The organism is Bacillus sp. AFS088145 (genome assembly GCF_002564465.1).
Classification (GTDB): Bacteria; Bacillota; Bacilli; order Bacillales; family Bacillaceae_G; genus Gottfriedia.
Map to the genome: position 1 here is coordinate 1 of NZ_NUUX01000005.1, position 57,671 is coordinate 57,671.

Sequence of the window (57,671 nt, forward strand, 5' to 3'; positions counted from 1 at the left end):
ATGGAAAGCGAGCATCCTGTAATGGAAATCAACATCACTCTACTCCTTTTACGAAAATTTGATAATTAATTGAAAAGTTGTTTTTCAACAAAGAGAAAGCTCACTATATCAAGTGAGCTTTAACACTATTACTCCAAATTATTTCTTTATTGCTTTTCGCTCAATATATTCAACAATAATATACATCAAAGCAGCACATACACTTATGATCAATACACTCATTAGAACAAGAGTGAAATTAAATACTTGGAAGCCATAAACGATTAAATAGCCAAGTCCGCTTTTTGAAACTAAGAACTCTCCGACAATCACTCCTACCCATGCTAATCCGACATTTACTTTTAATGTTGAAATGACGGTAGGTATACTAGCAGGAAAGATGACATTTTTAAAGATTTGAGTTTTAGTAGCTCCAAAACTCTTAATGACTTTTACGTAATTTTCATCTACCTGTAAGAAGGCTTGATAAATAACCAGCGCTGTTATGACAAAGCTTATTATGATCCCCATTGCAATTATGGATGAATATGAAGGACCGAAAATTACAATGATGATTGGACCAAGCGCGACTTTTGGCATGGCATTAAAGACTACTAAGAATGGATCAAGTACCTTTGAGGCAAATGGATACCACCAAAGAATGATTGCCAGAATGACACCGATAATTGTTCCTAAAATAAATCCAACGAGTGTTTCAGTGATTGTAGTCAAAGCATCATGATAAATAGAGCCATCTCCCAATTTTGCACTGAGTAAATCGTAAATTTTAGTAGGTGAACTAAACAATAATGGATCAATTATTTTTCGATGACTTAAAAGCTCCCAAGCTATAAAAAAGATAATAATAATTAATAGTTGGAAGAAAAATATGAGTAGCTTTTTACGGCGATTTTTTTTGACGATACTGGCGTGATAGGATTTTAGTTCGTCATTTACTTTATCCACGTCTCTCCAACTCCTTCCAAATCGCAGAAACATAAGAAGAAAAGAGTGATTGGTGTCGTGTTTCAAAAGGGGAGCGAATACGTAATTCTTCTGGTAAATTGAAAATTTTTGATATTTTTGTAGGAGCATTTGTTAGCGTAATAACTCGATCACACATGGCTACTGCTTCTTCAATATCGTGAGTCACTAAGATAGCAGTAGTATTTAACTTCTTAAATAAGTTGAAAACTAATTCTTCAAGCTTTACTTTATTTTGATAGTCTAGAGCGGAGAAAGGTTCATCTAATAATACAATTGAAGGGCTTGTAGAAAGAGTTCTCACTAATGCAACGCGTTGTCTCATCCCACCGGATAATTCTCTTGGGTACGCATTTTCATAATCTTTTAATCCAACTTCATTTAGCAATTCTAGCGTTCGATTTTTATTTTCTACGGTATCCTTATCTAGAATCTGTAGACCTAGAAATATATTTTCTTTAATTGTTTTCCAAGGGAATAAATAGTCATGCTGAAGCATGTAACCAATTTCTCCCGATTTTATATCATAAGGCTTACCTTTAAACTTTACTGAACCGTCATATGGTGTAAGCAATGAAGAAATGATCGATAAAAGTGTGCTTTTTCCACAGCCACTTGGACCTAAAACAGATACAAATTCACCTTTTTCAACTTCAAACGTTAAGCCATCCAATATTTTAATTGCTTTTTCCTTCGATAAAAATATATGAGAAATATCATTAACGGTTAGATAACTCATTTTGTTAACATACTACTTCTCCGTAGATTTTTCGGCAAATTTTGTATCAACTAAAACTGAGTGTGGAACTTCTTTTGGTAATACACCAGAGTTCTTCATAATCTTTTGAAGATTATTCCACTCATCTTCTTCTAATATTGGATTTGTTGAATAAGAATTTTGAGACTTATAGCGATCAATAACTTTTATTGAAATGTCTAAAGGTGTATCTTTAAAGAATGGTGCAACACTTTTTGCAATCTCTTCTGCAGAATGAGTATCAACCCATTGTTCAGCTTCATAAATTGCATCTGTAAACTTTTGAGCTGTTTTCGCATTCTTCTTCAAATAACTTTCTTTTGCTATAAAAGCAGTGTAAGGAACTTTTCCAGACTCCAAGCCGAATGAAGCAACGATTTTACCTCTTCCTTCTTTTTCCATAATACTTGCTGTAGGTTCAAACAATTGAACATACTCTCCAGTACCTGAAGCATATGCATTCGCGATATTTGCGAAGTCAATATTCTGAATGAGGTTCAAATCTTTATGTGGATCGATCCCATGTTTACTTAGGACATATTCGCCAACCATTTGTGGCATTCCACCTTTTCTTTGACCTAAAAATGTTTTGCCTCTTAGTTGGTCCCAATTAAATGGTACAGTTTGATTTCTAGCTACTAGAAATGTTCCATCAGTTTGAGTCAATTGGGCAAAGCTTTTTACTGGGTCATTTGCACCTTGAGCGTATACATATATTGTTGTTTCAGGCCCAACTAATCCTATATCTGCACCGTTTGACAATACAGCAGTCATAGTTTTATCTCCACCAGCAGTAGTTGTGATCTCAACATCCAATCCATGCTTTTTGAAAATTCCTTCACTAATGGCCACATATTGAGGTGCATAAAATAAGGAATGCGTCACTTCTGCAACTCTCACCTTTGTGGTACCATCTTTAGGTTTATCTTTCGAACATGCACCTAAAATAGAAGCAACTAATAAAAACAAAATAACGAGCCATTTGATTTTCATTTAATCCCTCCTAATTGAAAATATACAATTAGCCTATGCAATAGGAGAAAATGGGTGAATGCGGAGTACTGACTCTACTAAAATAGCTCGGTTCCTTATCTGTAATCTTTAGGTGGTTGAACAAAGAAAAAACCTCTCTTACTTCCTTTTTAGGAAATTAGAGAGGTTTTTTATCTACTCTTTGAAAAATATTTTCGAGTATCTTCACGTATTTCGTTAGGTAAAACACTTTCTAATTCTTTGTTTAACCATGACAGTGTTTTACTGCGTAAATACTCATGCATTTTTTCTTCGGCAGAGAGCATGACTAAATTAATCGTGCAGGTGGCACTTGGAGTACAACCTTTTTCTCTAATAAGATATCCGTTATCTTTAATATTTTTACATTGAAATATTGGCTTAGAGCCTTCAATTGCTTCAATTACATCCCAAAAAGAAATTTCTTCTGGAGATTTAGCTAGTTTAAAGCCACCTTTAACTCCTGGAACGGAACTTACAATACCAGCTTTAGACAACTTACTAAAAATCTTTGAAAGATATGTATCTGAAACACCTTGAAAGAAGGATAGGTCTTTTATTCCAATCGGAGAATCTTCAGGAGTGTCAATTAAATAAACAAGACAGTGAAGTGCATACTCAACTCCAACGCTATACTGCATGAAAACACCTTCTTCATAAATGAGATTATTTTTAATTAATCTTAGAAATGTTTTATTTCTTTGTCAAACATTTACTTTTAGGAGCAATTCAAACTTAAAAGGTGTTTGACATAAAGGAATAAACGTTTTAATATAGATAATATAAATCGGCGATTAATGTTGTCGTTATTATAAATATTTCCAAAAACTATATTTAATTTAATTATTTTTAGAATTAACTTTTTTAGGGGGAATTAAAATGGAAATACAAATTAATTATTCAAAATTAGCACCAGAAGCTCTTAAAATAATGATGGAAATGGAAAAGTTTATTAAATCAACTGGTATAGACCATAAACTTCGTGAACTTATAAAAATTCGTGCTTCACAAATAAATGGTTGTGCATTTTGCCTTGACATGCATACCTCTGAAGCGAGAGGAATAGGAGAAACGGAACAACGTTTATACTGTATTAGTGCATGGAGAGATTGCGATTTTTACACAGATGCAGAAAAAGTAGCTTTGGAGTTAACTGAGCATATTACACAAATTTCGAATAAAGGTGTATCTGAAGAACTATATAATCGTGTAAGTAAACACTTTAGCGAAGAAGAATATGTAAACCTTGTATTCATGATCAATCAAATTAACAGTTGGAATCGTATCTCTATTTCTATGGGGAATAGACCAGCTGAAAAATAAGATCATAATAAAATTAAAAAAATAAAAAATGAGCCGAAGATTGGCTCATTTTTTAATGCGATTTTTCAATTCTTATTAAAATTTTGTACTTTTATAACATCGCTTTTTATTAATTTATTTATATTAGAATAAATTTTTATAGTGTAGAGATCAGTATGATTTTTAATATAATTTTTTTGATCTATAGTCATATTTGAAGTACCAATAGAACTAGAGAGATTAAAAACCGCTCTTCCATTTATGATTTCGTATACTTCATTATGATTTATTTCTTCAATATTGATTCCAAATATTGATTGTACTTTTTTAGGTAGTAGGATTTCAATTCGAGCATTTTTTATATCGTTTTTATAACGATCTGGTACTGATACGACCAAATAATATTCAACTCCATAAAGTAATTGATTATCCACCGAATCTTTGGACTCATAATATCTTTTGGATAATGATTCAATACTTGGCTCACTTTCTTTTAAATAGAGTGAGTCATTCTTATTTTTATCTAATTTTTTAGACAAGGTACCAGTATTAAATAAAAAAAAGGTAGTTAATAAAATTGCAGTAAATGAAAAAATCAAAGTTAATATTTTTATGGATCTCATATTTATCCTCCATTTAATTCGATTAATAACTGGTGAGTATTAATGATGTTCAGTTAATTTTAATGTTATTTTAATTTTATTCTTTAAATGTAAAGAATTTCCTTTTTATGAGTTATCTGGAGGTTGTTAAATAAAAAAAAGGCTGCCAAAAAGTCATAAATCCCGACTTATTGGACAGCCTTACATTTTACTTTATTAGATTATTTTAAAGGTCCACCAAGTTCAGCTAATTTAGCATCAAAGCCTTCAAATTTTTTGAAGTTTTCTTTGAATTTAGTTACTAATTCAAGAGCTTTTTGATCATATGCTGATTTGTCTTCCCAAGTTGTTGAAGGAACTAATACGCTATCAGGTACACCAGGTACATGAGTTGGAATTGCTAAACCGAAAAACTCATCTTGTGTAGTTTCGATGTTGTTTAAATCACCTTCAAGTGCAGCGTGAACCATTGATCTTGTGTAAGAAAGATTCATACGTTTACCAACGCCGTATTCTCCACCAGTCCAACCAGTGTTTACTAAGAATACATTTACATTATGTTTTTCAATTTTTTCACCAAGCATTTTTGCATATTCTACAGCTGGAAGCGGTAAGAATGGTGATCCGAAACATGTAGAGAATGTTACTTGTGGAGAAGTAACACCACGCTCAGTACCAGCTAATTTACTAGTAAATCCGCTTAAGAAGTGGTACATTGCTTGCTCTTTTGTTAGTTTACTGATTGGAGGTAATACTCCAAATGCATCAGCAGTTAAAAAGATAATTGCATGCGGATGTCCAGCAACACTTGGCTCAATGATATTTTGAATTGCTTGCATTGGGTATGCAGCACGAGTATTTTCTGTTAAAGTTGTATCATCATAGTCAGCTAAACGGCTATCAGATTTAACAACAACATTTTCTAACACTGTACCAAATTTAATTGCAGAGAAAATTTGTGGCTCTTTTTCAAATGTTAAATTGATACATTTAGCGTAGCAACCGCCTTCAATATTGAATACACCATTATCTGACCAGCCGTGCTCGTCATCACCGATTAACTTACGGTCTGCATCTGCAGATAATGTTGTTTTACCAGTTCCTGAAAGTCCGAAGAATAATGCTACATCGCCTTCGCTACCAACGTTAGCAGAACAGTGCATTGGTAAAACATTATTTTGTGGTAATAGGAAATTCATGATTGAGAAAATAGATTTTTTCATTTCTCCAGCATATTCCGTACCACCAATTAAGATAATTTTCTTTTCAAATGATACAATAACAAATGCCTCTGAATTTGTTCCATCAACTACAGGGTCTGCTTTAAATGTCGGAGCAGAAACAATTGTAAATTCTGCTTCATGAGTTTGAAGCTCTTGCTCCGTTGGGCGAATAAATAATTGATGAGCAAATAAGTTGTGCCATGCAAATTCGTTAATTACTTGGATAGGTAAACGATACTCCGTGTCAGCACCAGCAAATCCTTTAAATAAGAATAATTCGTTACGATCTTTTAAGTAGTTAAGTACTTTGCTATATAATTTTTCGAATACGCCAGCAGAGATTGGTTGATTTACTGAACCCCAATCGATTAAATTTTCAACAGATGCCTCTTGAACAATAAATTTATCTTTAGGTGAACGTCCAGTATATTTGCCTGTTGAAACGCTAACTGCTCCTGTTGACGTTAAAATTCCTTCTTGTCTTGTTAGGACTTTTTCAACTAACTCAGAAACGCTTAGTTGGTTATACACTTGATTACTAGTAAGTAATTCGTTTAATTCAAAGTTTACATCAACTGTCTTCATATACTAATACCATCCTTTAAATATATTTGTCTGCCATGTAGGTATCTCGATAAATAGTATAACACATTTATTTTAATAGTGTATACTATTAGTTGGCAAAATGTGTTATGAATTTGATTAAAAAATAAATTTGAGTAAAATTTACTTATTAAATGAAGTAAGTTATTTAAATGTAAGTATAGTAATTAGTAATTTCCCATTAAATAGAAATGAATGTAGAGATAAAGTTATTGTAGAATTATGTCTAAGTTATGATGAAAATTGTTGACAAGAAAGTGAAATTTTAATATGATACTTTTCATACGGATACTCTCTTATCCCGAGTAGGTGGAGGGATACAGGCCCTACGAAGCCCAGCAACCTCACTTTTAGTGAAAGGTGCTGAACCTGATGCAAGACTTTTTTATGTCTTGGACGATAAGAGCGAAAGGCAAATACCAAGAACCCTTTCCTCAGGTAATATTTGATAAGAGGAAGGCTTTTTTTTTGCTCAAAACTTAAATACAGTGGCAATTTCGTAATTTACACTGAGTTATCTTTATCTTAAATGGGAAACATAGGAATAGGAACAAACTTTTTATTCTTATGTTGAGAAAAAAGAGATCCGTCAATTCAATTTAGGAGGGGACTCAATGTCACAACGTCGTTTATTTACTTCAGAATCAGTTACAGAAGGACATCCAGATAAAATCTGTGACCAAATTTCAGATTCTATTCTTGATGCAATTTTAGCAAATGATCCAAATGCTCGTGTAGCAGCGGAAACTTCAGTTACAACAGGTTTAGTACTTGTTGCAGGTGAAATTACAACTTCTACTTATGTAGATATCCCAAAAATCGTTCGCGAAACAATCCGTGAAATCGGTTATGACCGTGCAAAATACGGATTTGATGCAGATACATGTGCAGTTTTAACTTCTATCGATGAGCAATCAGCAGATATCGCTCTAGGTGTAGACCAAGCGTTAGAAGCTCGTGAAGGTAGCATGTCAGATGAAGAAATTGAAGCAATCGGTGCAGGAGACCAAGGTTTAATGTTCGGTTTTGCTGTTAATGAAACACCTGAATTAATGCCACTTCCAATTTCATTATCTCACAAAATTGCTCGCCGTTTAACTGAAGTTAGAAAAAATGAAACAGTTTCTTACTTACGTCCAGACGGTAAAACTCAAGTAACAGTTGAGTATGATGAAAACAACAAACCAGTTCGTATTGATGCAATTGTTGTATCAACGCAACATGGTCCAGAGGCTACTCAAGCTCAAATTGAAAATGATATTAAAGAACTTGTAATTAAACCAGTTGTACCAGCTGAGTTAATTGATGAAAACACAAAATTCTTTATCAACCCAACAGGTCGTTTCGTAATCGGTGGACCTCAAGGGGATGCTGGTTTAACAGGTCGTAAAATTATTGTTGATACTTACGGTGGATATGCTCGTCACGGTGGTGGCGCATTCTCTGGTAAAGATGCAACTAAAGTTGACCGTTCTGCTGCTTACGCTGCACGTTACGTTGCGAAAAACATCGTAGCTGCTGGCTTAGCTGATAAAGCTGAAGTTCAATTAGCATATGCAATTGGTGTAGCTAAACCAGTTTCAATCGCTATTGATACTTTTGGTACAGGTAAAGTTTCAGAAGAAAAATTAGTTGAAGTAATTCGCAATAACTTCGACCTACGTCCAGCTGGAATTATTAAAATGCTTGACCTACGTCGTCCAATTTACAAACAAACTGCTGCTTATGGTCACTTTGGCCGTACAGATATCGATCTTCCTTGGGAGCGTACTGATAAAGCAGAAGTTTTAAAAACTGAAGCAGGTCTATAATAAAATGATTAAGGCTGAATATGGCATATGCTATATTCAGTCTTTTTTGTTTAGTAAGAATCATACTGTTTTATTCTACATATAGGTATACTTAAAAATCATTTTTCATAGGTTTAAATGACTAAATTAAAGTTTGTAATGGAGGAACCTATGAAAGCGATTATATGTACAAAATATGGTCCACCAGAAGTTCTTCAAATAACAGAAGTTGCAAAACCAAAAATAAAAGATGATGAGGTATTAATAAAAATACACGCAACAACTGTAACCGCAGGAGATGTAAAACTTCGAAGCTCCGATTTTCCTTATATGTATTGGCTTCTTTCACGCCTTATGTTTGGCCTAACTAAGCCGAAAAATCAAATACCAGGTTGTGAGCTTGCAGGAGAAATAGTCACGGTTGGCAAAAACGTAAGAAATTTTAAAACAGGTGATCAAGTTTTTGGATATAGTGGATTTACTTTTGGAGCTAATGCAGAATATATTTCTTTACATCAGGAAGGTGTTCTAGCTAAAAAACCAATAAATATGTCATTTGAGCAAGCTGCAGCTGTACCAGTTGGGGCGCTTACTGCATTACACTTTCTAAGGAGAAGTATTATTCAAAATGGACAAAAAGTACTTATTTATGGCGCTTCAGGAAGTGTTGGAACATATGCAATTCAGCTAGCTAAATATTTTGGTACAGAAGTTACCGCATTATGTAGTACATCAAATTTAGAATTGGTAAGGGTTTTAGGCGCAAATGAAGTAATCGATTATACAAATGAAGATCTGGCTAAGAGTAAGAAAACTTTTGATATTATTTTTGATACGGTAGGTAAAAGTTCCTTTTCTAATTGTAAAAGATTGCTTAACAAAGATGGCGTCTATTTGTTAAGTGCGGTATGGAAGCTTTCAGTTTATTTTCAGGCTATATGGAGTAATTTGATTAGTAATAAAAAAGCCATACTAGGTGTAGCAAATATGAACAATGAAGATTTAAACTATATAAAAGCACTTATTGAAGCGGATAAGTTAAAAGCTGTTATTGATCGACATTACCCGCTTGATCAAATTGTAGAAGCACATCGATACGTAGAAAAAGGGCATAAGAAGGGGAATGTCGTTATTAACATTCGAGGGATTTCAGACTTTTGACAAACGCTCGCTTTCTTTGTTGCTTAGCCTGTATGTGCGGTGCTTATTATTTTTTATAGTTGTCTCGAAATATAAGCGAACTTTTTATCTACACAAAGAAATCCCTCAAAATGACCTTTTGAGGGATTTCTTTTATAGATTTTCATTTTGCTGTCTGATTTCTTCTCCAGCTAACATTATATTGGCTGTTTCAATTTTACGGTGCTCATCCACGGAATGACCTGGATCGAGATTATTAAGGTCTGCTTGTATTTTCATTTGCTCTTCGTTTCTGATGGGGTTATTTTTTTTGCTCAATTTTATTACCTCCATATATATAGTAGAAAGTCAATGAAACTCTCGTTGTTTTAGTCTTAACGAATTGACTAACTTCATTCAAATTTATAGAAGTAATTGGTTTTACTCACTTAATTCATTTATTAATTTTTTAAAGGTGAGATAAGCAGGCTTAATCGTATAATCATCCTTCATAATACCAAATTGATGAAATAGGTCGTCTTTTGAACTATCAGCATCCCTTAAACCGAAAAATTCATAATGAGTAATATTTAACTCCTGGCGCAGTGAATAGACTGTTCGAATAATTACCTCAAGTACGATTGATTGTTGCTCATATGACCTTTCGAATTGTATAAATGGATTTTTGCCAGTAGGCCATCCATTCTCTGTTATGTGGATTGGAAGAGTAGACGGGAAACCATTACTATCCAATGTTTCTCGAAATTTACGTAGTATGTTTTCTACAGATACAGCAACTTCCTCAATTTTTAATGGTTCCTCAAATACATCCACATAAAAATTATGACCTACATAATCAATTGAGTGAATTAATTCGTCTCCACCAATTTTCATTAAATTTTCCCAAAAACGTGGCACTGTCTTTTCTCCCTCAGGAACCGAGCCAAATCCAACTTTAATCGGTAAATTGCTATTTTCAATTTCTTCTTTTACAGTTAGAACGCCTTGTACAAGTGCTTCAAATACATATGGTTTGGAACCATCCATAAACGATAAATTAGGCTCATTCGTGATTTGGATTGAATCAAGGAAGGTGCCATACTCTTTAATTACTTTACGAACAAAATTTAACCAATAATCCAATGATAAGCTTGGATCCATGAGGCAGCCAATTGTTAAATCACCTAATAAACCTGCGTTTTTATATCGATTTAGAGCGTTAAATACTTTTTCTTCTGTTTCAGGTCCCATATAGACAGCATACATTCTTGGTAAAAGCTGATTAGTATTGCCCTTTAGCTCTTTAAGTGCAGAGGCTATTTTTTCATAATTATCATCAGGACCAGTAGTTAATCCTATGGGTGTACCAGCTACGCTAAGGGGATAGATACCAAAAGTTAATCCAGTTGAATTCATCTACACCACTCCTTTAGTTGAATAGTAAACACTTATTTACTTGTTAAGTTGGATTAACTTATATGATTATGATATTATTGAATTATATCTCGAATAAATAATAAACTTTTATTTACTATATGTCAATTTAGAAATTTTTTCCTAGAAAGGTTTGTAATAAAATGAATTCAAATCCAAATCAAATCGCAGAGAAGTTCATCCAACTACTTCCTCTAGTTTTTAATAAGTTCAACAAGCCGGGCTCTAAAAATTCTTTAAAGAATAGGCAGTCCGAGCTAACTCATTTACAAAATCATATACTAGAAGAATTGTTTCAAACAGTAGATGGAATTTCAATTACAGAGCTAGCTCAAAATATAAGCATTTCTAAACAGCAAATGACTCCATTAATTATGAAATTAGAAGAAAAAGAATATGTATCTAAGATTCAAGATCCGAATGATAAACGAAGTGTAAAAATTATACTTACTGAAAAAGGTAAAAAAGTTGTCACAAAACGATGGGAAGATTTTTATCATATTTTTTGTGAACGGATTAGACAACTTGATGAGGAAGACTTGCTTGATTTAGACTACTCAATGCATAAGATCATAAGAATACTTGGGAAATTAGAATAAAGAGTATATTGAAAGAGAGGAATCCCGTTTAGCTTTTGTTAAATTATAGAAATCCTTGAACATTACTTACTAATCGTATATTATGTTTTAATATAACAACATACAAAAATGTATAACCTCATTGATATGGTATGAGGGTCTCTACCAGGAACCGTAAAATCCTGATTACGAAAAAGAATGTAATTTTATTTACATTCTTCTTCGTAATCAGGATTTTTTTTATTTCACTTTAAGTGAGTATAAATTGGCAACGCAGATGGTTACGCGACGTAGTAGCCAATTTTAGGTATAAAGTATAAGTGCAACTACGTCTCTGTCTTCGCCGAAAGGCTCGTCAATCAACGAGTTTTCTTTATCACACAATTATGAAAGTGACTAGGGAGGAAAAAATAATGAAAACAGTCTATATAAATGCTACTTTTTTTACAATGGATCAGGAGAATCAAATTTTCGATAATGGTATGATGATCGTTCAAGATCAATTTATTACTTATGTCGGAAATCATTCTGAAGAGTTAATAAAGGATGCGGATCAAGTAATGAATCTTCAAGGGAAATGGGTAATGCCAGGACTTGTAAATACACATTCTCATATTCTTATGACGCTTTTACGTGGTATTGGAGATGACATGCTGCTAAAGCCTTGGTTAGAAACTAAAATATGGCCAATCGAAAGACAATATACAACGGAAATTGCTTCTGTCAGTGCACAGCTTGGTATTTTAGAAATGGTTAAGTCGGGAACTACAGCATTCTCAGATATGTTTAACCCTAATGGAATCGATCCAAATGTTGTCATGGAGACAATTGGTGAAACTGGAATTAGAGGAGCATTTTCATATTCAATATTTAGCTTTGGAACAGAAGAAGAGCAAAGATTGAATCTTAAAGGTGCTGAGCAATTTTCAAAAGACTACAAAAGGTTTGCTGATGGCCGTCTAACAACGATGGTTGCACCTCATAGTCCATATGCATGTACACCAGAAGCTCTAATTGAAAGTGCACGTATCGCAAAAGAAAATGATTTAATGATGCACATTCATGTATCTGAAACAGATTATGAAATTCAAGATATTGAAACGCGTTATTTAAACCGACCTGTAGAACATCTTCGCCGATTAGGTGTATTTAATCAGCCGACAGTAATGGCTCACGGTGTAGTTCTAAATGATGAAGAAAGAGCGATCCTAAAGGAATATGATGTACGAGTTGCTCATAATCCAATTAGTAATTTGAAGTTAGGTTCTGGTGTTGCTGATGTGGTTAGTTTATTAGACGCTGGAGTAAAAGTTGGTATCGCAACAGATAGCACAGCATCTAATAACAATCTTGACATGTTTGAAGAAGTGAGAATAGCTGCACTGCTACAAAAAGGAATGTATAAAGATGCTACGAAATTCTCAGCACAAACTGCATTAACTTTGGCTACTCGAGGTGGCGCAGAAGTTATAGGAATGGGACATACTGGCTCACTTGAAGCCAATAAAAAGGCAGACTTTATTACAATTTATCCATATGATAAAGAGCATTTACAACCATTAAGTAATGCATATTCACACTTACTATACGCTGCACGTGGTAGCGATGTATGTGATGTTTTCATTGATGGGAAAGCAATCGTAAAAGACCGTATTAGTTTAACAATTGATGAAGAAAAAGTAATTGCAGAAGTAAATCGATTACAAAGTAGATTTGCTTAAAAGAAGTAAACAAAGAAGAGCAGGAAAAGGATTGTCCTGCTCTTTCTAATTTAAAAGTATCGTTCATTGATGATTTTTAAATGATGTAACTCATGGCCTGCAATAATATAAGCAATAGCACGAGGTGTCGTTGGGTGATTTAGAACATTTCCCTCATTTTCTAATGTTTCATTAGATAAGTTTTCTAGCATAGATAAAGTCGCTTGACGAACAGTTTGATATTCATTCATAATTTGTTCTAGCTCAAGTCGGTTAAAATTTGCATTTTCATTATAGGCATTCTCATCAAAAGATGGCAATGGATTGTGATCCCCTCTTGCAATTGCCAAAAGACGATAACACATTATTCTTTCAGTATCTACTAAATGTCCAAGGACTTCCTTAATACTCCATTTTCCTTCCGCGTATCGATATTCAGATTTTTCTTTCGAGATTGCTTTAAAAAAGGTTATTGATTCTTCTAATTGTTTCCTTAAAATAGCTTGTAAGTCACCTTCAGGAACTAGCTCAATATAACCTTTAAAGTGTGGATTATATTCGTTTGAATTTGGTCTGGACATCAATTAATCACCCCAAAGTTTTTATTTAAGATTCACAGAGTAGGTAGTACAATAAAGAAATTATAACTAATGGTAAAATTTTGTAAATAGAAGTTTGAAAAATAAAAATATTAAGGGTGATTAATATGAATATTCAGCTGAAGCAACGTTTTAAGCAATTTGCAAAAAATGAATGTGGAAATTCTAGTAGATTATATGAATATTTATCATTAAAAATTGCAGAAGACGAAGAGATTCATGATTTATGTACTTTTGCGCTTGATGGTCAGCCTATTCCCAATTTATTATTAGGTTCGATTCATTATCTATTATTGAATGGTAATCATCATCCGTTAAAAGAGTTCTATCCAAGCCTAGTAGAAACACCAAAGAAAGTAGAAGATTCCTATCCATATTTTCAGGATTTTTGTAAAAAATTTAGAAACGAAATTATTCAGCTTATTCATACGAAAATTGTCCAAACAAATGAAGTGAGACGTTGTGCATATCTTTATCCATGCATTTCTTACATTTATCAAAAGGTTAATAAACCAATCTCGTTAATAGAAATTGGAACTAGTGCTGGACTTCAACTATTATGGGATCAATATAAGTATTCTTATAGCACAAGCGAAACTATTTATGGGAATATAAAATCGGATGTTCTGATCAATTCGGAGGTAAAAGATAAAGGCCTAATTAATCTCCCATTATTAGATAAAGTTCCTCCAGTTGTTGATCGATATGGAATAGATTTACACGTAAATGATTTATCAAATAAAGAAGACTATTTGTGGCTAAAAGCTTTAATTTGGCCGGAGCATTTTGAACGAAGAGAATTATTTGAAAAAGCCGTTATAAGTATGAAGGAAAATGAAATCAATTTAATAGAAGCAGACGGGATTAAAATACTACCAGAAGTCGTTAAAAAACTATCAAATGATTCCATTCTATGTATTTTTCATACACATGTCGCAAATCAAATCCCAGTTGAGGGAAAACAAAGTTTACTAAAAACTATTGAAGGTATTGGTGAAAATAGAGATGTGTTTCATCTATATAACAATATTTGGGATCGAATGCTACATCTTGACTATTATATTGATCGGATAAAGTATGAAGAAGTAATTGGTGAAACAGAAGGTCATGGGAAATGGTTTGAATGGAGGATTTAGTAAAATAAGAATCATTAGCTTGAAATGAGGGAGCAAAAATGGAGATTAAAGGAATCAATCATTTGTTGTTTTCAGTATCTAATCTTGATCTAGCGATCGATTTCTATAGAAACGTATTTGATGCAACTCTCTTAGTGAAAGGTAGAACAACAGCCTATTTTGACTTGAATGGAATATGGCTTGCATTAAATGAAGAGAAAGCTATTCCTAGAAATGAAATTCATCATTCATATACTCATATGGCTTTTACAATAGACGAAGACTCCTTTGAAAAAATGTATGATAAATTAGTTCAACTTAAGGTAAATATATTGAATGGTCGTGAAAGAGATAAACGAGATAAAAATTCAATTTATTTTACTGATCCAGATGGACATAAATTCGAATTTCATACTGGTACCCTGCGAGATCGGATTGAATATTATAAGCAAATAAAGCCACATATGGATTTTTATATTTAGTTGTTGGATAGAAAGTTTAAATAAACTTTCTACGATAAATATCTTGAATTAAAGATATTTTTTGATACAATATAGTTAAGAGCTCGGTAAATTGATATTGGAAGCATCGTATTAAACATATTAAACAGATAAGATTTATACGATATCTAGATGATTTATACTTTAATAAAATATCTCGAATTAAAGATAAAACCAAAAGGAGCGATATACTATGTTCGAAACAATCAATAGTAAACAATTAGGTCACGCTGATCACGGTTGGTTAAAAACAATTCATCATTTTTCATTTGCAAATTATTATGATCCAAGTAATATGAACTTTGGTGTTTTAAGAGTATTAAATGATGATTTAATTAAAGCACACAGAGGATTTGGTACTCATCCACATAGTGATATGGAAATCATAACATATGTCATTAATGGGCATTTAACTCACGCTGATAGTATGGGGAATAAACATGAAATTGGACGTGGTGATATTCAGTACATGAGTGCTGGAACGGGTGTGTATCACAGTGAACACAATATGGGCAAGGATTTATTAAGATTAATTCAATTATGGATTATTCCTGACAAAGCAGGTCATACTCCAAATTACGGTGACTTACTATCAGATTGGGAAAAAAGAGAAGGAAAATGGTATCATATGGTATCTCCTGTTGAAGGGAGTGCCCCGATTAAAATTCACCAAGATGCAAATATTTACTCGCTTGCATTAAATGAAAATGAAGAAATTACTTTTGAAATGAAAAAGGATCGCCAAGCGTATTTAGTCTTATTAGAAGGAAATGCCATTGTGAATGGAGAATTAATGGAAGCTAGTGATGCTGCAAAAATAATTGAAGAAGATATTAAAATAAAATCAAAAGATTTTTCACATTATTTAGTAGTAGAAATGAAAAAATAGTAGATGAAATGATCTAATTATTGGAGGGGAAATAGGTAATGAAAACAAGTATTAAATGGGATGGCAAGTTAGCCTTTTCAGGAATTGCACCATCTGGCCATGAGATAAAAATGGATACTGCCGAGTCTTTAGGTGGAGACAATAGTGCACCTACACCAGTTGAACTATTAATAACAGCAGTCGCAGGATGTACAGCGATTGATATCGTATTAATCCTAGAAAAAATGAGATTAAAATTAACTTCATTCGAAATTGAAGTGAATGGTGAACGAGCTGAAGAGCATCCTAAGCGATTTACTGACATTCACTTGCATTATATATTAGGTGGAGAGTTAGATACAGAAAAAGTTCGAAAAGCGATCAAATTATCAAAGGATAAATATTGCTCAGTAGCTCATTCTTTAAACGCTAACATTACAGCAAGTTTCACTTTAAATGGAACGAAGGATAATGAAGTACTATAATTAAATGTAGCTGCCTCTAAAGTGTAAGTACTTTAGGGGTAGCTTTTTTAATTGGCATTTCAAAATAAAAACCAGCATTTTGCTGGTTTTTAAACTTACTCTTCATTATCTAATTGTTTTTTTACATAAGTAGGAAGCATAAAGCACCCAACATGTAGATCTGTATTATAATATTTTGTTTCAATCCCTAGCTTATTCCATTCATCAGCTTTAATGTCTTTAATTGGGTCGTATTTTTTTGAAGCAAATCCAAATAACCAATGACCAGATGGATAAGTTGGCATATGGAATTGATAGACTTTTGAAATTGGAAATGATTCTTTAATTTTGGAATGTGCACGTTTCATTTCGTGCGCGTAACTAGCGTAATATGGACTTTCATGCTGGTTAATTAGAATACCTTCTTCACTTAATACCCGTTTGCAATTGTTATAGAAAGCAACTGTAAAGAGCCCTTCACCAGGACCAATAGGATCAGTTGAATCTACCAAAATCAAATCGTAATAACCTTCATCAGCTTCTTGTACGAACTTTAGGCCATCTTCGAAATATAAGGTTAATCGATTATCTTGATCTAATTTTGAGGCTGTTAAAGGTAAGTATTGTTGGCATAGCCTTACTACTCTCTCATCAATTTCTACCATATCAACAACTTCCACACCTGGGTAACGTAGTACTTCACGAGCAGTACCACCGTCGCCCCCACCGATAATTAGTACTTTTTTAATGTTTGGATTTACAGCCATTGATACATGCGTAATCATATCATGGTAGATAAATTCATCCTTTTCAGTCACCATCATATAACCATCTAGAGTAAAGAATGTTCCAAATGTTTCACTTCTAAAGAAATCGATTTGTTGAAATTCACTTTTTTCGGAATGAATATGTTCTTGAACCTTTATGGAGAACTTCGTATCTTCTTGGTGATTTTCTGTATACCATAAATCCATTAAATTTTCCTCCAAACTTCGATCGACGACCTTTATTATATAAGGATCATCATCATCGTTGATTGTGATCGTTCCTTCTGATTTTAAATAAAGATAATGCTGAATCAATTCAGTTGAAATTAGTTCACCAGGTATACAAAGAGGGATACCAGGAGGGTAAATCATAATTGATTCACCACTAATTAATCCACTAGCATCATGAATTGAAATAATTCGTTTTGGATGATAGTACGCTTCTCTAGGAGTCATGACCATTTTAGGATTTTTTAATGCAACACTTATATCTGTTTCAAGTTTTGGAAGTTTACCGTAATATCGGTCACTAATGTCTCTTAATGCATCAATTAAGGTTTGGATGGTGTCTTCATTATCGCCTAGCGAGATAATTGCTAAAATGACATTAGGTTCGGCAAGTTCGATTTGAATTTTATATTCTTCTGCAAGCATGTCATATACTTTAAAACCAGACATTCCTAAATCTGAAACTTTAACAACGAGTTTTAACTCATCGTAATCGAATACTCCAACTCCATTTCGATATGAATCTTGCGTAATACATTTTAATCCTTTTATGGAGTTAATTTCTTCTTTAGCTTTTCTTGTTAAATTGAATAATTTTTCAAAACGTTCATGACCTTCTAAAACTAATTTCTTTCTTGCAACATCGATTGAACACATAAGTAAATAGGAAGCAGATGTTGTTTGAAATAAATTAATTGTGGATCGAACCCTATTTTTAGTAATGATCCCATCATTATGTAGTAGAACTGATGCTTGTGTTAAAGCACCACCAGTTTTATGCAAACTAAGGGTAACAAGGTCAGCACCAAGAAGGGCAGCGTTACTTGGTAAATCAGGGTGAAACGAAAAGTGAGCACCATGGGCTTGGTCTACTAAAACTGGAATCCCTCTGGAATGACCAATGTCGATAATTTGTTTTAAATCTGAAGTTGCTCCAAAATAAGTTGGATTGATAATAAGAATGGCTTTAACATCCGAATTTAAATCTAAAGCATGAAGAACAGACTTTACTGAAACGCCATTTACAATTCCATACTCATAATCGATTTCTGGTTCAATAAATACTGGTTTAGCACCCGCTAAGATTAAAGCATTTATTGCGGATTTGTGTACATTCCTTGGTAGGAGAATTTTATCACCATGTTCAAGGGCACTCATAATCATATATTGAACCCCAGAAGTCGAACCATTTACTAACATATAAGCGTTATCTGAATGAAAGGCATCTGCTAATAAAGTTTCGGCTTCTTGGATTACACCTGTTGGATGCGATAAGTTATCAACACGCTTTGAAGAATTGACATCCATCTTAAGAGCCATATCACTCCAAAGCTCTCTTAATTCCTCGAGTGAATTACCTCTTTTATGCCCGGGAACATCAAAGCTTGTAATATCTTCCTTAGCATAACGAACTAATTCAGTTAAAAGCGGTGTTTTACTGTGATCCATCATCCATCAATATCCTCCACATCAGGACCATTCCATAAATTTTTACCGTAAAAGATTTCATCCATCTCATACTTCACTTTTTCTTCTATTTGTGAAATTTCATCCGCGTCTAATTTTTCTTTTGTGTAACCAAAAAGATAATTATCTAAATTAAATTGTTTCAACTTGCATTTCGTATGGAAAATATTTTCTTGGAACACATTCACATCAATCATTTGATACATGTCCTTTATTTTTTGAGGAATGTAATTTTGGATTGAGTTTATATCATGATCAATAAATAATTTATAACCACTAACATCACGAGTAAATCCTCGAACACGATAATCAATTGTCATAATATCGGCATCAAATTGGTGAATTAAATAGTTTAAGGCTTTTAAAGGAGAAATTTCTCCACAAGTAGATACATCAATATCTGCTCTAAACGTACTAATTCCATCATCCGGATGATATTCTGGGTAAGTATGAACAGTAATATGACTTTTATCTAAAGCTGCTACTACTAGCTCCGGTAATGGGCCAGGTGATTCGGAAAAAGTTTCAGATGAAGGATTATCAACCGGACCTTCTGAAACGAGAATCGTAACACTTGCTCCTTGAGGATCATAATCTTGTTTTGCAACATTTAAAATGTGAGCTCCAATTATATGTGTAACTTCAGTTAAAATTTTTGTTAAACGGTCAGCGTTATATTGTTCATCGATGTACTGAATATATGCTTCACGTTCTTCTTTCGTTTTGGTAAAGCAAATATCATACATATTAAAACTTAGTGATTTTGTTAAGTTATTAAAACCATAAAGTTGAAAATTATTTGACGATGAAATATTCATCTATTGTCCTCCTAATTTTACAAAGTAAAAAAGTACGTACGAAAAGTAAAAGCGACTGTATAATAGTCGCTAGTGTAACTACTCAATATATATTGTTTGTTTTTGAATTATTCATTATTCACATAAGTTGATGATTGAGGAGTTACTGATCGATAATGTTTTTTATTGTTTTATTTAAAATATTCAGAAAATAAAAAGCCTGAAAATGCTTAAGCCTTCTTAGATAGTAGGATTGGTGGTTGTGGTGTAAAGATTAGTTCAAATTCCAGTACTAATTGATTAAAGATACTATTCCAATCCTGTGTTAATGCATAATCTCTTGCTTTTTTTGACATATGCTTCAACATCTCGCTTCCATGTAAGCAATCCTCAATTGCTTGGCAAAAAGAAGATGTATTTTGTGGCTCACAAAGGACACCAGTTGAATAATCTCTAATTATATTTTTAACTCCACCTGCATTTGCACCAATCACTGGTGTTCCACACGCCATTGCTTCGAGTACTACATTTCCAAATGTTTCAGTATCAGAAGGAAAGACCATTAAATCAGACACACCATAAATTTCAACTAATTCCTTTTTTTGAAGGTAGCCTGTATAAATAATTTGATCAGTACCAGTTTTCTTGATCATTTCTTCTTTTTTTGGGCCATCTCCAACGATTAACCAAGTTAAATTTTTGTTAAAACGTTGCTTAGTGTAGTTTATTATTTTCGATAAGGTTTCTAAATCCTTTTCAGGTGCAATTCTTCCGACAAAACAAACCGTATATTTAGACGTAATATTATATTTTTGTTTTATTTCATTATGATTCAAAGTTGGACGAAAGATCGAACAGTCAACGCCATGGGTCCAAATAGAGAGATTATTAAAACCTTTTGTCTCTAAATGATTGAATGTATCCTTCGAAGGAACAAATATTTTTTGAGTCGGTTTATGAAACCAATCTAAATACTTCCATAAAATATTTTCTAAGAATGTTAAGTTATAGTACTGAAGATAATGGTCAAAATTTGTGTGGTATGAAGCAACCAAAGGGACTTTCATTTTTTTAGCAATATGGAGGCCACTTAATCCAATCGTAAATGGCGTTGCGATATGGATAATATCCGGATTAAATTCTTTAAGCGTCTTTTTCATTTTAGAAAGGTTTGGAAATGAAATTTTACATTCAGGATAAATTTTAAATGGTACAGATTTTAATCTTGTTACATCTTGCGTTGATGATAAACCGTAGTCCTCAGGAGCAAACACATGATATGAATGGCCATGATCTTTTAAGTAATTTGTAAATCGATTTAAAGTTTTGGCAACACCATTTACTTGAGGAATATATGTGTCTGTAAAAATAGCTACTCTCATAACTTCTCCTCCTTACAAATGATAGATAAAAAATTGTGAAATAAATGTAGTAGATACACCAAGTAATATTCCGAAAAACACATCTGTTGGATAATGTAAGCCAAGATAAATTCGAGAGAAAGAGACACACAAAACTAAAGGAAGTAAAATAAATGACGTAAATGGTAAATAAATCATTATAGGAAGTGCAACAGAAATAATTGCCGTTGTATGACCAGAAGGGAAGGAATGATCTTTTAAAGGATTTTTTAGCACAAAAGTACCTTCTAGTTTAAGATAAGGTCTTTTACGTGGATAAAAACGTTTAAGAAAATGAACAGGAATATGGCTAAGAGAAAGGGTACAACAACATAAGATTGATGCTTCATGTAATTCACCTTTGGAATAAAGTAATAAAATTAATGCTGATGCAATTGTAAAAGTAGCTCCGCCAAGATGTGTAATATTACGAAAGAAAAAATTCAGGTAACGCTTCTGGAACAATGAATTAACGCGATAAAACAGTTGACATTCATATGTGTGTATCCTTTGAAGAATAGCGCTCATTTTTCATCCTCCATTATGCTGAATATTTGTAACTTCATTATAAAAAGGGTTTATGGATTTAAATAGAAACTTTTGTAAATGAATAATTTAGATATGTAAATTTTTATTAAACGGATTGGAGCGGGGATGATTAAGGTATGCTGGGACAGTCACATCTGTCTGAGAGTGCAAATAAAATCGAGATAAGTGCAATTAAAATAATGGAAAGTGCAATTAAAAAAGATAAAACTGCAAAAAAAATTCTTGAAGCTGCAAATAAAAAAGCTAGAACTGAAAATTAAATTAGTGGACTGCAATCAAAAAAGTCATTTCTACAAATAAAATCCCTCAAACTGCAAATAAGACAGCTAATCCTAAATAAGATTGAGCAATAAGCACTAAAATTAAAGAAATAACCTTAAAATAGATTCAGAATAGACCAAAAGGAAACAAGTTTCAGGAAAATAAAAAGAGAAGGCATGAATTCCTTCTCAGTGTGGAAAAAGTAACGATTGTTTAATTGAAAAATTCTCAAATACAAACTTTAATTATTTTGACAGATTTTCTTCTTGTACTTTTTTATAGAATTGTCCTTTTTCAATATATTCTCTACGAATTCGGTCCATATCAATGATGTCTTCCTCTGTTAATTCACGTACTACTTTTGCAGGTCTACCAAATGCTAATGTGTTAGGAGGTATTACTTTTCCGCCTGGAACTAAGCTACCTGCACCAATCATTGCACCTGCACCGATTTCGGCACCGTCTAAAACGATTGATCCCATCCCAACTAATGCATTCTTTTTAACTGTACAACTATGTAAAATAACACTATGTCCAATTGTTACGCCATCTTCTAGAATTAGAGGGCATTTTGGGCTTTGGTGAAGAACAGATAAATCTTGAACATTTACATCATTTCCAATGATTGTATCATTAACGTCGCCACGGATTACTGCACCAAAAAATACACTACTATTTGCTCCAATTGTGACAGAACCGGTAACAGTTGCAGTTGAAGCGATAAAAGCTGATGGTTCGATTTTGGGTTGTTTACCTTTGTATGGTAATATCATACTATACTGTTGCCAAGCATATAAAAAAATACGATGATTGTTTAGTTGAAATTGTCTAAACAACAAGGCAACGTAGTTCACCTCCATAATATTTACTTCAATATGAGTATAACTTATTTTAACAATATGTAATTAATGAAAAATAGGGAGGAGTGAAAAAATGTCACTACCTAAAAATCCGATCCAATTAATGCCAAAAGTTTATAAAGCTGTTTTTCCTTTAGTGCATCAGGAATTAAACTATTGGAGAAATTTTGCAACGACAATCCCAGATCCAGAACTTAGAAAACAAGCATTAATGAGTATCGATACAAAAACATTCCATTGTGAAGGTGGTGCAATTTTAGCATTACTTTCTGAAAAAAATTTAAAACCAGTAATCGAGTTTATCGTTGCATATCAAACAATTAGTGATTACTTAGATAATTTATGCGATCGTAGTACTTCGCTTGATCCAGTTGATTTTGAAGCACTCCATGAGTCAATGATTGATGCGGTAAAATGTCAAAAATCCGATCAAATGTATTATCGCTTCCGAGAAGAACAAGACGATGGTGGATATTTACATGCACTAGTTTCAAAGTGTCATAGTAGTTTAAATCAATCGAAGCATTATGAGGGAATTAAAGAGTACTTAGTTCAACTTGCTGATTATTATTGTAAGTTACAAATACATAAGCATGTAAAAAAAGAAGAACGAGTGCCTAGATTAACAAATTGGTTTGAAAAATATCAACCAGAACTTTCTGACTTAGAATGGTATGAATTCTCTGCGTGCGCAGGTTCAACACTTGGAATTTTTTGTTTAGTTTCTTATTCATTTAACGAAGTGATTTCTGAAAAATTATTTGAACAAGTCTATAAGAGTTATTTCCCTTATGTACAAGGACTTCATATACTACTAGATTATGTAATTGATCAAAAGGAAGACGAAGAAGGCGGAGATTTAAATTTCTGCAGTTATTACCCGTCTAAAGATGTCATGTTAAATAGGATTGAGTATTTTTCAACTAAAAGTGATCAAGCCTTAAAAGATTTAAAAGACTATCGTTTTCATCGAATGATCTGCCAAGGATTACTAGGCATTTATTTGGCTGATAAAAAAATGGCAGGACCAGACGAGATGAAAAGAATTAGAAGAGGGATTGTTAAGAACGGTGGCTTAACATCATTCTTTTTCTATGGAAATGCTAAGTTATATTTTAAATTAAAAGAGTTAAAGGCGAGTAATAGAAGGGTCAGGGAATCAGTTTAAAAAAGAATAAGAAGGTAAACATTCCATAAGTGTTTTTCAGTAGCAAAAAAGGATAGTTAATAAAACTATCCTTTTTTGTCTTTACATATTTGCATTTAAAGATTCACTTTTTTCAAAGAAAAATAATTTCATTAGTGGTGGAGTTACGATCGTTGTGATTAGTACTACTATAACAAGGATCGCAAACATTTCCTTATTTAAAAGATTATTTGCTAAACCTGTTGATGCCATAATCAATGCAACTTCCCCGCGTGATACCATTGCTGAACCAATTCCGAGTGAATTTTTAGTTGGAAATCCCGCCAGTTTTGCTCCTAATGCTCCACCAATTAGTTTCGTTAGAATGGCAATAATACTTATCATAATAATAGTCGGAATCGAATGACTTAACCCAGTAAATTGAACTGATACACCTATTAAAGTGAAAAACACAGGTACAAATACAGAGTAAGCAATCGTTTCGACTTTTTCAAAAACCTCTTGTTTAAACTTAGTAACGGATATCGAAATTCCTGCGATATAAGCGCCGATTATTGCAGCAATACCTGTTTGGTCTGCAAAGGCTGAGAATAAGAAGCAAACTATTAAAGCAGCAGAGATTAATGTTTCTGAAACGTTTAGTTTTATAAACTTTTTTAGAAACCAAGGTACAATCTTCCAACCGATTAATATGGCAAATGTAAAAAATATAAACTTTTTAAATAAAAGAATTGGTAAACTAACGGCGCTACCACTGAAACTCATAACAAAGGCTAGAGCTATAATGACAACAATATCATCAATTACGGCAGCTCCTAAAATTGTTGCTCCATCTTTTGTTTTAAGTTTACCCATTTCTTTTAAAGTAGCCACTGAAATACTTACGCTAGTTGCAGAAAGAATCAGCCCTAAAAAAATAGCTTCAAATTGACTTAAGTTTATGGAGATACCATAAAGATAACCTGAGAATAATGGGAATAATATTCCGAGTAACCCAACATAAGAAGAAGCTTTCCCAGTTCGTTTAAATTCATTAAGATCAGTTTCTAAACCTGCAATAAACATAAGTAAAATGACGCCAATTTCGCTCATTTCATGTAATGTTTCTGTTTCGGTAATGATTCCAAGAACAGCAGGCCCTAGTATGATCCCTATTAATAGCTTTCCTAAAACTGCAGGCTGACCAAGCTTTGTACTTAAATCCCCAAAAACTTTAGAGGCAATCAATATAATCGCAAGTTGCACATAAAGCATAAATTCATCTCCCGTCTGAACGCATAAAAAAAGAACCTGCCACGATTGGGTAAGTAGATTACATACTTATCCCTATCGTGACAGGCTCCTCCGAACAATGCATTAAATTTAATCTAAGTATAAACTAAAATTGAATAAGAAAACAAGTTTAATAGATAAAATGGACAAAATAAATAGAAATTTAGTTTAGTAGAATTAACAAAAAAAGCGAAATAAAATAAGCAAAATGAAGGAGTATAAACGAAATGGCACCTTTTATTTTCCGAAAAAACAACATATATTTAAGTACAAAAGAGTGTACATAAATTAAAATCATACTCCCGAAGAAACCATAAAAATACCCATAAATTACCCAAAGGGTCATCTGATTGACTTGTGAAGATTCTGTATGAAATCCTCGATATAATGAAACAAGGTAAAAAACTGACCAGTAATTGATGAACGCAATTAGTCCAATTAATAATAAGATCCAATTCGAATTTCGTAAAATGAACTGAAAAACTTTACGAAATATTTTATTCAAATTGTTTAGGTTTGTAGTCAACTCTTCACGCCCCTAGAGTTGGTTTATCTCAATCAACTACGAATTGGTTTGTATGAACAAATCAATTAAATTGGTTATATCTTTACATAATATTCAATTGATTCCATGAATACGCCGTAATTAGATATTATTAAAAATTTTTTGTAAATTTTTATAGATTGATAAAGTTACTAGATCGATAAATTTTGTGTTTTATCCAAAGGGGATATGTTCTTAATAAAAAACCGGATCGTCTGTTTACTAAACTTCATTAGACTACAAGTAATTTAAACAAAAAAAGAGGCCCAATAAGTCCAATGGCTTAAAGGGCGCTCTGTTTAATTTAATTTTTAGTTGGTTCAATTTGAGTAAATATATCTCGATGAACTCTTTTCATTTCTTCAAAAAATTGCTCACGTTTAATATTATTATTATCTAATATTTCTTTAAATGAATTTGTTTTACCTTTTTGAGCGATGATATTTTCCAAAGGTTTATTTGAAAGTTTTGATACAACTGCAATAAATATTAATTTCTTCATTTCCATTTTATGTTGCTCAACAGCTTTATTAATATTAGCTTCAGGTTGGTTTAAGTAATTAGAAATATACTTAACAACTTCTTTTTTGTGGTTTTCTAACATTTTATTTGCTTTTTTGTTATGGTGATGATGATGTCTATGATGCTCACCTTCATCTGTTGTTGCATCATGATCATGATGTGGATGGACATAATAATTTGCTGCCGCGATGTTTTCGGCATTTACTGTGATTGTACTAAGTGTAAAAAGACTAACTACTGCACCTGCAAAAATAGCTTTTTTCATTTTGAAAACCTTCTTTCTTTTTTTGATTTTTTTATCTTTACCAATTTTCCAAGAAAAATTTACCATTAATGAATTTTTAATGAATTTTTAAGGTTTGCTTTGGTTTTATGTCAAAATTAAATTGATATATTTGTAATGTTAAATACTCGGGAGCAAAGTTAAAACTGTTAGTAGTCAAATCCAGACAGTTGAAATAGAGTTTATATGGGATTTGATTTTTCTGGAAAAGTAAATTTTAATCAAAAAATTACTTTTCCAGTTACCTAATACAAGCATCCTCTGAAAAAAACTGTCTTACTTAGGGAAAACGGACATTAAATGAACATTTATTAATGATGAAATTATCATTTTTGGGATGATCTATTAATGGATTTAAATGTTAATATGTTAAAGCAATTTTATGTTTCCAATTTCACTAGTAATGGTCTTTTTTCAGAAGACATATTAATTAATTAATTAATTAATTAATTTTCAATCTTAATTGACCTAATAACTGATTAATAAACAACTGTTAGGTTACTCTAAGTAAAGGCTATTTGATTAGGATTTATTGCATACTTTTTTTTATGATTAAGTTGATTGGAACGAAGGNNAGGCTGAGACCCCGCAGGCTCGCCGAGGAGGCTCAGGTCTCGCCCCATGGAAAGCGAGCACCCCGTAGTGGAAATCAACATCACTAAACTCCTTTTACGATAATTTGGTAATTTAATTGACAAGGTTGGTTTTCAACAGCATGAAAAAAACTGTCTAAAATTAGACAGTTTTTTCTTAAGCCCTTTTTTCAATTGCTAATATAAAAGGAGGATTATTTGCTTGATTAATAAATCGATAAGTTAATACATGTGCCAAGTCTTGAGGGATGTTTTGGGCAAAGTTCATTAATGCATCTTTTTCAATTTCTCCGCCTTCATGACCATGATAAATTACAACTACGATAATCCCTTCTGGAGCCATCATTTCTAGTATTTGTTCTATTGCAGAAATGGTTGACTCGGGGACTGTTACAACTGATTTATCACTACCAGGTAAATAACCAAGATTAAAAATTGCACCTTTTAATTTCTTGTGTAATGAAGCTGGGATTACTTTTTTTACTTCTGCATGACTTCTTTGCAATAGTGTAACTTGATTGCTTAAATTTTCATTGTTTATTCTTTCAATCGTCTTTTGAATAGCTAGTTCTTGGATATCAAATCCGTATACATGTCCAGTTTCACCAACCAATTTTGCTAAAAATACTGTATCATGACCATTACCCATTGTGGCATCAATGGTAATATCGCCTTCTTTAACAGTTGATTGGAGAAGCTTTCTAGCGTACGGTAAAATACGATCTAGAATCATGTTAATTGTACTCGATTATTTGCGTATTTACCTTGCCAGCTATTTCTACGTTCAAACTCACGATCAATTGCATTTAGTACTTCCCATTTTTTCAAGCTCCACATTGGTCCGATTAATAAGTCAGGTGGACCGTCTCCAGTAATTCGATGTACGATTACATCACTTGGAATGATTTCAAGCTGATCAACGACTAAGTTAATATAAGCGTCAAAATCCATGAATTCAACTAGTCCTTTTTCGTATTGCTTCATCATTGCAGTACCTTTTAATAGGTGAAGTAAGTGAATTTTAATTCCTTGGATATCAAGTTTAGCAACTTCCATCGCAGTTTCCATCATCATTTCTGGGGTTTCAAGAGGTAACCCGTTAATAATATGTGAACAAATACGGATATTGTGCTTTCTTAATTTTTCTACGCCTTCTACATAGGTTTTATAATCATGTGCGCGATTAATAATATTTGCAGTTTTTTCGTGAACAGTTTGTAATCCTAATTCAACCCATAAATAAGTTCGTTTATTTAAATCTGCAAGATATTCAACAACATCATCTGGTAAACAATCCGGTCTTGTTGCGATTGATAAACCTACAACGCCTTCTTGCTCTAAAATTGGTTCGAACTTTTGTTTTAATACTTCTACTGGTGCATGAGTATTTGTGTAAGCTTGGAAATAGCCTAAGTATTTTCCGTTTTGCCATTTCTCATGCATTTTATCTTTTATTTTATGAAATTGAGTTACAACATCTTCAGCTCGATCTCCTGCAAAGTCGCCCGAACCAGATGCGCTACAAAAAGTACAACCTCCAAACGCAACTGTACCATCCCTATTTGGACAATCAAATCCGGCGTCAATTGAAACTTTAAAAACTTTTTCGCCAAAATGTTGTCTTAAGTGATAATTCCACGAATGATATCTTTTATGATCTATTGTATATGGAAAAGGATTGTTTTTTGTCATTCCTCATCCCTCCCTTAATTTAAGTCAATATTATCGATTTTATCATGCTCTAAAAAGAAAACCAAATGGAAAAACCTTTCTTATTTGTAAAGAAATAATTGTACTCTGATTGAAAGGTTCGGAAATACTATCCTTGAGGTAACCTACATATCGGATACTTCATTAAAGTCTCAAAGGAGGTATTTTCTTGGGAATAACAGATCGCAATTTCGGACAAGAACAAGTACAACAAGCGAAACAAGCCTATGATTATGCAGTGCAACAATTAGAAATTGGCATGCAACAAGAGCATTTTAACGGAATCGAGTATTCTGAAGCACAGGCAGGGCTTGAGCAAGCAATTATGCAGTTAGAAAAAGTTGAAAACCTTGCAAATTTAGAAAATAGAGATGAATTTAATCGTTTACGTAGACAATTAACACAGCTACAACATCAAATGATTATTACTCCGCACTAAAGGAGATTTGATAATGCAAGAATACGTTGAAGAATATGCAATCCTTGGGAGGAAACCAAAAATGGTTAAAAAGAAATCAAAAAGTAATAATCCTGAACAAACAACAAAGAATAAAACAAAAACAGAATTCTCAGGTGAACTTTCAGCAGTGGATCAAGTCAAAATGAATAACTCTAAAAAAGGTCAACCACAGAGATCAAAGCAGGGGTAAGGTAGTAAAAGAAGAGGAAGGTATATGCCTTCCTTTTTTCTTTTCATTTGGTAATTTTAGGGTTTATATGGTGCTTTTCTAATACTTTCTAGGTTTTTTGTCCTTCTTATCTACCGACACTTAATGTGTGCCTCTTGAAACTAGGAAGATTCTCCTCTACAATTAATGAGTTAACGAGATAAAAATAGATAAAAAGGGACAGCTTTGAGGGGAGTACGGGATGCCAAAAAAACTATGGTTTTTGTTAATCGGTATGATTTTAAATGTAACAGGTAATTCTTTTTTATGGCCATTCAATACAGTATACATCCATATATATTTAGGAAAGTCCTTGTCTGTTGCGGGGCTTATTTTAATGTTTAATTCATTGGCTGGTGTATTTGGTAATATGCTAGGGGGCTGGCTTTTTGATAAATTTGGGGGATATAGGTCAATCCTTACTGGTATTAATATTACGTTTTTGTCGATATTAGGTTTGGTTATTAATCATTCTTGGACATATTACAGTTGTTTCTTCGTAATATTAGGATTTGGTGTTGGTATTGTATTTCCTTCAATGTATGCGATGGTTGGAGCGGCATGGCCAGAGGGTGGACGTAAAGCTTTTAATGCAATTTATGTAGCTCAAAATCTTGGTGTCGCGATTGGTACGGCTTTAGGTGGAGTTGTTGCGGCCGCTAATATTAATTATATTTTCTCAGCTAATTTGCTATTATATATTATTTTCTTCTTAGTAGCTTTATTTGGATTTAGAGATATTGGTGAACCTAAGCAATTAAAAGAAACTCATGTTGATAAAGCAGAGAAACAAAAATTTTCATTTACTCCTTCATTGAAGGCTCTGATGATTGTTTGTGTTGCGTATGTTTTATGTTGGTTAGTTTATGTTCAATGGCAAACTACGATTGCTTCAGAAATGCAAAATCTACACATTGGATTAAAAAAATATAGTCTGTTATGGACTGTAAATGGTGCGCTTATTGTCTTAGCTCAACCAATCGTATCAACTGCAATTCGTAAATATGAGTTAAGTATGAGAAAGCAAATGTTGTTTGGAATTGGATTCTTTATCGCTTCGACTATTCTTGTGAGCACTGCCGATCATTTCTCAATGTTTATGACGGGTATGATCATTTTAACGATTGGAGAAATGTTCGTATGGCCCGCAGTACCAACTATTGCAAATATGCTTGCTCCAAAAGATCGTATAGGAATGTATCAAGGGATTGTCAACAGTGCAGCGACGGTTGGAAGAATGCTTGGACCTGTTATTGGAGGAGCTCTTGTTGATACTTTTAATATGAGGGTATTATTTATCATTTTAGTTGTCTTTTTAGTAATAAGCATGGTCTTCTCTGTGCTTTATGAAAGATTAGCAAAAAAAGTAGTAAAAGCTGAAAATCAAACTTTTGCTTCTTAAAAATAGGCGATGTATAATTGACCTTTTTCTTTGGTTATAATAAAATGGTATAAATTCAATCTAAATGATCGGCAATGATTGGGAATAGTAGTGAATATGAAGAGGTTTAGAGAGTTGACGGTTGGTGAAAGTCAATCCATTCTATTCATGAACTCGCCCATAAGCCACATTTGTGAACGGTTTTTACCAAGTAATAAATGTCGTGTTCCACGTTACGGAAACAAGTGAATGTATTTTTACATTAATTTGGGTGGTACCGCGGGAAATCCTCTCGTCCCTTTTGGGATGGGAGGATTTTTTTATTTGTAGACCGCTAGTACCACAGCCGAGCCATTTATATATGAAAAAAGGAGGCAATAATATGAGTTTTAATCATCGTACTATTGAACAGAAATGGCAGAAGTATTGGTTAGAAAATAAAACGTTTAAAACAACTGACGATACAAGCAAGCCGAAATTTTATGCACTTGATATGTTCCCTTATCCATCTGGAGCGGGATTACATGTAGGTCATCCAGAAGGGTACACAGCTACTGATATCCTATCAAGAATGAAAAGAATGCAAGGCTATAATGTACTTCATCCAATGGGTTGGGATGCATTTGGTCTACCAGCAGAACAATATGCATTAGATACAGGTAATGATCCAGCCGAGTTTACTGAAAAAAATATTAATACTTTCCGTAATCAAATTCAGGCACTAGGATTCTCTTATGATTGGGATCGTGAAGTAAATACAACTGATCCTAATTATTACAAATGGACTCAATGGATTTTCCTAAGAATGGTTGAAAAAGGATTAGCTTATGTAGATGAAGTTCCAGTTAACTGGTGTCCAGCTCTTGGTACAGTTTTAGCTAATGAAGAAGTAATCGATGGGAAAAGTGAGCGCGGAGGACATCCGGTTGAACGTCGTCCAATGAAGCAATGGATCTTAAAAATCACAGCTTATGCTGATCGATTATTAGAAGATCTAGAAGAATTAGATTGGCCTGAAAGTTTAAAAGAAATGCAACGTAACTGGATTGGCCGTTCGGAAGGTGCAGAAGTTTACTTTAATGTTGATGGATTCGATGAAAAAGTAACGGTATTTACAACACGTCCAGATACATTATTCGGTGCAACTTATGTTGTATTAGCTCCAGAACATGATTTAGTTAATAAAATTACAACAGCTGATCAAAAAGCTGCTGTCGAAGCATACATTGATTCAGTTAAATCGAAAAGTGATCTAGAGCGAACTGATTTAGCGAAGGATAAATCTGGTGTATTCACAGGTGCATATGCAATAAATCCTGTAAATAACGAAAAGCTTCCAATTTGGATTGCTGATTATGTACTTGCAAGCTATGGAACAGGTGCAGTTATGGCAGTACCTGCACATGATGAGCGCGATCACGAATTTGCAGTTAAATTTAAATTACCGATTGTTGAAGTTGTTGAAGGTGGAGACGTTCAAAAAGAGGCTTACGCTGGAGATGGCAAACATGTTAACTCTGATTTCTTAAACGGTTTAAATAAAGAAGAAGCACTTGGAAAAATGATCGAATGGTTAGAATCTTCAAAAGCTGGTGAGAAAAAAGTTACGTATCGTCTACGCGATTGGTTATTCTCTCGTCAAAGATATTGGGGAGAACCAATTCCAGTAATTTTCTGGGAAGATGGTACGATGACAGTTGTTCCTGATGAGGAATTACCATTAATTCTTCCAAAAGCAGAAGATATTCGCCCAAGTGGAACTGGAGAGTCACCATTAGCGAATATTGCTGATTGGGTTAATGTAGTTGATCCAGTAACAGGTAAAAAAGGAAGACGTGAAACAAATACAATGCCACAATGGGGTGGAAGCTGTTGGTATTACTTACGTTATATTGATCCAAATAATAGCGAAGCAATCGCAGATTCTGAATTACTAAAGCATTGGTTACCAGTTGATGTATACATTGGAGGAGCAGAGCATGCAGTTCTTCACTTACTATACGCTCGTTTCTGGCATAAATTCCTTTATGATTTAGGTGTAGTTCCTACAAAAGAGCCATTCCAAAAGCTATTCAACCAAGGAATGATCTTAGGGGAAAATAATGAAAAAATGTCTAAGTCTAAAGGAAACGTTGTAAATCCTGATGATATCGTTGCTAGCCATGGTGCTGATACATTACGTTTATATGAAATGTTCATGGGTCCATTAGATGCATCAATCGCTTGGTCAGAAAATGGATTAGATGGTTCCCGTCGCTTCTTAGACCGAGTATGGCGTTTATTTATCACTGATAACGAAGAACTTTCAGATAAAATTGTTGAAGGTCTTACTTCTAGCAGTCTTGAAAAAACATATCACCAAACAGTAAAGAAAGTAACAGAGGACTTTGAAGGTTTACGCTTTAACACTGCGATTTCTCAAATGATGGTGTTTATTAATGAAGCATATAAAGCTGACAAATTACCAAAAGAAATGGTTGAAGGTTTTGCAAAACTATTAGCACCAGTAGCTCCACATATTGGTGAAGAACTTTGGAGTAAACTTGGGCATAGTGATTCAATTGCATATGCTACATGGCCAGCATACGATGAAGCTAAACTTGTAGAAGACGAAATTGAAATCGTAGTACAAATTAATGGTAAAGTAAAAGCGAAATTATTTGTTGCAAAAGATGCTTCTCGTGAGCAAATGGAGCAAATTGCATTATCAGACGATGCAGTTAAGGAACAAGTTGAAGGTAAAACAGTTCGAAAAATCATTGCTGTACCAGGTAAATTAGTAAATATCGTTGCTAACTAAATAGTTAATTCGAAAAAACCTCTTTTGAGGTTTTTTCTTTGTTTATTGCTTTTTTACTACCCAAGTCCCTTTTATGGGTAAGTAAATTTCGAGATTTTGCTTTTCCACTAACTCATGAACCTTTCCTGAGTTAGTATATTTCATCAATTTGCTTATTTACTAACTCATCCTCCCCCTTAAGGTGGAAAGAATTAAACTTACTTTTTGCATAGAAAATAATTAGTTGTTAAGATGTTGCTATAAAGAAAGGATGAGCAATGATGAATACGATTTCTGCAAATGAAGTTAAAGAGCGTTTAGAATCAGGAGAAACGCTATTTTTAGTAGATGTACGAGAGGATTATGAGGTTGAGTATGGGAAAATTCCGGAAGCAGTTCATATTCCAATGGGGCAAATTCCTAGCAAATTAGATGTTTTTAATAAAGAATTTGAATATATTTTTATTTGTAAGGCAGGCGTTCGTAGTGAGAATGTTTGTGAGTATTTAAATGATCTAGGCTATAAGGCGATCAACATGGAAGGCGGAATGATGGCCTGGGAAGGCGAGATCAAATAAAAAATTTATTTGTATCGATATTTTGTCTACCTACTGAAATCCAACGTTTTGTTGGATTTTTTTATTTATTTGGTTTAAATTAGGCTAATGTTTTTTGGTATAAGGAATATTAACCATGGAGTTGTGACATATATTAAAGTAGAACCTCATATATTTTTTCATTGAGGTCTTTGCTTGTTAGAAAGGAGGGGGTTGATTTGCCTAAAACATTAAAAATTGATATTACCGATAAAATAATTGGTAAATTTAAAGATGGGCATATGGAGTTGTATTCTTCAAAGTATTTAATTGGAAAGTTTTTCTTTAAAGACTTAAAACAATCTTTCCAATTGGCAGATGGGTATGTTGAAGAGGACGGGAGATTCTATTTATTAGTGAACTTGCAACACGAACAATCGAACGCTCGCCTTTGACCTTAAATTAGGGACGGTGGATTTGTGCCAAAGAAAAATATAATAATTGAAAAGCATAAGTTTCTAGAAAATCAGTTTGATTGTTTTTCGAATACAACTATGGCAAAAAGCTTGGGGAATAACAGTTTAACTTTTATAAAGTTTCTTAAGAATCAATCCTTATGCTTTTCTATATGTAAAGATTATAGGACCTAGCGAAAAAATGTATTCGTTCGGTCCTTTGTTTATTTCTTAAAAATTCGTTTGAGAGTATTCCGCAGCTGATGCTCCTGCTAATCTACCAGTTACCAAAGCAGCGGTTATGTTATAGCCACCAGTGTAACCGTGAATATCTAATATTTCTCCGCAAAAATAAAGACCATTCATGATTTTAGATGACATTTCTTTTGGATGAACTTCCTTTGTTGAGACACCACCGCCTGTCACGAATGCTTTTTCAATTGAAAGAGTTCCGTTTACTACAAATGAAAAGCCCTTAAATAATTGGATAAGCTCTCTTAATTTCATGGTAGCAATTTCATTACAAGGAGTTGCCTCATCAATTCCACATTTTGAAAGCAGAAATAGTAAATATCTTTCAGGTACATAACCTTTAAGAACGTTCTTAATCGCTTTTTTAGGATCTTCTTTTAGAATACTGTTTACGTCTTGAAATAGTGATTCCTCATTTTGCTCTGGGAAACAATCAATCGCCATTGATACATTTTTGGTTTTAAACTTTTGTTGTACTTTATATACAAATTGGCTACAACGTAGTGCGGCAGGGCCCGAAATTCCAAAATGAGTAAAGAGCATGTCCATTTTATGGGCTATCACTTTTTTGCCTTTTGGATTTAATACACTTAATTCTATGTTTCTTAAAGCAAGGCCTTGTAATGTTTTACTTTGAATAAAATCTTCACTTGAAGTAATAGGCACTTCTGTAGGAAAGAGTTCAGTTATTGTATGACCAGCTTTTTTTGCCCAAGCATATCCATCACCTGTCGAACCTGTGTGTGGAACTGATTTACCACCTACCGCAAGGACAACACTTTTTGAGTGAATGACTGTTCGATCATCCAATAAGATTCCTACTACTTTACCATCTTCATATAATACGTCTTTAACGGTTCTATTGGTGTGAATATCTACATGATGTTTTTTTAGTTTTTGCATTAATGCATTTAATACTGATTTTGAATCATTTGAAACAGGAAACATTCTCCCGTGATCCTCTTCTTTTAATGCGACTCCCATGTTTTCGAAAAACTGTATGATATCCTCGTTATTATATAGAGAGAATGCGCTATATAAAAACCGGCCATTTCCAGGTATATGTTTAATAACTTCCTCTATAGGTAAGCGATTTGTTACGTTACAACGACCACCACCTGATATAAGGAGTTTTTGTCCTAATTTAGTTCCTTTTTCAAGTAAAAGTACTTTAGCTTTGTTTTCAGCAGCGCTAATTGCAGCCATCAGACCAGAAGTTCCGCCACCAATTACAATCACGTCATAAACCATTATTTCACTACTTTCGTTACAAATTTCTTTTAGTAAGTTTACCATTATTTCAAGTAAGCTCCAACTTCTTATCATTTTTTAATTTTTTCTTTTTATATGATATGGTAAGATAGATTAGTTAGTTTGATCGAGAATTGGTAGGAGGCAGTTTATGTCAGATTCAAAATTGCTACGAGGTACCTTCATATTAACTGCTGGTACGTTTTTAATAAAATTTCTAGGAATGATTTATACATTCCCTTTTTATGCGTTAGTTGGTTCAAAAGGGTCTGCATTATATAATTATGGTTATGTTCCATATACTTTGTTTATCAGTATAGCTACCGCAGGTGTTCCGTTAGCTGTAGCAAAGTTCGTTTCGAAGTACAATGCGATTGAAGAATATGAAACAAGTAGGAGGCTTTTTCATGCAAGTCAGCTACTCCTAATATGTACAGGTATTTTTTCGTTTTTAACGTTATATATCATTGCACCTTATATCGCACCTCTTATGATTCCAAAGGATACAAAAGGTAATAGTGTAGAAGATGTAGTTTCAGTTATGAGAATAGTGAGTACTGCATTAATATTAGTACCTTCTCAAAGTTTGTATAGAGGTTTTTTTCAAGGGCATCAATCAACAGGTCCAACTACTGTTTCTCAGCTAATTGAACAAATTGTACGTATTGTATTTACATTAGTTGGAAGTTATATCATTCTAAAAGTTATGGGTGGAACAATTACTCAAGCAGTAGGGTTATCGACGTTTGCAGCTACAATTGGTGCTGTAGGTGGTATTTTAAACTTACTATGGTATTGGAAAAAGCGTAAAGTTCATTTAGATGAACTTCTTCCAAAATCAAAAGGATTAATCTATCCTACTAAATTAGAAATGTTCAAAGAATTATTCTCTTATTCAATTCCATATGTGTTTGTTGGACTTGCTATTCCGTTATATCAATTAGTGGATCAGTTTACTTACAATAGAGCAATGGAAGCAATTGGATTAAAAGATATTGCAGAGAATACTTATGTAATGTTTTCATACACAAGTCACAAGCTAGTAATGATTCCAGTTTCATTAGCAACGGCATTTGGTTTAACACTAGTTCCCGCTATAACTGAAGCATTCGTAAATAAAAATCATAAAAAGCTACAAAGTCAAATTACCCAAACCTACCAGGTTGTATTTTTCCTAACACTTCCTGCTGTAGTGGGTATATCAGTTTTGGCTGAACCGATTTATAGTGCTTTTTATCAAAAAAGTACACTTGGTGGAAGTATACTAGGTTTTTATGCTCCAGTAGCTTTATTGTATTCACTTTTCACAGTAAATGTAGCCATTTTACAAGGTTTAGATAAACAAAAATATGCGATTATTGGTTTAATAGGCGGAGTAATATTAAAAATTGTATTAAATGTACCACTAATTCATTTATTTAAAACATATGGCGCGGTATCAGCAACCGCATTAGGCTATTTATTTTCGATCGTATACAATTTCTATTATATTCGTAAAAATGCGCAGTTCTCTTTCAATAAAGTGTTTAGAAGGATCATCTTTATGATTATCTTATCTGGCTTAATGGCTGGCGCGGTTTATGCTGTAGAATACTTATTAGGATTCTGGTGGACTTATAAAGATGGTCGAATGATTTCAATGTTCCTTGTCATCATTGGAGCAATTGTAGGGGCTATTGTTTATTTAGGTGTTGCATACAAATTAAACTTATTTGAAATTATTTTAGGAGCTCGTTTAAAGAATCGTTTTAAGTTTGGAAAAAGAGGATAAAAATATAAGGTGAACCTTCTTTTGTAGTGGTTCACCTTTTTTACACATTAAGAGTGTATAAATTGACAGCGGAGAAGAAAAACGACGTAGTATAAATGCAACTACGCCTCTGACTTCGCTAAAAAAGCTCGCTATTCGGCGAGTTTTCTTAAACTTTTATTTAGAAAGAAAAGGTGCAAATTAATGAGAATTGATAAAATTTTAGCCAATATGGGATATGGCAGTAGGAAAGAAGTAAAGTCTCTACTAAAACAAGGTGTTGTAAAAGTTGGAGATAATATTGTAAAAAGCCCAAAAGAGCATGTTGATATTGAACAGCAAGTTGTTACGGTAAATGGTGAGGTAGTAGAGTATAAAGAGTTTGTTTATTTAATGATGAACAAACCACCAGGTGTTATATCTGCTACAGAAGATTCTGAGCATGAAACTGTAATCGGATTATTAGAATATGAAGATATCATTTTCGAGCCATTTCCAGTTGGACGTTTAGATAAAGATACTGAAGGATTGTTATTAATAACGAATGATGGTCATTTAGCACATCAATTACTTTCTCCTAAAAAACACGTACCAAAGAAGTATTATGCAACGATTGAGGGAGTAGTAACTGAAGCTGACATTAAAGCATTTGAAAAAGGTGTAACACTAGAGGATGGTTATTTAACAAAACCTGGTTATTTAACAATTCTTAAATCCGGAGAAGAATCTGAAATCGAATTAGTTATTATGGAAGGTAAATTCCATCAAGTTAAAAGAATGTTTGAAGCAGTAGAAAAGAAAGTTACTTACTTAAAAAGACTTGAGATGGGTCCTTTAAAGTTAGATAAAGATTTAGAGTTAGGTGAATATCGAGAATTGACTGATGAAGAGATTGACCAATTAAAGTCGGTTAACGAAGAGAAATAAAGTGTTACTTATAAATAGGTTAAGATGAATCAAAATGTAAACATAAAGTTTAATCGGATATCACTAATATATTCTTAATAGAGAGCCAAAAGAAAAACAAAAACCCTTGATTAGAAGTCAGACAAGACAATCATAGGTTTTTGTTTTTCTTTTTTTACGAAGAAGCTTTTACTTTTTTCCCTGTTACGGCCCATTTACCCCTACTTGGACTATAAACTAGATTATTAAACTCTAAAATGTTTAAATCTCGTTGGATTGTTCTAGGTGTAATACCAAACTCCTCCACTAGGTCTTTTGTAGAAACGGTGCCATTTTCACTAATATACATGTAAATGGCTTTAATTCGAGTCAGCATTCGAGAAGTTCCAGAATTCAAAAAACCACTCCTTTACCTACCGCATTGTTTCATAACAGGTTAGTTAAGTATTTTACTAGTTAAGCTTATATTTTCATTTTACTCTTTTTCAGTAGTTTCATAACGAAATTTATGAAAAAAATACAAAAATTTAATGAAAATTTGCGCAAACGTAATCATTTTGCAAGTTTAAGGTAATATATTCTACAAAGAGTGTCATATTCCTTCTTTTTTCGTTCCATTTATGAATAAATTATGTTTAAATTTTAAAAGGTGATAAACTATTTATATTAAAGGAGGTATTTCTATGACACAAATTAATTGGATGGAAGAAGTTTTAAAACGTAAAGAAGATTATTTAAAGCAAACGATTGAACTTCTTAATATTGAAAGCGTTTATGATGAAGCGACAATTTCAAAAGAAGCACCAATGGGTAAAGGTATTAATGAAGCACTTACATACATGTTAAATTTAGGTGAAAAAGACGGGTTTATTCCAAAAAATGTTGATGGATATGCTGGCCACTTAGAAATGGGAAGCGGCGAAGAACTAGTAGGAATTCTTTGTCACTTAGATGTTGTACCTGCTGGTGATGGCTGGTCTCATGATCCATTTGATGCAATTATTAAAGATGGAAATATTTATGCACGAGGTGCAATTGATGATAAGGGTCCTACAATGGCAGCTTATTATGCAATGAAGATTGTTAAAGAATTAGGTTTACCAATTAATAAACGTGTACGTATGATTCTTGGAACAGATGAAGAAAGCCAATGGCGTTGTGTTGATCACTACTTTGAAAAAGAAGAAATGCCAACAATGGGCTTTGCACCTGATGCAGATTTCCCGATTATTTACGCTGAAAAGGGAATATTAGATATTAATTTCAAACAAATGCAGTTAAATGAAGATAACGAGAGTGAATATAAATTAGTTTCATTCTCTTCAGGTAGAAGAGTAAATATGGTACCTGATTATGCAAAAGCGATTGTTACAGGACCAAAATTTGATCAAGAAGCATTTACAAAACATATTAGTGAATTAGGTTGTAAAGCTCAAGTTACTGAAGAAAATGGACACCAAGTTTTAGAAGTAGAAGGTGTTTCTGTACATGGAATGGAACCTGATAAAGGTAAGAATGCAGGAATTGCATTAGCAAGCTTCTTAAATCAATCTGAATTTAATGTTAATGCAGATCGATTCTTAAAATTTATCGTTGAAAACTTCAAAGGTGACTCTCGTGGTAAAAACTTGGGCGTTGCGTTTAATGATGATATTACTGGAGATTTAACAATTAATTTAGGAATTATGCAATACGAAGAAAATAATGGTGGTTCATTCGGCTTAACTTTACGTTATCCAGTGACAACTGATATTGACTTTGTTATTTCAACACTTACTGACCGTGGAAGTAAATATAGCTTTGAATATAATGAAATTAAAAATTCTAAGCCTCACCATGTTCCACAAGATCACCCATTAATTCAAACTTTACAAAAAGTATATGAAGAGCAAACGGGTGAGGAAGCAACATTGTTAACAATCGGTGGTGGCACATACGCTCGTTCATTAAGTGCAGGTGTAGCTTTTGGACCATTATTCTTAGGGAAACCAGAAGTAGCTCACCAAAAAGACGAATATGCTGAAATTGATGATTTATTAAAAGCAATTGCAATTTATGCACAGTCGATTGCTGAATTAGTTAAGTAATATAGTTTTAGACTGATTAAACGACTCGACTTTTTGAGACAATAAGGTTAAAGCGAGCGTTTTTCGTCAGTAAGGGGAGAGAATTTCCTCCCCTTTTTTATGTATTTTTTAGGAGTTGAGAATAATTTTGAACACATTACAAGCACGTAAAAATAGCATCTTACTTATTTTTAAGGGCTATTATTTTTGTTTATTTTTTGCAATAGGATCGCTAGGACCTTTACTTTCTTCTTACTTTAAAAATGTGTTGGATTTATCAACTTCAGAAATTGGAATATTAATGTCATTAACGCCAATTGTTGCTATTTTTTCACAGCCTCTATGGGGAATGGTTAGCGACATGACGCTTAATCCTAAAAAAATGTTGCTTATAGCGCAAATCTCCACAATTGTAATTGCACTTTTCTATTCTACAATCACTTCGTATGGCATGCTTTTATTTGTTGTCATCATGTTATCGATGACACAAAGTGCTTTAATTCCTCTTTCAGATAGTATTGCACTGAATTATGTCCAAAAAATCGGTGGGAATTACGGAGCTATTCGATTATATGGCTCAATTGGTTTTGCATTTGCTGTATTAGTTTCGGGAAGATTAGCTGAAGTTTTCGGTTTAGTCATTATATTTTTCGTATTTGCTTTTTGTATTCTAGTCGGCTTATGTATTTCAATTTTTATTCCTAACGCTACGACAATTAGCAAAAGGGAGCCAATCCTAAAAGGAATCCCGATTTTGCTATCTAATAAAAGATTTTTATTATTTTTAATTTGTGCCTTTTTAGTTTTTGGACCAATTAGTGCAAATAATACTTACTTCGGTTTATATATTCAATCTTTAGGTGGAACATTAACAGGTGTTGGTATTGCGTTTCTAATTTCCGCAGGTAGTGAAGCACCATTTTTGCAAGTAGCTAAGAGATTAATTAATCGTTTTGGGATATATAATATATTAATTGCAACCGCTTTAGTATCGGCTTTAAGATGGTATTTTTATTTTACAAATCCTCCGATTTCGATTCTTTTTTTATCTTGTCTTACACAAGGACTATCGGTTGGATTATTTATTCCAGCAGCTCTCCAGTTTGTAAGAGATCAAGCACCGGATTCTTTAAAAGCAACGGCTGTTACAATTTATTCAGGTCTAGGCTTAGGAATGGGAGAATGGTTCTGTACTTTCATAAGTGGATTTATATCAGAGGCATTTTCAATTAAAGCAATTTATATTTTATTTGGTTCTCTTAGTATAGTTGCAGTTGGAATCATGCAATACTTAAAAAAGGATTCTAACATAAAAGATAAAAAGGAGATTGCGTAATTTGAGTGAACATTATTTTCTTGCTGTTCCTTTGCCATTACAAATAAAAGAAATATTAGATGATTATTCCAAAAGATGGTATACAAAATTGCCTTTAAAGAAATGGACTTTTAAAGATGATTTTCATATTACTTTATCATTTTTAGGTCCAGTTACATATACAAAAAGTGTAGAGCTTATGGATCAACTACAAATAGAGCTTAAGGATTTTAAAAGTTTTGATTTGTCGATTCGCCAGTTAGGTATTTTTGGGAGTACAGTACAGCCACGTGTATGGTGGTTTGGTTTAGAGAATAGTGTTGAATTAATGAAGTTACAAAATAGAATTAGTAAGATATGTGAAGAAAGCGGTTTTTCAATTGATAAACGACCATATAATCCGCATATTACAATCGCAAAGAAATATAATGATAGGTTCGATAAAGAATTTGAAATCCCCCTTAATTGGGAAGAAGAGCCTCTAAATTTCAAAGTGAATGAAGTCATTTTATATAAGATTCAACCTTCTAAAAAACCAAGTTACCATATTGCTGAATCCATTACATTAAAGTAAAAAATATTATTGGAAATCTTGAACAAATTGATGAAATATAAGAAATAATTGAAGAAACTAACGAATACTTTCTGAAGAAGCATGAAAGCGGAATGGTAGCAACATTTTTGTTTTGAATCCATTTTAACTCTTTGTGAATATACTAATCATATCGATTCAATAAATTACGAAAATGCGTAGTTTTTATGTAAAAGTTTTAAATTTATAGTCTGGATGGTGAATAGCGTTGTTTCATATTAAAAGGGCTTTTGAAGCTTATATAGATGGATTTCAAGAAATAACAATGATTATTCCCAAATCGAACAAACATACAGTGCAGTCATATTTTGAACTAATTGAAGAGGATGGTCGGAAAACTAGGCTTCCTGTCGTATCTCGAATAGAGTTTGATAGATTTTTTAAATATACTGTTTTGACTACTGAAGTCCTGTTGTTAGAAAAAAAGTATGAGATTGAAGATGAATTTGGTATTCGAACAGATTTACAAGTAGGTGGAGTTATTCGTTCGAAGGACTTTGATGAAAAATATGCCTATGATGGAGAGGATTTAGGTGCGGTTTACACAAGTAAATCTACACAATTTAAATTATGGGCACCGACTGCTTCTAAGGTTAAGTTAAGAATTTATCAAGAATACGGTGAAGAAGAAAAGTTTACTGAAATATCTATGGAACGAGAAGAAAAAGGGACATGGAAAGCAGTAATCGACCGTGATTGTGACGGTTTAGTTTATAATTTTTTAGTATGTGTGAATTTGATTTGGCGAGAAGCTGTCGATCCTTATGCAAAAGCAGTTACTGTAAATGGTAAACATAGTGTAGTAATTGATTTATCGAAGAGTAGCAAAGTTAGTAAGGTAAATAGTACACCACCAAGTAAGTATACGGATTGTATTATTTATGAAGCCAGTATTCGAGATTTTACTTCCCATCCACTAAGTGGGATTCAAAAAAAGGGGTCATTTCAAGGATTTCATGAAAAAGATACGATGTACAATGATTTTTCAACAGGTTTGGATTATATATGCAAGCTAGGAGTTACACATATTGAATTATTACCATTTTTTGATTTTGAAGGAATAGATGAAAATAACCCGTTCCAGAGCTATAATTGGGGCTACAATCCATTGAATTTCAATGCACCAGAAGGTAGTTATAGTTTAAAACCAAATGAACCAATGGAAAGAATAAATGAATTAAAGAAACTTATTTCAGTTTATCATGAACATGGTTTACGGATTATTATGGATGTTGTTTACAATCATGTTTTTGAATTACAAACTAGCCAATTCGAAAAAATTGTACCAGGATATTATTTCAGACAAGATGAACGTGGTTTACCATCGAATGGAACAGGAGTAGGGAATGACTTTGCATCTGAAAGATTGATGGCTAGACGATTTATTCTACAATCAATAAAATATTGGACTAAAGAATATGACATCGATGGGTTTAGGTTTGATTTAATGGGAATATTGGATACGGATACAATGAATGAAATTGTAACTGAACTGACAATCTTAAAACCAGAAATAATCATTTTTGGAGAAGGTTGGGATTTAAATACATCATTAAATCCATCTTCTCGAAAAGCAACAATAAACCAAAGTCATCAACTATCAATGGTTGGGTTTTTTAATGATAAATTTCGCGATGGAATAAAAGGAAGTACTTTTTCATTTCAAGAAATAGGGTTTATACAAGGCAATAATATTCATAATGATTACTTGTCCGATTTACTTTTAGGTAGCGTTGGGATTAATAAACAAGTAAATTTATTTAAAGAGCCATATCAATCGATAAATTATGTTGAATCACATGATAATCACACTATGTGGGACAGATTAAAGCTTTCCAATCAGAAAGAGAATGAGGAAATTCTAAAGAAAAGGCATTTACTTGGAACAAGTATTGTATTATTTTCGTTTGGTGTTCCGTTTCTGCATAGTGGCCAAGAGTTTTTTCGAACAAAAAAGGGAATCGAAAACAGTTATAATTCAGGCGACACAATAAATAGTATTGATTGGGCAAGAGCAGAACGTGAAGCGTCATCGATTGAAATTGTTAAAGAATTTATAGCAATTCGAAAGCGCTTTAATAGTTTCCGTTTTTCTTTAAAAGAAGAAATAGAAAAGTATGTAACGCCAGTCAATATTCATCGAGATCTGATTGGGTACCGAATTAGCGGACTAGAAGAAATCGACCAAGTTAAAGAAATAATGGTGTTATTTCATAATGGTCTAACTGATATTTATATTGATTTAGGAAATGAAGAAGACAATTGGGAATTTATATGGGATGGTCATAATCATTATGTTAATAAAGGGATGAAAGTGGATTGTAATAAATTACCAATGTCATCACTTTCGACGGTTGTATTAGTAAAATACTAGCAACTACTTGCAGATTCTAATTAAACGATGTAAACTTGTAAAAGATGGCTTATTACAGCTGATTGTAATAGGCTATCTTTCTTTTTGTAATAAAATATTTTAAATACAAACATATATAACAACAAGGAACGGAAGAACAATGGATAATCTTATAAAAGAAATACTCGGAAAAGAATGGACAATCTCGCCAGCCGGTGGATTTACTGGTGAAGCGTATATAGCAGAAAATAATGATAAGAGATTATTTCTAAAACGAAATTCTTCTCCTTTTTTAGCAGTTTTATCAGCAGCAGGCTTTGTTCCAAAATTAGTTTGGACTAGAAGACTAGAAAATGGTGATGTACTTACTGCACAAGAGTGGGTGATCGCACGTAGTTTAGAACCTTATGAGCTCTCTGCGAAAGGGGTTGCGCAATTTTTATATCGTATCCATTCCTCCAAAGAATTGTTGTATATGTTAACGAAGCTAGGGATTAATCCTTTAGAACCTCAGGAATTACTGCAAACAATTGTAGGCAATCTTACTGAAGAATTTACACAAAGCCAGATCATTGTAAAAGGCATCGAATACCTAGAGGAAAATATGCCATCTTTTGATTCAGACGATTTAGTCGTTTGTCATAGTGATTTAAATCATCATAATTGGTTACTTACTGAGGCAAATAATTTATATTTAATCGATTGGGATGAAGCAATCATTGCTGATAAAGCATTTGATTTGGGCATGTTTTTATTCACCTATGTAGAACAGAACGATTGGGACAAATGGCTTCGAAGTTATGGAATAAAATTAACTGAAGAACTATTAAATCGAATGACTTGGTATGTAGTCGCTCAAACAATCATTTGGATTAAATGGTATACTCTTCGTGAAAATGAAAAGCAGACTCAAAAAATGAAGAGCCTGCTAGAGAAGATATTAGATTAAATAAAAATTTCCTCGGAAATTGTCATATAGATTAAGAATAAGTATTGAAATCAGTCACCCATTGAGAGAGTTGATTTTGGTGGTTTGTAATGTGCTGATCTAAATCAGAAGAATACTTTCCAGACTGACTATAATAATAAACGTCATTTAACATGCTTTTTACATCATCTGTTATTTTGTCATTCGTTAATAAGGATTGAACAAGTCTTTCTAATTGCTCACATTCTGATACAGTTCCACAACAGTCAGATTGGTGATTCATTAGTATATCTCGTAAAATTGTTAATTGATGTTCATGATTTAAAGGCATAAATTCACATCCTTTTTTTATTAAGTACACTTGAAATAGTTTGTGTTACAAGAAATGATTTTATACTATACGTGAATAACCGAGTGCCATCGTGCTTGGTTTTTTCTTTGAGTAAATATAAATTGCAAAATCGAGAGGGAGTAAAATCTTATGAGATTAAGACATAAGCCAGGTGCGGCAGATCAAGTTAAACAAAATGCTCATTATGTAATTCCAAATCCGTCAGAGCAAAAAGGGAAATGGAAAGAAGTTTTCCAAAATGATCAACCAATTCATATCGAAGTCGGTACGGGTAGAGGTCGTTTTATGGTCGGTATGGCTAGGGCCAATCCTCATATTAACTATATTGGCATTGAGAAATATACAAGTGTAGTTTCTGATGCATTAGATAAATTAATTGAAGCTGAAGTTCCAAACTTAAAGCTGTTAAATGTAGATGCTCAAAAATTAACGGATTTCTTTGAAGACGGAGAAATAGATCGAGTATATTTAAACTTTTCTGATCCATGGCCAAAGGTTCGACATGAAAAACGTCGGTTAACATATAAAACATTTTTAAATATGTATCAACAAATCTTGAAAAATGATGGGGAAATTCATTTTAAAACAGATAATCAAGATTTATTCGAGTTTTCAATCATGAGTATGGCGAACTACGGAATGACTATGCATTTCTTAAGCTTAGATCTTCATAATAGTGATTTTGAAGGAAATATTATGACTGAATACGAAGAAAAGTTTTCTTCAAAAGGTAACCGTATTTACCGAGTTGAAGCTGCTTATAGAAACTAATCTAATCAAAAGACTATCGTGATATATTTTCATGGTAGTCTTTTTTATTTTGCTACAACACACGAAATTTTAATATGATTGTTTATTTTTAGGCAATCTAAAACGAATTTTCAATTCATATTCACTACTGTTCCCTTTCTTTTGCCTATTCCTGCTCTTAAAATATTCAGTAAATTCGTAAAAGTGGTATAATTATTTAAGTCTAGTAAAAAAAAAGGGGGATAAGTATGGAACAGTTAAAAATTGGAACTTGTACAATTCAGTGGCTTACTGGAGGAAATACCCATTTAGATGGTGGAGCAATGTTTGGAGTTGTTCCAAAGGCGCTTTGGTCAAAAAAATATATTGTTAATGAGAAAAACCAAATTCCTTTACGTACTGACCCGGTATTTATTCAAACAAATGGTTTAAACATGATCATTGATAGTGGCATCGGTGTTAATAAATTAAATGAGAAGCAGAAAAGAAATTTTGGCGTTACCGAGGATTCAGCGTTAGAAGAATCATTAGCGAAGCACGGATTAAAACTAGATGATATTGATTATGTCATTATGACACATTTGCATTTTGATCATGCAAGTGGATTAACTAAATTAGAAAATGGTGAATTCAAACCTGTATTTTCGAATGCAAAAATTATTACATCTCAAATTGAATGGGATGAAATGAGAAATCCGAATATTCGTTCAAGTAATACATATTGGAAAGAAAACTGGGAAGCAATTCAGGACCAAGTAATTGCATTTGAAAAAGAATATTCTTTAACAGATGAAATAACAATTATTCATACAGGTGGACATAGCGATGGGCACAGTATTATAAAAATTGAAACTGAAGATGAGCTATTATTGCATATGGGGGATTTAATGCCTACACATGCACATCAGTCACCATTATGGGTTATGGCATATGATGATTACCCAATGACATCTATTTATGCAAAAGAAAAATGGGTTAATTTTGGTTTGCAAAAAAAATCTTGGTTTACGTTCTATCATGACGATGTATTTAGAGCAATAAAATGGAGCGCTGAAGGACAAGTATTACAGTCGATCGAACGCTCCAAATAATTTGGCTATTGTTGTTAAACAATTTGAGCAGAAATTAGCTCACCATTTACAGCATTAATGATGAATGAATAGTTTGTAGTATCATTATCTGATTCTACTACTGTAAAACCACCTTCATAAACATCACCTTCATAATCAGGTAAATCTGCCCACTTTGGTTCTGAATGAATCCAAGTTCCAGTTACATTACCATATGAAAGAAATACTGGTTTAATTGTTTTTAATGCTTTTTCTGCTGGAATATATTGTGAAGATAATTTTTTTTGTAAATATAGTCCACCAGCAACACCTAAACCTAAGCCAATCAGGACGCGTTTAAGTTTCATTTGTACCACCTCTATTTATGTATTATGCGCTTGAAAAAATATTCTACTACTTATCTTAGTCAAACCGGGGCAACATTTCAACGGTTAGCATTGGTATTATGTGTTATTTTTAGATAAAATAAAAAAAGAAGATATGATTTGTACAGAGAGGAACTTTAATGATGAATCAAGACACTTTACAGCTTTTTAAATTTTTAACAGAATTACAAGGTGCACCAGGATTTGAGCATGAAGTTCGTCACTTCATGAGAAAAGAACTTGAAAAATATACAAATGAGATTGTGCAAGATCGTTTAGGAAGTATTTTTGGAGTTAAACGTGGAACTGAAGATGGACCTACTGTAATGGTGGCAGGTCATATGGATGAAGTTGGTTTCATGGTTACTCAAATTACAGAAAACGGGATGATAAGATTTCAACCACTAGGTGGCTGGTGGAACCAAGTATTGCTTGCTCAAAGAGTTCAAGTAATGACAGATCAAGGACCAGTTATTGGTGTGATTGGTTCAATTCCACCACATTTATTAAGCGACGAATTAAGAGCTAGACCAATGGATATGAAAAATATGCTAATCGATATTGGTGCAGATAACAAAGAAGATGCACTAAATATTGGCATTCGTCCTGGTCAACAAATTGTACCAGTATGTCCGTTCACTCCTATGGCTAATGAGAAAAAAATCATGGCAAAAGCTTGGGATAACCGTTACGGTTGTGGACTTGCGATTGAATTATTAAAAGAAGTTCAAAACGAAACATTACCAAATATTTTATATTCAGGTGCTACTGTACAAGAAGAAGTTGGACTAAGAGGGGCACAAACAGCTGCAAATATGATTAAACCGGATATCTTTTACGCATTAGATGCAAGCCCAGCTAATGATATGTCAGGATCTAAATCCGAGTTCGGTCAATTAGGTAAAGGTGTTTTATTACGAATTTTAGACCGCACGATGGTTACTCATAAAGGAATCCGTGAATTTATTTTAGATACTGCAGAAACGAATAAAATTCCTTACCAATATTTTGTTTCACAAGGTGGAACAGATGCTGGACGAGTACATGTTTCAAACGATGGCGTACCATCTGCTGTAATTGGTATATGCTCTCGTTATATTCACACTGCGGCATCAATTATTCATGTTGATGATTATTTAGCTGCAAAGGAATTACTTGTTAAGCTAGTTAAAGCGACTGATAAAACGACTGTTGAAACATTACGTAATTATTAAGAAAGTAAAAAAGAAGCCTAAAAAAGAGGCTTCTTTTTTTATTGAAAAACCTTCCCATGCCTTCTCTATCCTATCCCTATTCATTTTGATCCTAGAACTTTAACTCTTCTTTAAATTAATGTTATTAATAAATTCTTAACATGCAGTTAATGTGGGTTTTACGATGTTGTTTTATGATAAAACCGTAATAATCAGTAACAAACATTAAACAAACCACATTAATGTGAGGAGATCTAAAATGAAAACTGAATTTAAGAAGAAAAGTTACAAGGCATTTCAAGTTGTCGTTATGGGTATGACAGTTCTAGGACTAACAGCATGTGGAAAAGCCGTGGAATCGAAAAGTGAATCTGTATTAAATCCAAATTCATTAACTCTTAAAGAAATTGAAGTGAAAGCAAAAAAAGAAGGTGAAATAAATAGTGTAGGTATGCCCGATTCATGGGCTAACTGGGTTGAAACTTGGAATGAAGTTAATGAAAAGTATAATTTGAAACATACTGACACAGATTTGTCTAGTGCGGAAGAGATTGCAAAAATGGATTCTGAAAAAGAGAATGCTACTGCAGATATTGGGGATGTTGGTATGTCTTTTGGTCCACTCGCTGAACAAAAGAAGTTAACTATTCCATACAAAACATCTTACTGGAACGAGATTCCTGATTGGGCAAAGGATGACAATGGTGACTGGGTAGTCGGATACCAAGGAACTATTTCTTTTCTGACAAATAAAGAACTAGTAAAAACACCTCCTAAATCTTGGGACGATATTTTAAAGGGAAATTATAAAGTAACAGTTGGAGATGTTCAACGTGGTACACAAAACCAAATGGCCGTACTTGCTGCAGCTATTGCATACGGTGGAGATGAAACAAATATCCAACCAGGGATCGACTTTTTTAAAAAGATTGCTAAGCAAGGGAGATTAAGCTTAACAGATGCTAAACCAGCAAACATTGAAAAAGGAGAGGTTGAAGTAGCACTTGTTTGGGACTTTAATGCGCTTGGTTATGCTGAAGCAATTAAGCGTAGTCAATTTGATGTATCTATCCCTAGTGATGGATCAGTTGTTAGTGGATACTCAACTATTATCAATAAATATGCTAAACACCCTTATGCTGCTATGGCTACAAGGGAATATATTTTAAGCGATGAAGGACAAATAAACTTAGCAAAAGGATTTGCTCGACCAATTCGTAATGTTGTACTTCCAAAGGATGTAGCTGAAAAAATGATTCCAAAAGAGCAATACAAAAATGCAAAGCCAATTAGAGATTTTAAGGCTTGGGAAGAAACTGCAAAAACTTTACCTCAAATCTGGCAAGAAGAGGTGTTAGTAAATGTCAAATAAAGTTATAGCTATCGTTGTTGATGGAATGAGATATGACAAAGCATGCGAAGCGCTTGGATATGTACAGCATTTAGTGGAATTAAATCAAGCAGCACTATACAAGATGAAATCGGAGCTTCCGAGTCTTTCTCGCCCACTATATGAAGTGTTATTAACTGGAACACCTTCATCTGTAAATGGAATTACATCTAATCAAGCAGTTCGTTTATCGAATGAAAAAAGTATTTTTCATCTTACAAAGGAAAATGGTTTTAGAAATGGAGCGGTTTCTTATTACTGGGTAAGCGAACTATATAATCGAGCACCATTTAATTTTATTGAAGATCGAGAACAAGATGATCTATCTAAAGCGATTCAATACGGAAAATTCTATTGGGATGATGACTATCCAGACAGTCACGTGTTTATGGATGCAGAAGCTTTACGTAGAAAATATGATCCACACTTTTTATACATTCACCCTTTAGGCGTAGACGTTAAAGGAGAACTATTTGGTTCAGAATCGAAAGAATATCGTGAACAAATTTTAAAAGTAGGCAGTTTGTTAGCTCAACTACTTCCAATTTGGATGTCAGAAGGTTATCACATTTTAATTACTTCTGATCATGGGATGAGCGAAACTGGTAATCATGGAGGAATAACACCGGGCGAACGAGATGTACCACTGTTTATCATCAGTCCAAAAGTTGAGCCTGGTGTGTATAACGAAGTGATCCCTCAGTTGGCTTTTGCTCCACTTGTTTGTAAGCTCTTAAAAATAGAGCCATCAAATAAGATGATTTCATATCAGTTACCCGGATATAAAGAAATTAATTGATGTTTTAATGATATGAAGATTTTTATGGAAGGGGAATTGGTTTAGTGAAAATTTTACCAATTCTCTAATGTATAAAGAATTTAGGGAGCGAGAAGCTTTGCAAAAAATAAAAAAACATAAGATTTACTTATTAGCTCTTTTATTACCATTTGTATTGTTTGTAATAGGTTTTGAATTAGGGCCAATGATTGCAATGATTAAGAATAGTTTTTACGCAGATGATGGAATTCATTTAACTATGAATCAATATATAACTATTTTTAAAAGTAAGTTTTACTTACAAGCTATTAAAAATAGTATTGTTATTTCTATTGTTTCGGCAGTTATATCTATAATAATAGCCGTTGTCACAGCTTATTCCTTTACAAAGTTTTCACGTAAAATACAAAATCGTCTATTAATGATTGCTAATGTGACTTCAAATTTTGAAGGAATCCCACTTTCTTTTTCATATATTATTTTACTTGGAAACAATGGGTTATTTACTTTGCTTTTTGCAAAACTCGGTTGGAATATATTTGCGGATTTTAATTTATATTCTTGGACCGGACTGATCCTTGTCTATATTTATTTTCAGATTCCATTAGCAATTTTGTTGATATACCCTTCTTTTCAAGGAATAAAGCAACAATGGAAAGAAGCTTCTGCATTATTAGGAGGATCAACAATATCATTTTGGCTAAGAATTGGAATTCCAGTACTATTACCAAGTATAGTAGGCACATTTAGTATTTTATTTGCTAACGCTATGGGGGCTTATGCAACAGCCTACGCATTAGTTGGTAGCAATTATAATTTATTGTCATTACAAATAGCCTCGTTAGTCTCAAGTGACGTTACATTAAAACCACAATTAGGTAGCGCACTAGGAGTCCTTTTAGCAACGACCATGATTGGAGCGATGTGGATTAATGAAAGAATGATGCGCCGCATTAGGAGGGATTTACGATGAAATTACAAACATTTTTTAAATTAATAATTGGATTACTTGTAATCTATTTATTAATTCCACTAGTCGGTACATTTTTATTTTCAATTGCAAATAAATGGGATCATTCAATCTTACCTGAGAGTTATACATTAAATTGGTATATTGAATTATTTCAAGATGGACGATTTTTTGAGGCTTTTCAACGAACATTATTTTTAATTATCATAACTGTCTTTTTGAGTGTTTCAATCATGATTCCAACAATCTTTATTATAACTGTATATTTTAATAAATTTGAAGGAATTCTCCAAGCAATTGCGATGCTTCCGTATGGTATCCCACCTATTGTAGGAGCAGTTGGGCTAATTAAGCTATATTCTAATGGACCATTTCAAATTGCTGGTACTCCATGGATACTAGTTGGAGCTTACTTTATAACCATTCTACCTTTTATGTATCAAGGTATTCGTAATAGTCTTAGAACAATAAATGCCATTCAACTTGTAGATGCAGCTGAATTACTTGGTGCAACTAAATTTCAAGCGTTTAGAACGGTTGTGCTTCCAAATATTTTATCTGGAATATTAGTATCAAGTTTATTGTCCGTAGCTCTTTTATTTAGTGAGTTTGCATTTGCAAATTTACTAGTAGGTGGAAGATTTGAAACCCTTCAAATCTATCTTGCCGATAAACTAAATAGTAGTGGTCATTTAACAAGTGCCATAGTTATTACTTATTATTTGGTGATTTTACTTTTAACTGGAACAGTCTTAAAACTCACGTTTAAAACTAAAAAAAATCCTGATGTGATAAATAAAAGGGGGTCTATTTTAAAAAAACAAGGTCATTTAAAAAATACTGCAATAGAAGGTGAAGTTAAATGAGCTACGTAAATATTGATCAAGTGACTAAAAAATATCAAAATCAAGTCGTCTTAAATAATATTTCCTTAACATTAAATAAAGGAGAATTCGTTACGCTTTTAGGTCAAAGTGGATGCGGGAAAAGTACTTTATTACGTTCTATCGCTGGACTTGAAGACGTCGATATAGGAAATATATTAATAGATGGGAAGAACATAACTAATTTATCTCCGCGCCAACGCGAGGTAGGTATGGTATTTCAGTCATATGCACTTTTTCCAAATATGACAGTATTTGAAAATATTGCATATGGTCTAAAAATGAAAAAAGCTAAAAACATACATGTAAGAGTAAAAAAGATGATTGAAATCGTTGATTTAATAGGTAAAGAAGAATCATATCCCCACCAATTATCAGGAGGGCAACAACAAAGAGTTGCTTTAGCTCGAGCGCTTGTCATGGAACCAAAAGTACTATTATTAGATGAACCGTTAAGTGCATTAGATGCAAAAATTCGAAAAAGCTTACAAAAAGAATTAAAAAGAATACAGCAAGAACTAGATATTACGACTATTTTTGTTACACATGATCAAGAAGAAGCAATGACAATGTCGGATCGAATTTTTGTTATGAATAATGGAAATGTAGTACAAGAAGGTACACCTTCCGAGATCTATACAACACCAGTAAATAAATTCGTAGCAAAATTCATCGGAAATTATAATGTTTATGGGATGGAAGCTTTCCATAGACTTGTACGTAGTAATGAATTAATTGGAAATGATATAGCAATTCGACCTGAAGTATTAAAATTAGTAGCTGTAGGAAATGACAGTATGGATTTACAACAAAACTGGGGAATAAAGGGGATTATTTCTGATGTTACTATGACTGGTAATGTTTTAAGGTACGAAGTTGAAACCGAAGAATCTGCATTTCTTGTAGACAACCTTAACCACCGAGGTGAAATGTTCCAGCAAGGAGAACATGTGAACATTATTGTACCTAAGAAAGAATGCGTTATCTTATAAATTTTTAAAGTTTCTGGAGGATTAAAATGTCTGTTTTACCTGAGGAAAGAAAAAACGAGATTTTAAAAGAACTTAATAAAAAAGGAAAAGTTAAAGTTATCGATTTAGTTGAACAATTTAATGTATCAGAAGAAACCATTCGTCGAGATTTAATGATATTAGAGGAAAAAGGTCTTTTAAAAAAGGTGTATGGTGGAGCAATTAAAACAGTTTACCAAAATGAGGAACCTCCTTTTATGCAGCGTACGACTATGAATCAGGAAGCAAAAGTAAAAATTGGTAAAAAGGCCATGAACCAAATTTCCAATGGAGATGTCATTGCAATTGATGTAGGCACAACAATGCTTGAATTTGCTCAGTGTATTGAAAATAAAAAAGACATTACTATATTGACTAATTCATTACCTGTATCTTCCCTGTTAACAGAATCATTAAATCAAAATAAGTTTACCGGACAAATATTATTACTAGGTGGAATAGTTGATCCAAAGCAACAGTCAATAAGTGGGAGTATAACAGAACAATTACTAAGTCAATTTAATGTTGATAAGGCATTTATTTCAGCGGGTGGTGTCTCAGCTCAAAATGGAGTTAGCAACTATCATTTCCATGAAACTTTAGTTTCTCGAAAAATGGTGGAAGTGTCGAAGCAAGTGATTTTATTAACAGATTACTCGAAAATTGGTGTAGATACATTTTGTAAAGTTTGTTCTCTTGAAAATGTTGATGCAATAATATGTGACCATTCATTTCCAGAAGAATGGAAAGAGCATTCAATATTAGAAGAAATCGAATGGATTCAAGTAAATTAAAAACGATGGACTATATTCTATAATTTCATTTTTGTTAAGTAGACAATAACGTAATTAATGAATCGTTATTGTCCTTCTTAAGCTTGCCATTTTGGTGATGACCGATTACTGAACACTATAAAACTAGATGAAAAACATAATAAATTAAAGGGGATATAATCAATGAGTTTCATTGCAATAGATTTAGATGGAACATTATTAAATAATGAGAATGAAATTAGTGAAGAAAATATTAATGCAATTAAATTTGCAGGGGAAAATGGAATTGAAATCGTTATTTCAACTGGTCGAGCTCATTTTGATGCCAAAATAATTTGTGAAAGATTCAGGATATCGCCATATGTGATCGGAACAAATGGGGCAACAATCCATTCAAAATACGGAGAATGTATCTCATCAATTACAATCTCAAAAACGAATGTTGAACAGATATTAAGGTGGCTTGATGACCGAAATTATTATTTTGAAGTTTTTACAGATAAAAGCATTTATGCTCTTAAAGAAAGAAGAGAAATTTTTCAAAATGAGATTAATAGCCTTAAAAGAGTTGAGTTAGATGAAGAAATGAAAGAATTAGTTAATGTTGCGGAAAGACAATTCGATCAGTTTGGGTATGTATTAGTTGATCATTGTCAAGAAATCATACAACGAAATGAAGAAGTTAATAATATTTTAGTATGTACGTTTGATATGAAAAAATTAGAAGAAGCTAGAAATCAATTTAATAAGTGTATTGAGTTGATGGTTGTTTCATCAGCGGAGCATAATATTGAGATTACGAATCGCTCTGCATCAAAAGGATTAGCATTAGAAAAGTTAGTTTTTTTAATGAGTGGCTCTTTAGAACAGTCCATGGCTATTGGCGACAGTAATAATGATATCTCGATGCTTGAAAAAGTCGGATATAGTGTTGCAATGGGGAATGCAAAAGAAGATATTAAATCAATTTGTACAACGTCTACTCTAAATAATGATGAAAATGGCGTTGCCCATGCTATTTATCGATATATTGATACTTTTGTAGCCAATAGATAAAGTTTTGGAAGGGTTGTAATGTTTCTATGTTATCATAGTAGAAAAATTTTTGCCCAAAATGAGGTAATAATTGAATGATTCAATAGATTCTAAAGATGCTTTCATTTTGAAAGTGTCTTTTTTATTGTATATTAAAATTAAAATTAAATTTTTAACTAAAAAGCATAAGAGCGGTGAATGGAGTTAAGACAATGAAAATAATTATTGGTTCTTTAAATCCCACAAAAGTAGGAGCTGTTAAAAAAGTTTTTAATCAGTATAAAGTTGAGGGACTAAATGTTCCATCAAATGTTTCGAATCAACCTTTGACGGATCAAGAAACTATGCATGGTGCTATAAATAGAGCGCATAATGCTAGAGTCGCAGGTGAGTCGGAAATCGGTATTGGATTAGAAGGTGGGGTCATTATAGAAAACGATCGACTTTTTCTTTGTAACTGGGGAGCACTTGTGTATGAAAACGAGGTAATACTAGCAAGCGGAGCAAAAATTTTATTACCTAGCGAATTTATTAATGAGCTAAGAAATGGAACTGAGCTTGCTGTATTAATGGAACGATATACGAATGAAAAAGATATACGTAGTAAAGAAGGGGCAGTAGGGGTATTTACGAATGGCCGAATTACTAGGACAGAGATCTTTGAACATATTTGTGAATTACTATTCGGACAATACGAATTCAAGAAACGAAAAGAAGATAACAATTGAGAGTCGTCCTTTTTGCATATCGATAAAAATAAGATAAAATAAAAGAAAATGAATTAAGCGAGGGAAAAAGAATGGAAAAAATTACATCAGTAGAACAATTCGAACAAGCGAAA

At 32.9% G+C, this 57,671-nt stretch carries 58 protein-coding genes, 2 riboswitches and 1 other annotated feature (1 of these 61 running past the window's edge); of the genes, 36 read left to right on the forward strand and 22 right to left on the reverse strand.

Going from position 1 to position 57,671, the window contains the following annotated elements; genetic code table 11:
* Nucleotides 1–138 precede the first annotated feature (138 nt).
* The 4 genes from COI44_RS02030 to COI44_RS02045 form a co-directional block, all read right to left on the reverse strand.
* Nucleotides 139–945 (reverse strand): ABC transporter permease, encoded by an 807-nt coding sequence (locus COI44_RS02030; RefSeq protein ID WP_286163713.1) that lies wholly within the window; start codon nucleotides 943–945, stop codon nucleotides 139–141.
* Nucleotides 938–1,702 carry an ABC transporter ATP-binding protein gene (locus tag COI44_RS02035; protein WP_098426431.1) on the reverse strand — a complete coding sequence of 255 codons (765 nt, stop codon included), beginning with the start codon at nucleotides 1,700–1,702 and terminating at the stop codon, nucleotides 938–940. Before COI44_RS02035 ends, COI44_RS02030 begins: the two co-directional genes overlap by 8 nt.
* A 12-nt stretch (nucleotides 1,703–1,714) precedes the next feature.
* Nucleotides 1,715–2,707 carry an ABC transporter substrate-binding protein gene (locus tag COI44_RS02040; protein WP_420488215.1) on the reverse strand — a complete coding sequence of 331 codons (993 nt, stop codon included), beginning with the start codon at nucleotides 2,705–2,707 and terminating at the stop codon, nucleotides 1,715–1,717.
* Nucleotides 2,708–2,883: 176 nt separating this feature from the next.
* Nucleotides 2,884–3,372, reverse strand: coding sequence for an RrF2 family transcriptional regulator (locus COI44_RS02045; RefSeq protein ID WP_098233902.1), 489 nt, complete (start codon nucleotides 3,370–3,372; stop codon nucleotides 2,884–2,886).
* A gap of 238 nt (nucleotides 3,373–3,610) precedes the next feature.
* Between COI44_RS02045 and COI44_RS02050 the strand changes: the two genes are divergently transcribed.
* Entirely contained in the window at nucleotides 3,611–4,054 is a 444-nt protein-coding gene (locus COI44_RS02050) for a carboxymuconolactone decarboxylase family protein (protein ID WP_098426433.1), read from the forward strand.
* A gap of 65 nt (nucleotides 4,055–4,119) precedes the next feature.
* Here COI44_RS02050 and COI44_RS02055 read toward each other — a convergent pair whose 3' ends face one another.
* On the reverse strand, nucleotides 4,120–4,656 hold the full coding sequence (locus COI44_RS02055) for a hypothetical protein (protein ID WP_098426434.1): 537 nt from the start codon (nucleotides 4,654–4,656) through the stop codon (nucleotides 4,120–4,122).
* 200 nt (nucleotides 4,657–4,856) lie between these two features.
* Entirely contained in the window at nucleotides 4,857–6,443 is a 1,587-nt protein-coding gene (gene pckA / locus COI44_RS02060; RefSeq protein WP_098426435.1) for a phosphoenolpyruvate carboxykinase (ATP), read from the reverse strand.
* 311 nt (nucleotides 6,444–6,754) lie between these two features.
* Nucleotides 6,755–6,867, forward strand: a riboswitch (SAM riboswitch).
* Nucleotides 6,868–7,075: 208 nt separating this feature from the next.
* On the opposite strand from pckA, the gene metK reads away from it, so the two are divergent.
* Together metK and COI44_RS02070 are read left to right on the forward strand one after the other, a co-directional pair.
* Nucleotides 7,076–8,272, forward strand: a complete 1,197-nt coding sequence (gene metK / locus COI44_RS02065; protein WP_098119567.1) for a methionine adenosyltransferase — start codon at nucleotides 7,076–7,078, stop codon at nucleotides 8,270–8,272.
* Between the two features lie 150 nt (nucleotides 8,273–8,422).
* The gene (locus COI44_RS02070) at nucleotides 8,423–9,412 is read left to right on the forward strand and encodes an NAD(P)-dependent alcohol dehydrogenase (RefSeq protein WP_098426436.1); all 990 of its coding nucleotides are present in this window, start codon (nucleotides 8,423–8,425) and stop codon (nucleotides 9,410–9,412) included.
* Between the two features lie 132 nt (nucleotides 9,413–9,544).
* Here COI44_RS02070 and COI44_RS24000 read toward each other — a convergent pair whose 3' ends face one another.
* Complete coding sequence (locus COI44_RS24000; RefSeq protein WP_176522696.1) at nucleotides 9,545–9,709, reverse strand: hypothetical protein; 165 nt, start codon at nucleotides 9,707–9,709, stop codon at nucleotides 9,545–9,547.
* 102 nt (nucleotides 9,710–9,811) lie between these two features.
* A complete protein-coding gene (locus COI44_RS02075; RefSeq protein ID WP_098426437.1) occupies nucleotides 9,812–10,786 on the reverse strand; it encodes a hypothetical protein in 975 nt (324 codons plus the stop codon).
* 161 nt (nucleotides 10,787–10,947) lie between these two features.
* Here COI44_RS02075 and COI44_RS02080 point away from each other — a divergent pair, with 161 nt between their 5' ends.
* Nucleotides 10,948–11,403, forward strand: coding sequence for a MarR family winged helix-turn-helix transcriptional regulator (locus tag COI44_RS02080; protein WP_098426438.1), 456 nt, complete (start codon nucleotides 10,948–10,950; stop codon nucleotides 11,401–11,403).
* A gap of 88 nt (nucleotides 11,404–11,491) precedes the next feature.
* Nucleotides 11,492–11,591: riboswitch (purine riboswitch) on the forward strand.
* Between the two features lie 204 nt (nucleotides 11,592–11,795).
* Entirely contained in the window at nucleotides 11,796–13,103 is a 1,308-nt protein-coding gene (locus COI44_RS02085) for an amidohydrolase family protein (RefSeq protein ID WP_098426439.1), read from the forward strand.
* Nucleotides 13,104–13,153: 50 nt separating this feature from the next.
* Here the strand turns inward: COI44_RS02085 and COI44_RS02090 are convergent, their stop codons facing one another.
* Nucleotides 13,154–13,663, reverse strand: coding sequence for a DinB family protein (locus tag COI44_RS02090; RefSeq protein ID WP_286163714.1), 510 nt, complete (start codon nucleotides 13,661–13,663; stop codon nucleotides 13,154–13,156).
* A 119-nt stretch (nucleotides 13,664–13,782) separates the two neighbouring features.
* On the opposite strand from COI44_RS02090, the gene COI44_RS02095 reads away from it, so the two are divergent.
* The 4 genes from COI44_RS02095 (at nucleotide 13,783) to COI44_RS02110 (ending at nucleotide 16,649) form a co-directional block, all read left to right on the forward strand.
* Complete coding sequence (locus tag COI44_RS02095) at nucleotides 13,783–14,817, forward strand: DUF2332 domain-containing protein (RefSeq protein WP_483295457.1); 1,035 nt, start codon at nucleotides 13,783–13,785, stop codon at nucleotides 14,815–14,817.
* A 38-nt stretch (nucleotides 14,818–14,855) separates the two neighbouring features.
* Complete coding sequence (gene fosB, locus COI44_RS02100) at nucleotides 14,856–15,278, forward strand: metallothiol transferase FosB (RefSeq protein WP_098426442.1); 423 nt, start codon at nucleotides 14,856–14,858, stop codon at nucleotides 15,276–15,278.
* A gap of 211 nt (nucleotides 15,279–15,489) precedes the next feature.
* Nucleotides 15,490–16,185: a pirin family protein gene (locus tag COI44_RS02105; RefSeq protein ID WP_098426443.1), complete on the forward strand. Its 696-nt coding sequence runs from the start codon at nucleotides 15,490–15,492 to the stop codon at nucleotides 16,183–16,185.
* A gap of 38 nt (nucleotides 16,186–16,223) precedes the next feature.
* Nucleotides 16,224–16,649, forward strand: coding sequence for an OsmC family protein (locus tag COI44_RS02110; RefSeq protein ID WP_098426444.1), 426 nt, complete (start codon nucleotides 16,224–16,226; stop codon nucleotides 16,647–16,649).
* A 95-nt stretch (nucleotides 16,650–16,744) separates the two neighbouring features.
* Here COI44_RS02110 and speE read toward each other — a convergent pair whose 3' ends face one another.
* The 4 genes from speE to COI44_RS02135 all read right to left on the reverse strand — a co-directional run bounded on the left by speE (nucleotide 16,745) and on the right by COI44_RS02135 (nucleotide 21,815).
* Nucleotides 16,745–19,075, reverse strand: coding sequence for a polyamine aminopropyltransferase (gene speE / locus COI44_RS24365; protein WP_218926904.1), 2,331 nt, complete (start codon nucleotides 19,073–19,075; stop codon nucleotides 16,745–16,747).
* Nucleotides 19,072–19,908 (reverse strand): adenosylmethionine decarboxylase, encoded by an 837-nt coding sequence (gene speD, locus COI44_RS02125; RefSeq protein ID WP_069034739.1) that lies wholly within the window; start codon nucleotides 19,906–19,908, stop codon nucleotides 19,072–19,074. The genes speE and speD overlap by 4 nt, the downstream gene beginning before the upstream one ends.
* 209 nt (nucleotides 19,909–20,117) lie before the next feature.
* The gene (locus COI44_RS02130; RefSeq protein ID WP_098426445.1) at nucleotides 20,118–21,269 is read right to left on the reverse strand and encodes a glycosyltransferase family 4 protein; all 1,152 of its coding nucleotides are present in this window, start codon (nucleotides 21,267–21,269) and stop codon (nucleotides 20,118–20,120) included.
* A 12-nt stretch (nucleotides 21,270–21,281) separates the two neighbouring features.
* Complete coding sequence (locus tag COI44_RS02135) at nucleotides 21,282–21,815, reverse strand: phosphatase PAP2 family protein (protein WP_098426446.1); 534 nt, start codon at nucleotides 21,813–21,815, stop codon at nucleotides 21,282–21,284.
* A gap of 137 nt (nucleotides 21,816–21,952) precedes the next feature.
* Here COI44_RS02135 and COI44_RS24005 point away from each other — a divergent pair, with 137 nt between their 5' ends.
* Nucleotides 21,953–22,096, forward strand: a complete 144-nt coding sequence (locus COI44_RS24005; protein ID WP_179886978.1) for a hypothetical protein — start codon at nucleotides 21,953–21,955, stop codon at nucleotides 22,094–22,096.
* Nucleotides 22,097–22,342: 246 nt separating this feature from the next.
* Here COI44_RS24005 and COI44_RS02140 read toward each other — a convergent pair whose 3' ends face one another.
* Nucleotides 22,343–22,870 carry a gamma carbonic anhydrase gene (locus COI44_RS02140; protein WP_098426599.1) on the reverse strand — a complete coding sequence of 176 codons (528 nt, stop codon included), beginning with the start codon at nucleotides 22,868–22,870 and terminating at the stop codon, nucleotides 22,343–22,345.
* Between the two features lie 160 nt (nucleotides 22,871–23,030).
* Between COI44_RS02140 and COI44_RS02145 the strand changes: the two genes are divergently transcribed.
* Nucleotides 23,031–24,125 (forward strand): tetraprenyl-beta-curcumene synthase family protein, encoded by a 1,095-nt coding sequence (locus COI44_RS02145; RefSeq protein ID WP_098426447.1) that lies wholly within the window; start codon nucleotides 23,031–23,033, stop codon nucleotides 24,123–24,125.
* Between the two features lie 81 nt (nucleotides 24,126–24,206).
* Here the strand turns inward: COI44_RS02145 and COI44_RS02150 are convergent, their stop codons facing one another.
* The 4 genes from COI44_RS02150 to mnmL all read right to left on the reverse strand — a co-directional run bounded on the left by COI44_RS02150 (nucleotide 24,207) and on the right by mnmL (nucleotide 29,010).
* Entirely contained in the window at nucleotides 24,207–25,358 is a 1,152-nt protein-coding gene (locus tag COI44_RS02150; RefSeq protein ID WP_098426448.1) for a cation:proton antiporter, read from the reverse strand.
* 866 nt (nucleotides 25,359–26,224) lie between these two features.
* Nucleotides 26,225–26,707, reverse strand: coding sequence for a hypothetical protein (locus COI44_RS02155; protein ID WP_098426449.1), 483 nt, complete (start codon nucleotides 26,705–26,707; stop codon nucleotides 26,225–26,227).
* Nucleotides 26,708–27,475: 768 nt separating this feature from the next.
* Nucleotides 27,476–28,051 (reverse strand): tRNA 5-(aminomethyl)-2-thiouridylate-methyltransferase MnmM, encoded by a 576-nt coding sequence (gene mnmM, locus COI44_RS02160; protein WP_098426450.1) that lies wholly within the window; start codon nucleotides 28,049–28,051, stop codon nucleotides 27,476–27,478.
* Entirely contained in the window at nucleotides 28,048–29,010 is a 963-nt protein-coding gene (mnmL, locus tag COI44_RS02165) for a tRNA modification radical SAM protein MnmL/YtqA (protein WP_098426451.1), read from the reverse strand. Before mnmL ends, mnmM begins: the two co-directional genes overlap by 4 nt.
* Before the next feature lie 193 nt (nucleotides 29,011–29,203).
* On the opposite strand from mnmL, the gene COI44_RS02170 reads away from it, so the two are divergent.
* The 6 genes from COI44_RS02170 to COI44_RS02195 all read left to right on the forward strand — a co-directional run bounded on the left by COI44_RS02170 (nucleotide 29,204) and on the right by COI44_RS02195 (nucleotide 34,847).
* A complete protein-coding gene (locus COI44_RS02170) occupies nucleotides 29,204–29,467 on the forward strand; it encodes a DUF2524 family protein (protein WP_097979245.1) in 264 nt (87 codons plus the stop codon).
* Between the two features lie 61 nt (nucleotides 29,468–29,528).
* The gene (locus COI44_RS02175) at nucleotides 29,529–29,678 is read left to right on the forward strand and encodes a glycogen biosynthesis protein GlgD (RefSeq protein ID WP_098426600.1); all 150 of its coding nucleotides are present in this window, start codon (nucleotides 29,529–29,531) and stop codon (nucleotides 29,676–29,678) included.
* A 220-nt stretch (nucleotides 29,679–29,898) separates the two neighbouring features.
* On the forward strand, nucleotides 29,899–31,098 hold the full coding sequence (locus tag COI44_RS02180) for an MDR family MFS transporter (protein WP_098426452.1): 1,200 nt from the start codon (nucleotides 29,899–29,901) through the stop codon (nucleotides 31,096–31,098).
* A gap of 65 nt (nucleotides 31,099–31,163) precedes the next feature.
* Nucleotides 31,164–31,380 (forward strand) — a binding site (T-box leader).
* A gap of 79 nt (nucleotides 31,381–31,459) precedes the next feature.
* Complete coding sequence (gene leuS / locus COI44_RS02185) at nucleotides 31,460–33,877, forward strand: leucine--tRNA ligase (protein ID WP_098426453.1); 2,418 nt, start codon at nucleotides 31,460–31,462, stop codon at nucleotides 33,875–33,877.
* A gap of 257 nt (nucleotides 33,878–34,134) precedes the next feature.
* Nucleotides 34,135–34,434 carry a rhodanese-like domain-containing protein gene (locus COI44_RS02190; RefSeq protein ID WP_098426454.1) on the forward strand — a complete coding sequence of 100 codons (300 nt, stop codon included), beginning with the start codon at nucleotides 34,135–34,137 and terminating at the stop codon, nucleotides 34,432–34,434.
* A gap of 197 nt (nucleotides 34,435–34,631) precedes the next feature.
* Nucleotides 34,632–34,847, forward strand: coding sequence for a DUF2553 family protein (locus tag COI44_RS02195; RefSeq protein ID WP_179886979.1), 216 nt, complete (start codon nucleotides 34,632–34,634; stop codon nucleotides 34,845–34,847).
* 231 nt (nucleotides 34,848–35,078) lie between these two features.
* On the opposite strand, the gene COI44_RS02200 is transcribed toward COI44_RS02195, so the two are convergent.
* A complete protein-coding gene (locus COI44_RS02200; RefSeq protein ID WP_098426601.1) occupies nucleotides 35,079–36,350 on the reverse strand; it encodes a BaiN/RdsA family NAD(P)/FAD-dependent oxidoreductase in 1,272 nt (423 codons plus the stop codon).
* 151 nt (nucleotides 36,351–36,501) lie between these two features.
* Here COI44_RS02200 and COI44_RS02205 point away from each other — a divergent pair, with 151 nt between their 5' ends.
* Together COI44_RS02205 and COI44_RS02210 are read left to right on the forward strand one after the other, a co-directional pair.
* On the forward strand, nucleotides 36,502–38,121 hold the full coding sequence (locus COI44_RS02205) for a putative polysaccharide biosynthesis protein (protein WP_098426456.1): 1,620 nt from the start codon (nucleotides 36,502–36,504) through the stop codon (nucleotides 38,119–38,121).
* Nucleotides 38,122–38,304: 183 nt separating this feature from the next.
* Nucleotides 38,305–39,027 (forward strand): pseudouridine synthase, encoded by a 723-nt coding sequence (locus COI44_RS02210; RefSeq protein ID WP_098426457.1) that lies wholly within the window; start codon nucleotides 38,305–38,307, stop codon nucleotides 39,025–39,027.
* Nucleotides 39,028–39,181: 154 nt separating this feature from the next.
* On the opposite strand, the gene COI44_RS02215 is transcribed toward COI44_RS02210, so the two are convergent.
* The gene (locus COI44_RS02215; protein ID WP_056473526.1) at nucleotides 39,182–39,382 is read right to left on the reverse strand and encodes a DeoR family transcriptional regulator; all 201 of its coding nucleotides are present in this window, start codon (nucleotides 39,380–39,382) and stop codon (nucleotides 39,182–39,184) included.
* Between the two features lie 307 nt (nucleotides 39,383–39,689).
* Here COI44_RS02215 and pepV point away from each other — a divergent pair, with 307 nt between their 5' ends.
* The 5 genes from pepV (at nucleotide 39,690) to COI44_RS02240 (ending at nucleotide 46,281) form a co-directional block, all read left to right on the forward strand.
* Nucleotides 39,690–41,093: a dipeptidase PepV gene (gene pepV, locus COI44_RS02220; protein WP_098426458.1), complete on the forward strand. Its 1,404-nt coding sequence runs from the start codon at nucleotides 39,690–39,692 to the stop codon at nucleotides 41,091–41,093.
* Nucleotides 41,094–41,220: 127 nt separating this feature from the next.
* Nucleotides 41,221–42,408: an MFS transporter gene (locus COI44_RS02225; RefSeq protein WP_179886980.1), complete on the forward strand. Its 1,188-nt coding sequence runs from the start codon at nucleotides 41,221–41,223 to the stop codon at nucleotides 42,406–42,408.
* 1 nt (nucleotide 42,409) lies between these two features.
* A complete protein-coding gene (thpR, locus tag COI44_RS02230; RefSeq protein WP_179886981.1) occupies nucleotides 42,410–42,961 on the forward strand; it encodes an RNA 2',3'-cyclic phosphodiesterase in 552 nt (183 codons plus the stop codon).
* Between the two features lie 226 nt (nucleotides 42,962–43,187).
* Nucleotides 43,188–45,353 carry a type I pullulanase gene (gene pulA, locus COI44_RS02235; RefSeq protein WP_098426461.1) on the forward strand — a complete coding sequence of 722 codons (2,166 nt, stop codon included), beginning with the start codon at nucleotides 43,188–43,190 and terminating at the stop codon, nucleotides 45,351–45,353.
* A gap of 139 nt (nucleotides 45,354–45,492) precedes the next feature.
* Nucleotides 45,493–46,281, forward strand: coding sequence for a phosphotransferase family protein (locus COI44_RS02240; protein WP_179886982.1), 789 nt, complete (start codon nucleotides 45,493–45,495; stop codon nucleotides 46,279–46,281).
* A gap of 31 nt (nucleotides 46,282–46,312) precedes the next feature.
* Here COI44_RS02240 and COI44_RS02245 read toward each other — a convergent pair whose 3' ends face one another.
* A complete protein-coding gene (locus COI44_RS02245) occupies nucleotides 46,313–46,591 on the reverse strand; it encodes a YtzH-like family protein (RefSeq protein WP_098426462.1) in 279 nt (92 codons plus the stop codon).
* A gap of 150 nt (nucleotides 46,592–46,741) precedes the next feature.
* Here COI44_RS02245 and trmB point away from each other — a divergent pair, with 150 nt between their 5' ends.
* Nucleotides 46,742–47,383 (forward strand): tRNA (guanosine(46)-N7)-methyltransferase TrmB, encoded by a 642-nt coding sequence (gene trmB / locus COI44_RS02250; RefSeq protein WP_098426463.1) that lies wholly within the window; start codon nucleotides 46,742–46,744, stop codon nucleotides 47,381–47,383.
* Nucleotides 47,384–47,610: 227 nt separating this feature from the next.
* The gene (locus COI44_RS02255; RefSeq protein ID WP_098426464.1) at nucleotides 47,611–48,453 is read left to right on the forward strand and encodes a YtnP family quorum-quenching lactonase; all 843 of its coding nucleotides are present in this window, start codon (nucleotides 47,611–47,613) and stop codon (nucleotides 48,451–48,453) included.
* A 14-nt stretch (nucleotides 48,454–48,467) separates the two neighbouring features.
* Here the strand turns inward: COI44_RS02255 and COI44_RS02260 are convergent, their stop codons facing one another.
* Nucleotides 48,468–48,779, reverse strand: coding sequence for a PepSY domain-containing protein (locus COI44_RS02260; RefSeq protein WP_056473349.1), 312 nt, complete (start codon nucleotides 48,777–48,779; stop codon nucleotides 48,468–48,470).
* A 161-nt stretch (nucleotides 48,780–48,940) separates the two neighbouring features.
* Here COI44_RS02260 and COI44_RS02265 point away from each other — a divergent pair, with 161 nt between their 5' ends.
* The 10 genes from COI44_RS02265 to COI44_RS02310 form a co-directional block, all read left to right on the forward strand.
* Nucleotides 48,941–50,011 (forward strand): M42 family metallopeptidase, encoded by a 1,071-nt coding sequence (locus COI44_RS02265; protein ID WP_098426603.1) that lies wholly within the window; start codon nucleotides 48,941–48,943, stop codon nucleotides 50,009–50,011.
* Nucleotides 50,012–50,249: 238 nt separating this feature from the next.
* Nucleotides 50,250–51,362 carry an ABC transporter substrate-binding protein gene (locus COI44_RS02270; RefSeq protein ID WP_098426465.1) on the forward strand — a complete coding sequence of 371 codons (1,113 nt, stop codon included), beginning with the start codon at nucleotides 50,250–50,252 and terminating at the stop codon, nucleotides 51,360–51,362.
* On the forward strand, nucleotides 51,352–52,179 hold the full coding sequence (locus tag COI44_RS02275) for an alkaline phosphatase family protein (RefSeq protein WP_098426466.1): 828 nt from the start codon (nucleotides 51,352–51,354) through the stop codon (nucleotides 52,177–52,179). Before COI44_RS02270 ends, COI44_RS02275 begins: the two co-directional genes overlap by 11 nt.
* 97 nt (nucleotides 52,180–52,276) lie before the next feature.
* Nucleotides 52,277–53,131: an ABC transporter permease gene (locus tag COI44_RS02280; RefSeq protein WP_098426604.1), complete on the forward strand. Its 855-nt coding sequence runs from the start codon at nucleotides 52,277–52,279 to the stop codon at nucleotides 53,129–53,131.
* Nucleotides 53,128–53,994: an ABC transporter permease gene (locus COI44_RS02285; RefSeq protein ID WP_098426467.1), complete on the forward strand. Its 867-nt coding sequence runs from the start codon at nucleotides 53,128–53,130 to the stop codon at nucleotides 53,992–53,994. Before COI44_RS02280 ends, COI44_RS02285 begins: the two co-directional genes overlap by 4 nt.
* Nucleotides 53,991–55,004 (forward strand): ABC transporter ATP-binding protein, encoded by a 1,014-nt coding sequence (locus COI44_RS02290; protein ID WP_098426468.1) that lies wholly within the window; start codon nucleotides 53,991–53,993, stop codon nucleotides 55,002–55,004. The genes COI44_RS02285 and COI44_RS02290 overlap by 4 nt, the downstream gene beginning before the upstream one ends.
* 26 nt (nucleotides 55,005–55,030) lie before the next feature.
* Nucleotides 55,031–55,816, forward strand: a complete 786-nt coding sequence (locus COI44_RS02295) for a DeoR/GlpR family DNA-binding transcription regulator (protein WP_098426469.1) — start codon at nucleotides 55,031–55,033, stop codon at nucleotides 55,814–55,816.
* Nucleotides 55,817–55,978: 162 nt separating this feature from the next.
* A complete protein-coding gene (locus COI44_RS02300; protein WP_098426470.1) occupies nucleotides 55,979–56,851 on the forward strand; it encodes a Cof-type HAD-IIB family hydrolase in 873 nt (290 codons plus the stop codon).
* 191 nt (nucleotides 56,852–57,042) lie between these two features.
* A complete protein-coding gene (locus tag COI44_RS02305; RefSeq protein ID WP_098426471.1) occupies nucleotides 57,043–57,558 on the forward strand; it encodes a DUF84 family protein in 516 nt (171 codons plus the stop codon).
* 71 nt (nucleotides 57,559–57,629) lie between these two features.
* A protein-coding gene (locus COI44_RS02310) for a thioredoxin family protein (protein WP_056473367.1) crosses the window boundary here: on the forward strand, nucleotides 57,630–57,671 show its 5' end (the start). Its footprint extends 276 nt past the window's final position; the window shows 42 of its 318 coding nt (coding positions 1–42); its start codon is at nucleotides 57,630–57,632; its stop codon lies off the right edge, out of view.

What these genes read in the sequence shown, in the direction of transcription:
- COI44_RS02130 (WP_098426445.1), bottom strand. Translation starts at nt 21,269, where the DNA reads ATGAGAGTAGCTATTTTTACAGACACATATATTCCTCAAGTAAATGGT.
- COI44_RS02285 (WP_098426467.1), top strand. Translation starts at nt 53,128, where the DNA reads ATGAAATTACAAACATTTTTTAAATTAATAATTGGATTACTTGTAATC.
- COI44_RS02135 (WP_098426446.1), bottom strand. Translation starts at nt 21,815, where the DNA reads ATGAGCGCTATTCTTCAAAGGATACACACATATGAATGTCAACTGTTT.
- trmB (WP_098426463.1), top strand. Translation starts at nt 46,742, where the DNA reads ATGAGATTAAGACATAAGCCAGGTGCGGCAGATCAAGTTAAACAAAAT.
- COI44_RS02145 (WP_098426447.1), top strand. Translation starts at nt 23,031, where the DNA reads ATGTCACTACCTAAAAATCCGATCCAATTAATGCCAAAAGTTTATAAA.
- COI44_RS02140 (WP_098426599.1), bottom strand. Translation starts at nt 22,870, where the DNA reads ATGATATTACCATACAAAGGTAAACAACCCAAAATCGAACCATCAGCT.
- COI44_RS02175 (WP_098426600.1), top strand. Translation starts at nt 29,529, where the DNA reads ATGGTTAAAAAGAAATCAAAAAGTAATAATCCTGAACAAACAACAAAG.
- COI44_RS02155 (WP_098426449.1), bottom strand. Translation starts at nt 26,707, where the DNA reads ATGAAAAAAGCTATTTTTGCAGGTGCAGTAGTTAGTCTTTTTACACTT.
- mnmM (WP_098426450.1), bottom strand. Translation starts at nt 28,051, where the DNA reads ATGATTCTAGATCGTATTTTACCGTACGCTAGAAAGCTTCTCCAATCA.
- COI44_RS24005 (WP_179886978.1), top strand. Translation starts at nt 21,953, where the DNA reads ATGCTGGGACAGTCACATCTGTCTGAGAGTGCAAATAAAATCGAGATA.
- COI44_RS02105 (WP_098426443.1), top strand. Translation starts at nt 15,490, where the DNA reads ATGTTCGAAACAATCAATAGTAAACAATTAGGTCACGCTGATCACGGT.
- COI44_RS02240 (WP_179886982.1), top strand. Translation starts at nt 45,493, where the DNA reads ATGGATAATCTTATAAAAGAAATACTCGGAAAAGAATGGACAATCTCG.
- COI44_RS02190 (WP_098426454.1), top strand. Translation starts at nt 34,135, where the DNA reads ATGATGAATACGATTTCTGCAAATGAAGTTAAAGAGCGTTTAGAATCA.
- COI44_RS02080 (WP_098426438.1), top strand. Translation starts at nt 10,948, where the DNA reads ATGAATTCAAATCCAAATCAAATCGCAGAGAAGTTCATCCAACTACTT.
- COI44_RS02255 (WP_098426464.1), top strand. Translation starts at nt 47,611, where the DNA reads ATGGAACAGTTAAAAATTGGAACTTGTACAATTCAGTGGCTTACTGGA.
- mnmL (WP_098426451.1), bottom strand. Translation starts at nt 29,010, where the DNA reads ATGACAAAAAACAATCCTTTTCCATATACAATAGATCATAAAAGATAT.
- COI44_RS02245 (WP_098426462.1), bottom strand. Translation starts at nt 46,591, where the DNA reads ATGCCTTTAAATCATGAACATCAATTAACAATTTTACGAGATATACTA.
- COI44_RS02260 (WP_056473349.1), bottom strand. Translation starts at nt 48,779, where the DNA reads ATGAAACTTAAACGCGTCCTGATTGGCTTAGGTTTAGGTGTTGCTGGT.
- COI44_RS02300 (WP_098426470.1), top strand. Translation starts at nt 55,979, where the DNA reads ATGAGTTTCATTGCAATAGATTTAGATGGAACATTATTAAATAATGAG.
- COI44_RS02265 (WP_098426603.1), top strand. Translation starts at nt 48,941, where the DNA reads ATGAATCAAGACACTTTACAGCTTTTTAAATTTTTAACAGAATTACAA.
- COI44_RS02275 (WP_098426466.1), top strand. Translation starts at nt 51,352, where the DNA reads ATGTCAAATAAAGTTATAGCTATCGTTGTTGATGGAATGAGATATGAC.
- COI44_RS02290 (WP_098426468.1), top strand. Translation starts at nt 53,991, where the DNA reads ATGAGCTACGTAAATATTGATCAAGTGACTAAAAAATATCAAAATCAA.
- COI44_RS02055 (WP_098426434.1), bottom strand. Translation starts at nt 4,656, where the DNA reads ATGAGATCCATAAAAATATTAACTTTGATTTTTTCATTTACTGCAATT.
- COI44_RS02180 (WP_098426452.1), top strand. Translation starts at nt 29,899, where the DNA reads ATGCCAAAAAAACTATGGTTTTTGTTAATCGGTATGATTTTAAATGTA.
- speE (WP_218926904.1), bottom strand. Translation starts at nt 19,075, where the DNA reads ATGATGGATCACAGTAAAACACCGCTTTTAACTGAATTAGTTCGTTAT.
- speD (WP_069034739.1), bottom strand. Translation starts at nt 19,908, where the DNA reads ATGAATATTTCATCGTCAAATAATTTTCAACTTTATGGTTTTAATAAC.
- leuS (WP_098426453.1), top strand. Translation starts at nt 31,460, where the DNA reads ATGAGTTTTAATCATCGTACTATTGAACAGAAATGGCAGAAGTATTGG.
- COI44_RS02205 (WP_098426456.1), top strand. Translation starts at nt 36,502, where the DNA reads ATGTCAGATTCAAAATTGCTACGAGGTACCTTCATATTAACTGCTGGT.
- COI44_RS02215 (WP_056473526.1), bottom strand. Translation starts at nt 39,382, where the DNA reads ATGCTGACTCGAATTAAAGCCATTTACATGTATATTAGTGAAAATGGC.
- fosB (WP_098426442.1), top strand. Translation starts at nt 14,856, where the DNA reads ATGGAGATTAAAGGAATCAATCATTTGTTGTTTTCAGTATCTAATCTT.
- COI44_RS02070 (WP_098426436.1), top strand. Translation starts at nt 8,423, where the DNA reads ATGAAAGCGATTATATGTACAAAATATGGTCCACCAGAAGTTCTTCAA.
- COI44_RS02035 (WP_098426431.1), bottom strand. Translation starts at nt 1,702, where the DNA reads ATGAGTTATCTAACCGTTAATGATATTTCTCATATATTTTTATCGAAG.
- COI44_RS02295 (WP_098426469.1), top strand. Translation starts at nt 55,031, where the DNA reads ATGTCTGTTTTACCTGAGGAAAGAAAAAACGAGATTTTAAAAGAACTT.
- COI44_RS02050 (WP_098426433.1), top strand. Translation starts at nt 3,611, where the DNA reads ATGGAAATACAAATTAATTATTCAAAATTAGCACCAGAAGCTCTTAAA.
- pepV (WP_098426458.1), top strand. Translation starts at nt 39,690, where the DNA reads ATGACACAAATTAATTGGATGGAAGAAGTTTTAAAACGTAAAGAAGAT.
- pckA (WP_098426435.1), bottom strand. Translation starts at nt 6,443, where the DNA reads ATGAAGACAGTTGATGTAAACTTTGAATTAAACGAATTACTTACTAGT.
- COI44_RS02150 (WP_098426448.1), bottom strand. Translation starts at nt 25,358, where the DNA reads ATGCTTTATGTGCAACTTGCGATTATATTGATTGCCTCTAAAGTTTTT.
- COI44_RS02085 (WP_098426439.1), top strand. Translation starts at nt 11,796, where the DNA reads ATGAAAACAGTCTATATAAATGCTACTTTTTTTACAATGGATCAGGAG.
- COI44_RS02075 (WP_098426437.1), bottom strand. Translation starts at nt 10,786, where the DNA reads ATGAATTCAACTGGATTAACTTTTGGTATCTATCCCCTTAGCGTAGCT.
- COI44_RS02210 (WP_098426457.1), top strand. Translation starts at nt 38,305, where the DNA reads ATGAGAATTGATAAAATTTTAGCCAATATGGGATATGGCAGTAGGAAA.
- COI44_RS02090 (WP_286163714.1), bottom strand. Translation starts at nt 13,663, where the DNA reads ATGTCCAGACCAAATTCAAACGAATATAATCCACACTTTAAAGGTTAT.
- COI44_RS02110 (WP_098426444.1), top strand. Translation starts at nt 16,224, where the DNA reads ATGAAAACAAGTATTAAATGGGATGGCAAGTTAGCCTTTTCAGGAATT.
- COI44_RS02200 (WP_098426601.1), bottom strand. Translation starts at nt 36,350, where the DNA reads ATGGTTTATGACGTGATTGTAATTGGTGGCGGAACTTCTGGTCTGATG.
- COI44_RS02305 (WP_098426471.1), top strand. Translation starts at nt 57,043, where the DNA reads ATGAAAATAATTATTGGTTCTTTAAATCCCACAAAAGTAGGAGCTGTT.
- COI44_RS02270 (WP_098426465.1), top strand. Translation starts at nt 50,250, where the DNA reads ATGAAAACTGAATTTAAGAAGAAAAGTTACAAGGCATTTCAAGTTGTC.
- metK (WP_098119567.1), top strand. Translation starts at nt 7,076, where the DNA reads ATGTCACAACGTCGTTTATTTACTTCAGAATCAGTTACAGAAGGACAT.
- COI44_RS02045 (WP_098233902.1), bottom strand. Translation starts at nt 3,372, where the DNA reads ATGCAGTATAGCGTTGGAGTTGAGTATGCACTTCACTGTCTTGTTTAT.